General features: G+C 42.2%; 49 protein-coding genes and 3 pseudogenes (1 of these 52 running past the window's edge). 19 read left to right on the top strand and 33 right to left on the bottom strand.

Features of this window, described 5'->3' with window-relative positions:
- The 4 genes from IEW93_RS15390 to IEW93_RS15375 all read right to left on the bottom strand — a co-directional run.
- Positions 1 to 1,451, bottom strand: partial view of a type I restriction-modification system subunit M gene (locus IEW93_RS15390; RefSeq protein WP_188740180.1) — the 5' portion only. Its footprint begins 121 nt before the window's first position; only the first 1,451 of its 1,572 coding nucleotides appear in the window; its start codon is at positions 1,449 to 1,451; the stop codon falls past the left edge of the window.
- A 55-nt stretch (positions 1,452 to 1,506) separates the two neighbouring features.
- A complete protein-coding gene (locus tag IEW93_RS15385) occupies positions 1,507 to 2,001 on the bottom strand; it encodes a PIN domain-containing protein (protein WP_188740179.1) in 495 nt (164 codons plus the stop codon).
- Entirely contained in the window at positions 1,982 to 3,085 is a 1,104-nt protein-coding gene (locus IEW93_RS15380; protein ID WP_011637412.1) for a helix-turn-helix domain-containing protein, read from the bottom strand. The genes IEW93_RS15385 and IEW93_RS15380 overlap by 20 nt, the downstream gene beginning before the upstream one ends.
- 162 nt (positions 3,086 to 3,247) lie before the next feature.
- A complete protein-coding gene (locus IEW93_RS15375) occupies positions 3,248 to 3,841 on the bottom strand; it encodes a tyrosine-type recombinase/integrase (protein WP_011637411.1) in 594 nt (197 codons plus the stop codon).
- Between the two features lie 467 nt (positions 3,842 to 4,308).
- Between IEW93_RS15375 and IEW93_RS15370 the strand changes: the two are divergent.
- Positions 4,309 to 4,440, top strand: a pseudogene (locus IEW93_RS15370) (thioredoxin-dependent thiol peroxidase); the annotation flags it as partial.
- A gap of 105 nt (positions 4,441 to 4,545) precedes the next feature.
- Here IEW93_RS15370 and IEW93_RS15365 read toward each other — a convergent pair.
- The 6 genes from IEW93_RS15365 to IEW93_RS15340 form a co-directional block, all read right to left on the bottom strand.
- The gene (locus tag IEW93_RS15365; RefSeq protein ID WP_188740178.1) at positions 4,546 to 6,735 is read right to left on the bottom strand and encodes a cation:proton antiporter domain-containing protein; all 2,190 of its coding nucleotides are present in this window, start codon (positions 6,733 to 6,735) and stop codon (positions 4,546 to 4,548) included.
- A gap of 405 nt (positions 6,736 to 7,140) precedes the next feature.
- Positions 7,141 to 8,316 (bottom strand): 2-methylaconitate cis-trans isomerase PrpF, encoded by a 1,176-nt coding sequence (gene prpF, locus IEW93_RS15360; protein WP_188740177.1) that lies wholly within the window; start codon positions 8,314 to 8,316, stop codon positions 7,141 to 7,143.
- Positions 8,317 to 8,376: 60 nt separating this feature from the next.
- Positions 8,377 to 10,971, bottom strand: coding sequence for a Fe/S-dependent 2-methylisocitrate dehydratase AcnD (acnD, locus tag IEW93_RS15355; protein ID WP_188740176.1), 2,595 nt, complete (start codon positions 10,969 to 10,971; stop codon positions 8,377 to 8,379).
- Positions 10,972 to 11,051: 80 nt separating this feature from the next.
- A complete protein-coding gene (prpC, locus tag IEW93_RS15350; protein WP_188740175.1) occupies positions 11,052 to 12,176 on the bottom strand; it encodes a bifunctional 2-methylcitrate synthase/citrate synthase in 1,125 nt (374 codons plus the stop codon).
- 89 nt (positions 12,177 to 12,265) lie between these two features.
- Positions 12,266 to 13,144 (bottom strand): methylisocitrate lyase, encoded by an 879-nt coding sequence (gene prpB, locus IEW93_RS15345; protein ID WP_188740174.1) that lies wholly within the window; start codon positions 13,142 to 13,144, stop codon positions 12,266 to 12,268.
- Positions 13,145 to 13,198: 54 nt separating this feature from the next.
- On the bottom strand, positions 13,199 to 13,843 hold the full coding sequence (locus IEW93_RS15340; protein WP_188740173.1) for a GntR family transcriptional regulator: 645 nt from the start codon (positions 13,841 to 13,843) through the stop codon (positions 13,199 to 13,201).
- Between the two features lie 232 nt (positions 13,844 to 14,075).
- On the opposite strand from IEW93_RS15340, the gene IEW93_RS15335 reads away from it, so the two are divergent.
- Positions 14,076 to 14,975, top strand: coding sequence for a LysR family transcriptional regulator (locus IEW93_RS15335; RefSeq protein WP_188740172.1), 900 nt, complete (start codon positions 14,076 to 14,078; stop codon positions 14,973 to 14,975).
- 1,340 nt (positions 14,976 to 16,315) lie between these two features.
- On the opposite strand, the gene IEW93_RS15330 is transcribed toward IEW93_RS15335, so the two are convergent.
- The 6 genes from IEW93_RS15330 to IEW93_RS15305 all read right to left on the bottom strand — a co-directional run bounded on the left by IEW93_RS15330 (position 16,316) and on the right by IEW93_RS15305 (position 23,241).
- On the bottom strand, positions 16,316 to 16,879 hold the full coding sequence (locus IEW93_RS15330) for a LutC/YkgG family protein (protein WP_188740171.1): 564 nt from the start codon (positions 16,877 to 16,879) through the stop codon (positions 16,316 to 16,318).
- Between the two features lies 1 nt (position 16,880).
- A complete protein-coding gene (locus IEW93_RS15325; RefSeq protein ID WP_188740170.1) occupies positions 16,881 to 18,269 on the bottom strand; it encodes a lactate utilization protein B in 1,389 nt (462 codons plus the stop codon).
- 8 nt (positions 18,270 to 18,277) lie between these two features.
- Positions 18,278 to 19,024, bottom strand: a complete 747-nt coding sequence (locus IEW93_RS15320) for a (Fe-S)-binding protein (protein WP_188740169.1) — start codon at positions 19,022 to 19,024, stop codon at positions 18,278 to 18,280.
- Positions 19,025 to 19,673: 649 nt separating this feature from the next.
- Positions 19,674 to 20,582, bottom strand: coding sequence for a DUF3307 domain-containing protein (locus tag IEW93_RS15315; protein ID WP_188740168.1), 909 nt, complete (start codon positions 20,580 to 20,582; stop codon positions 19,674 to 19,676).
- Positions 20,575 to 21,225 carry a hypothetical protein gene (locus IEW93_RS15310; protein WP_188740167.1) on the bottom strand — a complete coding sequence of 217 codons (651 nt, stop codon included), beginning with the start codon at positions 21,223 to 21,225 and terminating at the stop codon, positions 20,575 to 20,577. The genes IEW93_RS15315 and IEW93_RS15310 overlap by 8 nt, the downstream gene beginning before the upstream one ends.
- Positions 21,226 to 21,474: 249 nt before the next feature.
- Positions 21,475 to 23,241: a protein adenylyltransferase SelO gene (locus IEW93_RS15305; protein WP_188740166.1), complete on the bottom strand. Its 1,767-nt coding sequence runs from the start codon at positions 23,239 to 23,241 to the stop codon at positions 21,475 to 21,477.
- A gap of 1,701 nt (positions 23,242 to 24,942) precedes the next feature.
- Between IEW93_RS15305 and IEW93_RS15300 the strand changes: the two genes are divergently transcribed.
- Complete coding sequence (locus tag IEW93_RS15300; RefSeq protein ID WP_188740165.1) at positions 24,943 to 25,365, top strand: GNAT family N-acetyltransferase; 423 nt, start codon at positions 24,943 to 24,945, stop codon at positions 25,363 to 25,365.
- A gap of 79 nt (positions 25,366 to 25,444) precedes the next feature.
- Here the strand turns inward: IEW93_RS15300 and IEW93_RS15295 are convergent, their stop codons facing one another.
- Positions 25,445 to 27,079 (bottom strand): FAD-binding oxidoreductase, encoded by a 1,635-nt coding sequence (locus tag IEW93_RS15295; protein WP_188740164.1) that lies wholly within the window; start codon positions 27,077 to 27,079, stop codon positions 25,445 to 25,447.
- Between the two features lie 70 nt (positions 27,080 to 27,149).
- A complete protein-coding gene (locus tag IEW93_RS15290) occupies positions 27,150 to 27,776 on the bottom strand; it encodes a glutathione S-transferase family protein (protein ID WP_188740163.1) in 627 nt (208 codons plus the stop codon).
- A 133-nt stretch (positions 27,777 to 27,909) separates the two neighbouring features.
- Between IEW93_RS15290 and IEW93_RS15285 the strand changes: the two genes are divergently transcribed.
- A complete protein-coding gene (locus IEW93_RS15285) occupies positions 27,910 to 28,485 on the top strand; it encodes a CGNR zinc finger domain-containing protein (RefSeq protein WP_188740162.1) in 576 nt (191 codons plus the stop codon).
- 220 nt (positions 28,486 to 28,705) lie between these two features.
- Here the strand turns inward: IEW93_RS15285 and IEW93_RS15280 are convergent, their stop codons facing one another.
- Positions 28,706 to 29,284, bottom strand: coding sequence for a tetratricopeptide repeat protein (locus tag IEW93_RS15280; RefSeq protein ID WP_188740161.1), 579 nt, complete (start codon positions 29,282 to 29,284; stop codon positions 28,706 to 28,708).
- A 102-nt stretch (positions 29,285 to 29,386) separates the two neighbouring features.
- Between IEW93_RS15280 and IEW93_RS15275 the strand changes: the two genes are divergently transcribed.
- Positions 29,387 to 30,490 (top strand): ISAs1 family transposase, encoded by a 1,104-nt coding sequence (locus tag IEW93_RS15275; RefSeq protein WP_188740147.1) that lies wholly within the window; start codon positions 29,387 to 29,389, stop codon positions 30,488 to 30,490.
- Here the strand turns inward: IEW93_RS15275 and IEW93_RS15270 are convergent.
- A complete protein-coding gene (locus IEW93_RS15270) occupies positions 30,462 to 31,199 on the bottom strand; it encodes a tetratricopeptide repeat protein (RefSeq protein ID WP_188740160.1) in 738 nt (245 codons plus the stop codon). The genes IEW93_RS15275 and IEW93_RS15270 overlap by 29 nt on opposite strands.
- A 1,227-nt stretch (positions 31,200 to 32,426) precedes the next feature.
- Here IEW93_RS15270 and IEW93_RS15265 point away from each other — a divergent pair.
- Complete coding sequence (locus tag IEW93_RS15265) at positions 32,427 to 33,401, top strand: DUF1852 domain-containing protein (RefSeq protein ID WP_188740159.1); 975 nt, start codon at positions 32,427 to 32,429, stop codon at positions 33,399 to 33,401.
- A gap of 61 nt (positions 33,402 to 33,462) precedes the next feature.
- A complete protein-coding gene (locus tag IEW93_RS15260; protein WP_188740197.1) occupies positions 33,463 to 34,515 on the top strand; it encodes a methionine synthase in 1,053 nt (350 codons plus the stop codon).
- A 77-nt stretch (positions 34,516 to 34,592) separates the two neighbouring features.
- On the opposite strand, the gene IEW93_RS15255 is transcribed toward IEW93_RS15260, so the two are convergent.
- The 3 genes from IEW93_RS15255 to IEW93_RS15245 are packed head-to-tail and all read right to left on the bottom strand — an operon-like array spanning position 34,593 to position 36,949.
- Positions 34,593 to 35,132, bottom strand: coding sequence for a response regulator transcription factor (locus IEW93_RS15255; RefSeq protein ID WP_188740158.1), 540 nt, complete (start codon positions 35,130 to 35,132; stop codon positions 34,593 to 34,595).
- A gap of 19 nt (positions 35,133 to 35,151) precedes the next feature.
- Positions 35,152 to 36,486 (bottom strand): sensor histidine kinase, encoded by a 1,335-nt coding sequence (locus IEW93_RS15250; RefSeq protein WP_188740157.1) that lies wholly within the window; start codon positions 36,484 to 36,486, stop codon positions 35,152 to 35,154.
- 19 nt (positions 36,487 to 36,505) lie between these two features.
- The gene (locus IEW93_RS15245; RefSeq protein WP_188740156.1) at positions 36,506 to 36,949 is read right to left on the bottom strand and encodes an Lrp/AsnC family transcriptional regulator; all 444 of its coding nucleotides are present in this window, start codon (positions 36,947 to 36,949) and stop codon (positions 36,506 to 36,508) included.
- Positions 36,950 to 37,121: 172 nt separating this feature from the next.
- On the opposite strand from IEW93_RS15245, the gene ocd reads away from it, so the two are divergent.
- The 3 genes from ocd (at position 37,122) to IEW93_RS15230 (ending at position 40,604) form a co-directional block, all read left to right on the top strand.
- Positions 37,122 to 38,198 carry an ornithine cyclodeaminase gene (ocd, locus tag IEW93_RS15240; protein WP_188740155.1) on the top strand — a complete coding sequence of 359 codons (1,077 nt, stop codon included), beginning with the start codon at positions 37,122 to 37,124 and terminating at the stop codon, positions 38,196 to 38,198.
- Positions 38,198 to 39,121 carry a citrulline utilization hydrolase CtlX gene (ctlX, locus tag IEW93_RS15235; protein ID WP_188740154.1) on the top strand — a complete coding sequence of 308 codons (924 nt, stop codon included), beginning with the start codon at positions 38,198 to 38,200 and terminating at the stop codon, positions 39,119 to 39,121. The genes ocd and ctlX overlap by 1 nt, the downstream gene beginning before the upstream one ends.
- A gap of 76 nt (positions 39,122 to 39,197) precedes the next feature.
- On the top strand, positions 39,198 to 40,604 hold the full coding sequence (locus IEW93_RS15230) for an alanine/glycine:cation symporter family protein (protein WP_188740153.1): 1,407 nt from the start codon (positions 39,198 to 39,200) through the stop codon (positions 40,602 to 40,604).
- A gap of 129 nt (positions 40,605 to 40,733) precedes the next feature.
- Here IEW93_RS15230 and IEW93_RS15225 read toward each other — a convergent pair whose 3' ends face one another.
- Positions 40,734 to 41,816 carry an L-dopachrome tautomerase-related protein gene (locus IEW93_RS15225; protein ID WP_229706704.1) on the bottom strand — a complete coding sequence of 361 codons (1,083 nt, stop codon included), beginning with the start codon at positions 41,814 to 41,816 and terminating at the stop codon, positions 40,734 to 40,736.
- Between the two features lie 431 nt (positions 41,817 to 42,247).
- Here IEW93_RS15225 and IEW93_RS15220 point away from each other — a divergent pair, with 431 nt between their 5' ends.
- Positions 42,248 to 42,835 carry a TetR/AcrR family transcriptional regulator gene (locus IEW93_RS15220; protein ID WP_188740152.1) on the top strand — a complete coding sequence of 196 codons (588 nt, stop codon included), beginning with the start codon at positions 42,248 to 42,250 and terminating at the stop codon, positions 42,833 to 42,835.
- Between the two features lie 47 nt (positions 42,836 to 42,882).
- On the opposite strand, the gene IEW93_RS15215 is transcribed toward IEW93_RS15220, so the two are convergent.
- From IEW93_RS15215 to IEW93_RS15200, 4 genes are all read right to left on the bottom strand, one after another.
- Complete coding sequence (locus IEW93_RS15215) at positions 42,883 to 43,653, bottom strand: fumarylacetoacetate hydrolase family protein (protein WP_188740151.1); 771 nt, start codon at positions 43,651 to 43,653, stop codon at positions 42,883 to 42,885.
- Positions 43,654 to 43,770: 117 nt separating this feature from the next.
- On the bottom strand, positions 43,771 to 44,241 hold the full coding sequence (locus IEW93_RS15210; protein WP_188740150.1) for a Dps family protein: 471 nt from the start codon (positions 44,239 to 44,241) through the stop codon (positions 43,771 to 43,773).
- 177 nt (positions 44,242 to 44,418) lie between these two features.
- Positions 44,419 to 44,814, bottom strand: coding sequence for a hypothetical protein (locus tag IEW93_RS15205; protein ID WP_188740195.1), 396 nt, complete (start codon positions 44,812 to 44,814; stop codon positions 44,419 to 44,421).
- A 152-nt stretch (positions 44,815 to 44,966) separates the two neighbouring features.
- Positions 44,967 to 45,398 (bottom strand): PACE efflux transporter, encoded by a 432-nt coding sequence (locus tag IEW93_RS15200; RefSeq protein ID WP_188740149.1) that lies wholly within the window; start codon positions 45,396 to 45,398, stop codon positions 44,967 to 44,969.
- An 85-nt stretch (positions 45,399 to 45,483) separates the two neighbouring features.
- Between IEW93_RS15200 and IEW93_RS15195 the strand changes: the two genes are divergently transcribed.
- Positions 45,484 to 46,365: a LysR family transcriptional regulator gene (locus tag IEW93_RS15195; protein ID WP_188740148.1), complete on the top strand. Its 882-nt coding sequence runs from the start codon at positions 45,484 to 45,486 to the stop codon at positions 46,363 to 46,365.
- Positions 46,366 to 46,446: 81 nt separating this feature from the next.
- On the opposite strand, the gene IEW93_RS22310 is transcribed toward IEW93_RS15195, so the two are convergent.
- Both IEW93_RS22310 and IEW93_RS22305 read right to left on the bottom strand, forming a co-directional pair.
- Positions 46,447 to 46,776: a nuclear transport factor 2 family protein gene (locus IEW93_RS22310; protein WP_308419223.1), complete on the bottom strand. Its 330-nt coding sequence runs from the start codon at positions 46,774 to 46,776 to the stop codon at positions 46,447 to 46,449.
- A gap of 168 nt (positions 46,777 to 46,944) precedes the next feature.
- Entirely contained in the window at positions 46,945 to 47,367 is a 423-nt protein-coding gene (locus IEW93_RS22305) for a nuclear transport factor 2 family protein (protein ID WP_308419222.1), read from the bottom strand.
- A 258-nt stretch (positions 47,368 to 47,625) separates the two neighbouring features.
- Here IEW93_RS22305 and IEW93_RS15185 point away from each other — a divergent pair, with 258 nt between their 5' ends.
- The 7 genes from IEW93_RS15185 (at position 47,626) to IEW93_RS15160 (ending at position 55,358) form a co-directional block, all read left to right on the top strand.
- A complete protein-coding gene (locus tag IEW93_RS15185) occupies positions 47,626 to 49,398 on the top strand; it encodes a hypothetical protein (RefSeq protein WP_229706703.1) in 1,773 nt (590 codons plus the stop codon).
- 24 nt (positions 49,399 to 49,422) lie between these two features.
- Positions 49,423 to 49,965, top strand: a complete 543-nt coding sequence (locus tag IEW93_RS22035; RefSeq protein WP_229706702.1) for a hypothetical protein — start codon at positions 49,423 to 49,425, stop codon at positions 49,963 to 49,965.
- A complete protein-coding gene (locus tag IEW93_RS15180) occupies positions 49,949 to 50,260 on the top strand; it encodes a hypothetical protein (protein ID WP_229706701.1) in 312 nt (103 codons plus the stop codon). Before IEW93_RS22035 ends, IEW93_RS15180 begins: the two co-directional genes overlap by 17 nt.
- 82 nt (positions 50,261 to 50,342) lie before the next feature.
- A complete protein-coding gene (locus IEW93_RS15175; RefSeq protein WP_188740147.1) occupies positions 50,343 to 51,446 on the top strand; it encodes an ISAs1 family transposase in 1,104 nt (367 codons plus the stop codon).
- Between the two features lie 51 nt (positions 51,447 to 51,497).
- The gene (locus IEW93_RS15170; RefSeq protein WP_229706700.1) at positions 51,498 to 53,324 is read left to right on the top strand and encodes a hypothetical protein; all 1,827 of its coding nucleotides are present in this window, start codon (positions 51,498 to 51,500) and stop codon (positions 53,322 to 53,324) included.
- Positions 53,324 to 53,947, top strand: coding sequence for a hypothetical protein (locus IEW93_RS15165; RefSeq protein WP_188740146.1), 624 nt, complete (start codon positions 53,324 to 53,326; stop codon positions 53,945 to 53,947). The genes IEW93_RS15170 and IEW93_RS15165 overlap by 1 nt, the downstream gene beginning before the upstream one ends.
- Complete coding sequence (locus IEW93_RS15160) at positions 53,937 to 55,358, top strand: tyrosine-type recombinase/integrase (RefSeq protein WP_188740145.1); 1,422 nt, start codon at positions 53,937 to 53,939, stop codon at positions 55,356 to 55,358. The genes IEW93_RS15165 and IEW93_RS15160 overlap by 11 nt, the downstream gene beginning before the upstream one ends.
- Positions 55,359 to 55,439: 81 nt before the next feature.
- On the opposite strand, the pseudogene IEW93_RS15155 reads toward IEW93_RS15160, so the two are convergent.
- The 3 genes and pseudogenes from IEW93_RS15155 to IEW93_RS15145 all read right to left on the bottom strand — a co-directional run.
- A pseudogene (locus IEW93_RS15155) lies at positions 55,440 to 55,583 on the bottom strand (IS481 family transposase); the annotation flags it as partial.
- Between the two features lie 28 nt (positions 55,584 to 55,611).
- Positions 55,612 to 55,956 (bottom strand): annotated as a pseudogene (locus IEW93_RS15150) (IS66 family transposase); the annotation flags it as partial.
- Positions 55,957 to 56,346: 390 nt separating this feature from the next.
- On the bottom strand, positions 56,347 to 57,324 hold the full coding sequence (locus IEW93_RS15145; RefSeq protein WP_188740194.1) for a transposase: 978 nt from the start codon (positions 57,322 to 57,324) through the stop codon (positions 56,347 to 56,349).
- Positions 57,325 to 57,671: the final 347 nt, after the last annotated feature.

The following is a 57,671-nucleotide window of genomic DNA, read 5'->3' as shown; positions in this document are numbered from 1 at the left end:
TCGCGATTATCTTTCGCTTCCACATAACTGCTCACCGATAGGTTATAGCTATTGGCTGCGATAACATCCAAATCAACGGATTTAGCAAAGTGATCTACGTTTTCTTTGTTGGCAAACACCTTGATGATCTGCTCAATGTGCTCATTGCTTAGGGTGTTGTTATTGGTTTCTTTTTTAAACAGGCCGCTGGCATCAATAAACTGGGTGGTGGTGTCGGTTTTGTGTTTGGACAGTACCAAGATATTCACGGCAATGGTGGTACCAAAAAACAGGTTAGGTGCCAGTGAAATTACCGTTTCCACATAGTTGTTATCAACCAGATATTGACGAATTTTTTGCTCAGCACCACCACGGTAAAAAATACCGGGGAAACAAACAATTGCAGCGCGGCCTTTGCTTGATAGGTAACTTAGCGCATGCAGCACAAAGGCAAAGTCGGCTTTTGATTTGGGTGCAAGCACACCAGCAGGCGCAAAGCGGTCGTCGTTGATTAGAGTTGGGTCATCACTACCAATCCATTTCACCGAATAAGGCGGGTTAGAGACAATCGCATCAAAGGGTTTGTCATCTAAAAAGTGTGGTTCGGTTAAGGTATCACCCAACTGAATATTAAACTTGTCGTAGTTAATGTTGTGCAAAAACATATTCATACGGGCTAAGTTGTAGGTGGTGTGGTTGAGCTCTTGACCAAAAAAGCCATCTTCAATGATATGCGCATCAAAGTGCTTTTTGGCTTGTAACAGCAACGAGCCCGAACCCGCCGCAGGGTCATAGATTTTATTCACACTGGTTTGGCCGTGCATGGCCAGCTGTGCGATCAATTTTGAAACGTGCTGAGGGGTAAAAAATTCGCCACCGGATTTACCCGCATTAGCGGCATAGTTTGAAATCAGGAACTCGTAAGCATCACCGAATAAGTCAATTTGATTATTTTCAAAACCGCCTTCAAAATTACCGAAGGTTAAACCTGCCACGCCTTTTAACACAGCGGCTAGGCGTTTGTTTTTTGCCTCTACCGTATTACCCAGACGATTACTGGTGGTATCAAAATCCGCAAACAAGCCTTTGATGTCTTTTTCTGAATCATAGCCATTGGCTGAGTTTTCAATTGCAGCAAAAATAGTAGCTAAATCGGTATTTAAGTTTTCGTTTTTGTGTGCATTGGCAGCAACATTACTAAACAACTGGCTAGGAAGAATAAAATAGCCTTTTGTACGAATGGCATCATCTTTTGCCGCTATGATATTTTCATCACTGTCGTCCATGGCAGCATAATTAACGCTTTCATCACCGCCAGTAATGTAAAGCTCAAAGTTCTCACTGATAAACCGATAGAACAGCGTACCCAATACATATTGCTTAAAATCCCAGCCATCCACTGAGCCTCGCACATCGTTGGCAATCGCCCATATTTGGCGTTGAAGTTCGGCACGTTGTTGTAAACTTGTCATTATTAGAATTCCTGATCGTTCTAAATTGCACTTTATGAGGGCAACCTATTAATTATTAATTTACTTGCTCTAGTTCTACTAAAGCTTGTTCTGCGATATGCCAAGGTAGACGCCTGCCATTGGCTTGCATCTGCTTATAGGCTGCTCGCGCTTGTTCGGTATTGATTTGCTGATGAACCACCAGTTGGCTTACTAGCCAAACTGTGCCTTTAACAATGGCAGCTTCTTTTTCTGCTGCTTTTCTCAGTGCCATATCACCAGTCAGTAAAGGACACTGTTCTTGCTTTGCTAAAGCAAGGGCAAAACAATCGTTTCGGCTCGCTTGGGTATAGGTCCCCGTTAGCTGCATGGCAAACATCATTGATTCTGCAGAAACCTCTTTTAGCGCTAACCCTAAATCCAGAAGGTGGGGATGATCTTCTTCAAGTTCTTCAACAAAAAGAATATCTGGCGTTGCAAAGTCATAGGGCAACTGAAACATTGCTTCCAGTAAACCACCTTCTTCCATGTCAATGAGGATATTGGCATCACTAATTAGCAGCTGCTGCACGGCTAGCCTCCTGAGCTAACTGTGCTTGAGTCGACACCTCCAACTTTCGTTCTTTACGAAAGCTAGAAACAGACATGCCAAGTAACTCTGCAGCTTTTGACTCCCCTATGTATTCTTCACCTAAAGCACGATATACCAACTGCTTATGTAGATAAGTCGATTCATGAGGGTATGCTTTTCCTGGCTCCTCCGTTCGCCAGCCATTTTTGCTAAACAGCATAAGTAGGTTTTTCTGAGTCGCAGGCGTAATTATTCCACATTGGCCAGCTCGAAACAGTGCCGCTAGCATGCTAATACCGTATTCGTGCTTTAGCATCAGTAATTCACGTGGTTCAATATGACGGCGCTTTTCACCCAAGTATTCAATAAGTGATTGGGTAGGTAAAAGAAATGCACCAGCAAAGGCATTACAAGCCTTCTCCTCATCAATCCCTTCAGCTAAACGACCATGCACGACTAAGTGCCCAAGTTCATGGGCCAAGGTGAAGCGCTGACGGTCACCACTTTGGGCGGTAGAGATCACCACTACAGGAGTGCTACCAATCTTGCCCGCTAAACCGTCAAACTTCTTATCTGTTTCCACATCCGTGGTAATAATCATCACGCCCTTAGCTTCGAGGGTATCGATCATATCGTGAATAGGGTTTAGCCCTAGCTCCCAAGCATGGCGCATCTGAATAGCCAAGTCTTCCGCTTGTTCTAAGCTAAAGATTTGTTCTGGAAGTTCATCAGGTAGAGCAAACTCAGGGATAGGCTTCACTGAGTCGGGATACAACTCTAAAAGCTCTTGCCAACGTTCAGCTTGGTCTAATACGTCACCATTGATTCGGTCTAACACTTTCTTTGGTGTGCTCGCACGCTTGCGGTACTCAACACCCTCTAACTTCACCTTGGTCGGCCGAAAGAAGTACTCGCTGCGCACATCTAGCGCTTTTGCAAGCTTAAGTAGATTTGAAGAAGAGGGCATAGTCGTGCCATGTTCGTACTTTTTAATGGCGTTAGCGGATAGGCCAACTTCGCTGGCTAATGCATTCATTGATAGCCCGGCAGCCTTGCGGGCTCGTTCTAGGCGCTCTGCAAACATGGTATCCTCTCAGCAATGGCTTGGTTTATAAAATTGACAAAACTGTGATTAATATAAACCGAATTGCCTTAATTTGCTATCTAATTTGCAGTCCCGAACTCTCCATTTTGCTCATTATCCAATCTACCACCTGCTCATGCGCATGGCTTTAACACAATAATGTTACAACTCTATATCCTCAGATATATTAAGGGCATCTTCCATCTCTACCCCTAAATAACGAATTGTGTTATCCAACTTGGCGTGACCAAGCAATAGCTGTACGGCTCGGATGTTTTTCGTTCGTGCATAGATCAAGGTTGCCTTTGTTCTTCGCATAGAGTGAGTACCATACAGGTAATAGTCATAACCAAGTTGTGACGCCCAGCGACGAATTATAGTTGCATAGCAGCTATAGCTCATAGGTCTCCCGTTCTTACGAGGGCTAGGGAATATATAACTTGATGACGATAAGCCACTTTGCATTAAATACTGTGTTAATGATTGAGCTGTACGAGAAGTTATTTCAAATTGAACCTCACGTTCCGTTTTACTCTGTTGATAAAGAACTCTATTTTGAATAACACCACCCGATGAAATATCTCGAACTTTCATTCTGAGCAAATCACATGAACGTAATTTACAATCGATGGCGAGGTTGAGCAGAGCCAACTCCATAATATTACCTTCGATTTCGAGCCTGGTACGGATACGCCAGATATCCTCAAGCTTAAAGGGCTTTTTCTGCCCAGTTAAATGACCTTTCTTCGTCCACATACGCTATCTCCTGTATGACAACTGAAATGGCCTTATTAATTTTAGCTGAAGAGCGATAAATTAAAAGTGCATGAATATGCAATTGAAAATTGCAGCAGAAACTGAAGGTAGAGTATTTGGTCTAGCTAATAATGGGGCATAAACGTTTTAGAGTAAACACACTAACTAAGTCCCTTTTGCCCCAAAACCATTTGGAAACCTGTAAGCCTTTCACTTACGTGGGCACAGACCTATATGGCATCTCTTCAAAAGTGCTATAGTTTGATTACCCTTACATAGCTTCGATAAACTTTTTATGACAATTTTTTACTCAAAAACCGCTAAATGTGACCCTGTTTACATAAAACTATGACAACTGATATAATGTAAGTATTAAACGTAAATAAATTAACTTAACTCATTGTTAAAGATATAGTTTATAAGAATTCATCAGTGGTACTGTCTTAAATAATTATCAAGGGTGATTCTTTATGGGAAAAATATATGATGGAATTCATCGTTTAAGTTTTGTTGTAGGTACAGATGGCAAAATTAGCCATGTATTAAACAAATTTAAAACCAAAGATCACCATGAAGTGGTACTGGCTACATTAGCCTAATCTACCATTGAGCGTAATTAACTGACATTAACCACGCAATCACGTAGTTAAATAAAAAGGCCTAGCATTTTGCTAGGCCTTTTTTGTTGTTAACGTCTCACAGTGTTAAACCGTTTTAGGCTCAACCACGGTGTCAGGCTTGGCCTCATCGTCAGACGATACCTTGTCAGTATTATCAGCAACTTCTTCAATAGGGGTTGCGTCAACGGCAAGTGCTGCAGATGCTTTTTTCGCCTGTTCTTTTATCGCTTGCTCTTTAGCTAGTTCAGCGGCTTCTTTTTTCACTAATGCAGCCTCTTCTTCTGCAAGTAAGCGCGCTTTTTCTTGCTCTTCAAACTGTGCAAGTTCTTCTTCTTTGCGACGGGCTTTTTCAATTGCACGTTGCTCAGCTTCTTCAGCTTCGCGAATAGCTCGCGCTTCGGCTGCGGCTTTAGCTTCTTCTTCGGCTAATGCTTTCGCTTTACGCTCGGCTTCTTCATCTAACGCGCGCTGAATAACGGCTTGCTCTTGCGCCTCTTGCGGCAATAAACTAATAAGTTCAATACCAACAGGGTATTCAAATGGCGCTGCACCTGCCAACACTTTTACTTTACCGTCTTTGGTTAAGTACACTAGCGGCATTGCAGTTTCGCCATAACGCTTTTTAAAGTGTTCATAAGTGAAGTTTTCGGTAATATTAGTTACTTTTAACACTGCACCTTTTGCCATTAAGCTGGCAATTTTGGCATAGGAAATATTTTCACCAAACAAACACAAACGCTTTAAATAAGACTCTGACAATTGATGACGAGCACTGCCGCTGTCTGCATTATTCAAGCCGTAAACTTTTTCTACACCCAGTAAATCCTGGAAATAGAAGGTCACTAATGGATTTAATTGACGATAAGGTGACATCACAAGTACGCGCCCTACTCCACTTAAGTCCATATAGGTTTCAGCATGTTCAGACGCTGGGTTACCAAAATAAACTGGAATATTTTCCATTCGCGCCTGGCGAATGCTGTCCCAGTTATTATCAGCTAACACCACTTTAATGTTTCGAGAAATTAAAATTGATGCCAACTCACGTGAAAACTTAGACGCACCAAAAATCAATAACCCTTGGTTTGATCCTTCTTTAACGCCAAGATATTTTGCCCAACGGCCAGCGGTTAAACTCTGAATAACAACCGTACCAATAATCACTAAAAACACTAAAGGCACAATTGAACTCGCGCCTTCAAGACCGACGGCTTCAAGCTTAATCGCAAATAAAGATGAAATGGCAGCGGCAACAATACCCCTTGGAGCAACCCAACTTAAAAACCACTTATCTTTAGAAGATAAATTGGTTCCAAGTCCCGAAATCCAAATACTGAGCGGTCTAGCAACAAACATCACCACCAATAAAACTGCAATGCCACCAAACCCAAGATCGAGCATAGCACCAGAATCTAAACGGGCAGCAAGTAAAATGAACAATGCAGAGATCAGCAATACGGTTAAGGTTTCTTTAAATTCTAAAATGTCGGCAATATCTACACCGCGCATGTTAGCAAGTAAGATCCCCATAACAGTTACAGTCAATAATCCCGATTCATGCTGTAATAAGTTAGAACCAACAAACACCCCTAACATAATGGTTAATACCGCAGTATTACGTAAATAATGCGGGAAAACGTTATTACGGATGGCAATACCAACAAAATAGCCCACTGCTGCGCCTAAACCAAAACCAATTGCTAACGTTAACCCTAATGCATGAAGTACATGAGTGGTTGGATCGTTAGACACGGCAATGTATTCAAACACTAAAACCGCCATTAAGGCGCCAATTGGGTCAATGACAATACCTTCCCAGCGCAGAATACTGGCTAGATTAGATTTTGGTTGCACTGAACGTAACATAGGCACAATTACGGTTGGGCCGGTTACCACGACTAACGCTCCAAACAGTGCTGCGATACTCCACTCAAAGCCCATTAAAAAGTGCGCTGCGGGTACAATGACCAACCAAGTCACTAATGCACCAACACTGACTAAGTTGGTAACCATGCGGCCATGGTCTTTAATTTCTTTAAAGTTAAGGGTTAGCGCACCTTCAAAAAGAATAACCGCAACCCCTAACGAAATAATCGGGAATAATAAATCGCCAAAAATAGCATCAGGATCGAGTATTCCAAGACCTGGGCCTAACAATAAACCACACAATAAAAGCGGTAAAATGGCTGGTAAACGTAATTTCCAGCCCACCCATTGACACAAAAGCGACAGAACACCGATTAACGCCAGCATACCTGTAATGTGTTCAACCATATTTGATTTCCTTCTTTTAATACATTGCACCTAAATTCTATGCAATGTGCTTCACGATAATACGTGAACTGTAATATATGTCTGGCTTATTATTTTGTAACCTAAACCAGCAAAGGTTGTTATAACATTATCGGTTAACTGCAGTGTTATTCCTTTTAGTTACCCTAGAAATTTTGCTGAATAATGTCTGTAAATTCTGCATATAACATACTAATTTTACTATTGAATCAAGCGTTTTTTGATGTTTATCACATTTTTAATCGATTGCAAAATAAAGCTATAAAATATTGATTAATAAGTTTATTTTTTAACTTAATGCCTGAAAATATTTTTTCTGTTTGTATAAATAAAATAAAAAAACCTCGGTATTACCAAGGTTTTGTTTTTGGGGGAAATCAGTAATGTTTAACGTTTGCTTGGAACTCTTACCTTGCCTTCCATTAACACCCTAGCACTGCGGCTCATAATGGCTTTTTTCACCTGCCATTGGCCATCAATTAATTGCGCTTCAGCACCAACACGAAGCGTTCCAGAAGGATGACCAAAGCGCACGGCACTGCGCTCTCCACCGCCAGCGGCTAAATTCACTAAGGTGCCAGGAATGGCGGCGGCGGTACCAATAGCCACTGCTGCGGTACCCATCATGGCATGATGGAGCTTGCCCATAGACAATGCTCGTACCACGAGGTCAATATCAGTCATGGCCACTGCTTTTCCACTTGATGATACATATTCTTTTGCCGGTGCGACAAACGCCACTTTAGGCGTATGTTGACGCGCTCCGGCTTCATCAATGTGTTGTATTAAGCCCATTTTAACCGCGCCATAAGCACGGATGGTTTCAAACATGGCTAACGCTTTGTCATCATTATTAATGTCATCTTGCAGTTCAGTGCCCACATAATTGATATCTGCTGCATTAACAAAAATGGTGGGAATACCTGCATTAATCAAGGTGGCGTTAAAGCTACCCACGCCTGGTACCTCAAGCACATCAACGACATTCCCCGTTGGGAACATCGCGCCTTCGCCGTCAGCGGGATCTAAAAACTCAACTTGCACTTCTGCGGCCGGAAAGGTCACGCCATCGAGTTCAAAATCGCCAGTTTCTTGCACTTCACCGTCGGTGATCGGCACATGGGCGATAATGGTTTTTTGAATATTGGCTTGCCAAATTCGCACCACGGCAGTGCCATTTTGTGGAACACGGTTTGGGTCAATCAGGCCATTACTTATCGCAAATGAGCCAACTGCGGCTGTTAAGTTGCCGCAATTGCCACTCCAATCAATAAAAGGTTTATCGATGGCAACTTGTCCAAACAGATAATCCACATCGTGATCGGCTTGGGTGCTTTTTGATAAAATCACCGTTTTACTGGTGCTTGACGTTGCTCCGCCCATGCCATCGGTGTGTTTGCCATAGGGATCTGGGCTACCAATGACTCGCAACAACAAGACATCACGCTCGGGTCCGGCAATCTGAGCGGCTTGAGGCAGATCAGTTAGGTTAAAAAATACCCCTTTACTGGTGCCGCCACGCATATAAGTGGCGGGAATTCTAATTTGTGGTAAATGAGCCATAACAACATCCTACAAAAAATGAAAAATCGGCAGCCTGGCTGCCGATATAGCGATTAAGAACTAGCTAGCCGCTTCGTTGGCTAAAAAGTCTTGAGCAAAACGTTGTAATACCCCACCGGCCTCATAGATAGAACACTCTTCAGCGGTATCTAAGCGGCACTTAACCGGAATTGTCACTTGCTCTTCATCAAGACGCGTCATTACAACAGACAACATGGCTCCTGGTTTTGGAGTACCAACGACATCAAAGGTTTCTGTGCCGTTAATCTCATAGGTATGACGGTTTTCACCTTTAATAAACTCAAGTGGTAATACGCCCATTCCGACTAAATTGGTACGGTGAATTCGCTCAAAACCTTCTGCGACTATCACTTCAACGCCAGCAAGACGTACGCCTTTTGCAGCCCAATCACGTGATGAACCCTGGCCATAATCAGCCCCTGCAATAATGATCAATGGCTGTTTACGTTCCATGTAGGTTTCAATGGCTTCCCACATGCGGATCACTTGTCCTTCTGGCTCAATACGGGCTAACGAACCCTGGCGCACGTTGCCGTCTTCTTGGACCATTTCGTTATACAATTTAGGGTTAGCAAACGTGGCACGCTGCGCAGTTAAGTGATCGCCACGGTGTGTTGCATATGAGTTAAAATCTTCTTCCGGTAAGCCCATTTTAGCTAAATAAGCACCAGCAGCGCTGTCGAGCATAATCGCGTTCGATGGCGATAAATGGTCTGTAGTAATGTTGTCGCCTAATACCGCTAAAGGGCGCATTCCCTTCATGGTGCGCTCACCGGCTAATGCACCTTCCCAATAAGGTGGACGACGAATATAGGTACTTTGTGGCCGCCAGTCGTACTGCGGATTAACGTGGCTGCCATATTCAACTTTTATGTCAAACATCGGCTCATATACCTTGCGGAACTGCTCTGGCTTAACGCTGGTTTTAATCACTGCATCGATTTCTTCATCGGTCGGCCAAATGTCTTTTAAGGTGACAGGGTTGCCATCTTTATCGATTCCTAGGATATCTTTTTCAATATCAAAACGAATGGTACCGGCAATGGCATAGGCAATGACCAATGGCGGTGAGGCTAAAAACGCTTGCTTGGCATATGGATGAATACGACCATCAAAGTTACGGTTACCCGACAATACTGCGGTGGCGTATAAATCACGGTCTATCACTTCTTGCTGAATAACAGGATCTAACGCGCCGCTCATGCCATTACAGGTAGTACAGGCAAACGCCACAATGCCAAAGCCTAAGTTTTCAAGCTCGGGTAATAAGCCTGCTTCTTCTAAATACAATTGCACCGCTTTTGAGCCAGGGGCCAGTGATGACTTCACCCAGGGTTTACGCAATAAACCACGGGCATTGGCATTACGGGCTAATAAGCCAGCAGCAATCATGTTGCGTGGGTTACTGGTATTAGTACAGCTAGTAATAGCAGCAATAATCACCGCGCCGTCTGGCATTTTACCTGGCTCGTTTTCAACCACGCCACTAATACCACGAGCTGCAAGCTCAGAGGTTGGCACCCGGTTGTGCGGATTTGATGGCCCAGCAATGTTACGCCCAACGGTAGATAGGTCGAAATGCAACACGCGCTCGTATTCCACTTCAGTTAAGGTATCTGCCCATAAACCCGCTTGCTTAGCATAAGTTTCAACGAGCTTAACTTGCTCATCATCACGGCCAGTCAGTGTTAAATAATCAATAGTTTGTTTATCGATATAAAACATGGCGGCAGTTGCGCCGTATTCTGGGGTCATGTTGGTAATGGTTGCTCGGTCGCCCAGGGTTAAATGGGTCGTACCTTCGCCAAAAAATTCTAAATACGACGACACCACTTTTTGAGCGCGCAGGTACTCTGTTAACGCAAGTACAATGTCGGTTGCGGTAATACCTGGTTGTGGTTTGCCGGTAATTTCAACGCCTACGATGTCTGGCAAACGCATATACGATGCGCGGCCTAACATCACGCTTTCTGCTTCTAGTCCGCCCACACCAATGGCGATAACACCTAGTGCATCTACATGGGGTGTGTGGCTGTCGGTGCCGACTAAGGTGTCTGGAAATGCCACGCCATCAAGGGCATGGACCACTGGTGACATTTTCTCTAGGTTGATTTGATGCATAATGCCGTTACCCGGTTGGATAACATCAACGTTTTTGAACGCCGTTTTGGTCCAGTTTATAAAATGAAAACGGTCTTCATTGCGGCGGTCTTCAATGGCGCGATTTTTTTCAAAGGCGTCTTTTTCAAAACCTGCATGCTCAACTGCAAGTGAGTGATCAACAATCAATTGTGTCGGCACGACTGGATTTACTTTGGACGGGTCGCCGCCTTTTTCAGCAATGGCGTCTCGTAGGCCGGCTAAGTCAACCAATGCGGTTTGGCCTAAAATGTCGTGACACACTACACGCGCTGGAAACCACGGAAAATCTAAATCACGTTTGCGTTCAATTAACTGCTTTAGCGAGTCAACGAGCATATCAGGTGAACAACGGCGTACTAAGTTCTCGGCAAACACACGTGAGCAGTACGGCAATTTGGCATAAGCACCTGGCTCAATGGCGTTAACCGCTTCTTGAGTATCAAAATAATCGAGCTTGGTGCCGGGTAAAGATTTACGGTATTGAGTATTCATAACAACATCCACGGTTAATACAAATTGGGTGATCGACTATCAAAATCGAAAAAGCCGAGCCAATATGCTCGGCCAGTGGATTAACGTTGGCTAATTGGCACAACTTTACGAGGCTCGCTACCCACATAATCAGCACTTGGGCGAATAATGCGGTTATTTGAGCGCTGCTCCATTACGTGTGCAGCCCAACCGGTTAAGCGTGAACAAACAAAGATTGGGGTGAACAGTTTGGTTGGAATGCCCATAAAGTGATAAGCCGAGGCATGGAAAAAGTCTGCGTTACAGAACAGCTTTTTGGTGTCCCACATAAACTCTTCACACGCGACAGAGATGTCGTATAACGAAGTATCACCATGTTCATGGGCTAGTTTTTCAGACCAGGCTTTAATGATCACATTACGTGGATCAGACACGCTATAAATCGCATGTCCAAAGCCCATGATTTTTTCTTTACGCTCAAGCATGCCAGCCATTTGCGCTTTGGCATCGGCTGGTGAACTGAACTTTTGGATCATGTCCATCGCAGCCTCGTTAGCACCGCCGTGTAATGGGCCACGCAATGAACCAATCGCGCCAGTCACACACGAATACATATCAGACAAGGTTGATGCACACACGCGCGCAGTAAAGGTTGAGGCATTAAATTCATGCTCTGCATACAAAATCAACGACACGTCCATCACTTTACGATGTTGATCAGACGGCGTTTCGCCGCGCAGTAATTTAAGGAAATGGCCACCTAATGAGTCTTCGTCTGTGGTGCAATCAATTTCTACGCCATCATGGCTGTAGCGATACCAGTAACACATAATGGCTGGGAACGCGGCAAGTAAACGATTAGCGGCTTTGTTTTGCTGAGTAAAATCCACTTCTGGCTCAAGATTACCTAAAAATGAGCAACCCGTGCGCATCACATCCATTGGGTGAGCATCAGCGGGGATCAGTTTAAGTACCGCTTTTAATGCATCGGGTAAATCACGCTGCGCGGTAAGCTCTGCTTTATATGCGCTAAGCTGGGCAGATGTCGGTAATTCGCCATTAAATAATAAGTAAGCGACTTCTTCAAAGGTGGCGTTATCTGCCAAGTCTGACACATCGTAGCCACAATAGGTTAAGCCAGAACCTGATTTACCTACGGTACATAATTTTGTTTCGCCAGCACTTTGACCACGTAATCCAGCGCCCGATAATTTCTTGTCTACCATGATTTATCTTCCTTCTTATTGCTTGCTGTGTGCCCCCATCAAGGACACACATGTGTAGGGTTTGAGTCTTGTTGTTTATATTTATACGCTTATTTGTTTTTGCCTTGAGCAAATAAACTGTCTAACTTTTGCTCATAGTCGTGATAACCCAGGTAATCATAAAGCTCCATGCGCGTTTGCATTTTGTCGACTACCGCTTTTTGGTCACCGTCGGTTAATATGGCGCTGTAAACCATTTCAGCCGCTTTATTCATGGCTCTAAATGCGCTTAATGGGTACAACACCATGGCTGCGCCCCACTCGCCTAACTGCTGTTTATTCCATAATTCGGTTTGGCCAAACTCAGTAATGTTAGCCAAAATAGGCACATCTAACGCTTGTGAAAATGCACGGTAATGTTCTTCGGTTTTAATTGCTTCAGCAAAAATACCGTCGGCACCGGCGGCTACGTACGCTTTAGCACGTTCAATCGCAGCGTCTAAGCCTTCTTGAGCAAATGCATCGGTACGCGCCATAATAAAAAAGTCTGGATCGGTACGTGCATCAACCGCCGCTTTAATGCGGTCGACCATTTCTTCAACGGGCACAATCTCTTTATTTGGGCGATGACCACAACGCTTTTGCGCCACTTGATCTTCCATGTGTACTGCGGCTGCACCGGCTTTTTCCATATCGCGCACGGTTTTAGCAATGTTAAACGCCCCGCCCCAACCGGTATCAATATCGACCAATAAAGGCAAATCACAGGCAGAGGTAATACGTTGTACATCTACTAGCACATCATTAAGTGATGTCATGCCAAGGTCTGGTAAACCGTATGACGCATTAGCCACACCGCCACCTGATAAATAAATAGCTTGATGACCAATTTGTTTAGCCATCATTGCTGAGTAGGCATTAATGGTGCCCACTATTTGCAATGGTTTGTTATTGGCTAAGGCTTGACGAAATTTTTTCCCTGCGCTCATGCTATTCCCCTTTATATAATGTCGTGAGTGACGCTTTACGTCAGCTATATGCGATTATGATAATTTGCGTTCTATACTGTTTTTAGAATATAAAATGTGGCGACGCATTAGCATTTCAGCCAGTTCCGCGTCACGATTTAAAATGGCCTGAACAATGTGCTTGTGTTCATCATAAGCGGTGGTCACACGCGGCCCCGCCATGCCAAGTTGTACGCGATACATGCGCACTAAATGGTAAATACCATCAAATAACATAGAAATTAGGTGCTTGTTTTTACTACCTAGAATAATTCGATAATGAAAGTCCACATCACCGGCTTCTTGATAATATGACTCACCGCCTTTGACCTCATTAAAATGAGATTGCAGTAAAGCACTCAAGTCGGCAATTTCATCATCAGTCATATTGGTTGCCGCTAACCGTGCGGCCATGCCTTCAAGCGATTCGCGCACTTGATACAACTCAATTAACCCTTGCGGCGACAACGCCACTACCCGAGCACCCACATTGGCTTTCCGCTCTACAATGTGACAAGACTCCAAGCGATTAATCGCTTCTCGGATCACCGCACGACTGACCGCATACTTTGTCGACAATTCAGTCTCGCTTAACTTTGAACCGGCTTCAATACGACCTTCGACGATATCGTCACGTAGTGCAATAAAGGTCTTGTCAGCTGCGGTTATTGGTTGGTTCATCGTGATACCTTGAACATAGAAATAGAATAATCAACACCAAGTTGTCGACAATATAGCAAGTTTAGCGCATAAAACAACCTAAAAGTGCCACATATTGTCGACAAAATGTAGTTAGTGACTAAATTGATGCATAAACGACGATAAGCTCGCATCTCAAATCCACTATGCATGCTAAAATGTCGAGCCATAACGTGCCTAACAGATTAACCTAGCGACACGACAAGGAATGCGCATGACCCAGCCATCAGGCCCACAATTAGAGCTGATTCATTTATTCATTCATGTGGTTAATGCCGGAGGGTTTTCTCCTGCCGCAACTGCATTACAATTACCCGTCGCGACGGTGAGCCGAAAGATCAGCAAATTAGAGCATATCCTTAATACCCAGCTGATCATGCGCAGCACACGCAAATTACGCTTAACAGAAGAAGGCGGCGCGCTGTTTGACCGTTACCATCAACTCGTTGCGCAATTTGACCAATTGTCGGCAACCCAAATTAATGAGCAACAGTCGACTTTACGGATCTGTACGCCCATCTCAATTACGTCGATGATCCTGATTGATGCGATAAATGATTTTTCTAAGTTACATCCACACATACAACTGCATGTGACGCAAAATAACAGCACGATTGATTTGATTGATGAAGGTGTTGATATTGCCATTGTCGGTGGCGCTCAACCCGACTCATCGTGGGTATCGACATCATTAGGTGTGCTGGATTATGGGTTATACGCCTCTGCCACATTTGCCGAAACATTAACTGAGTTACGCCATCCACAGCATTTAAGTCAGTTCCCTTTGATTAAAGTATGGCCACTGTTTAATTGGACATTAAAACATCAGCATGGCGAGCAATATTATTATGACGGCCCAGCCAAACTGACCTTAGGTGATATTCATGCCGCCGTTAAAGCCACGGTGGCAGATGGTGGCATTATGTATGGTCCTGCATTGTTTGTTAAACCGCAACTTGAGCAAGGCGAACTGGTTAGAGTATTACCAGACTGGGCTGGAGAGCATCGCAGGATCAGTATTTTATATCATCAGCGCCGACAACAACCGCTAAAAGTAAAACTGTTTATTGAATTTATTCAAAAGCGCTGTGCCAGTATTTTTGATCTATTTTAACGCCCTAGCATAAAAGAGATGTATCAAAAAATGCGTTAGATCTTTGAATAACAAACAAGGCTAACTCTAAGATACCCATACAGCGAATGTCATAGCCCATGATTGGGTTTACCGCGTGTCATAGAAGTGATTTCATTGAGTATCGTTACCTCACACCTTAGTTTTATTTAGTTAGCTAGCTAGCCTCAACCACTCTTGATCTGGTGTGGCAGCAGACCATTAAAAGCTCAAACACCTGGGTCCCGGCTCAAAAGCATTACCGGGACGACGTGTGAGTTGGGTTGATGTGTGAGTTAGGTCGACGTGAGAGTTGAGGCGACGAAAAACTAGCTAACAAGCTTTGTCTAAAAATACCTTAGATCTTTCAATTTCAAATAAGGTTGAATCGAAGATACTCATACGGCGGATGTAATCGCGGCTATGACCTTCGAAAACATGGATGTTTTCGCAGAGCGCCCAGGGATGGGTTTACCGCGTGTCATAGAAGTGATTTCATTGAGTATCGCCACCTCACTCCCTAGTTTTATTTTAGTTAGATAGCCTCAACCACTCTTGATCTGGTGTGGCAGCAGACCATAAAAAGCTCAAACACCTGGATCCCGGCTCAAAAGCATTGCCGGGACGACTAGAAAGTAGCTAATAGGCTTCCATCCAGAAATGCGTTAAATCTTTGAATAACAAATAAGGTTGAATCGAAGATACCCATACGGCGGATGTAATCGCGGCTATGACCTTCGAAAACATGGATGTTTTCGCAGAGCGCCCAGGAATGGGTTTACCGCGTGTCATAGAAGTGATTTCATTGAGTATCGTTACCTCACTCCCTAGTTTTGTTTAGCTAGATAGTCTCAACCACTTTTGATCTAGTGTGGCAGCAGACCATAAAAAGCTCAAACACCTGGATCCCGGCTCAAAGGCATTGCCGGGACGACGTGTGAGTTAGGTCGACGTGAATGTAGCTACCAAGCTTTGTCTAAAAATGCGTTAAATCTCTCAATGACAAACAAGGTTAAATCGAAGATACCCATACGGCGGATGTAACCGCGGCTATGACCTTCGAAAACATGGATGTTTTCGCAGAGCGCCCAGGGATGGGTTTACCGCGTGTCATAGAAGTGATTTCATTGAGTATCGCCACCTCACTCCCTAGTTTTATTTAGTGAGTTGGGTTGATGTGTGAGTTAGGTCGACGTGAGAGCTGGGGCGATATTTGAGTTGAGGCGACGAGAAACTAGCTAACACGCTTTTGCTCGAAAACAGATGCAAAGCACTTATCTAAGCTGGCTCATGTTAGCAACTTAACATGAGCCAGCCTTGCACCTATTTACCTTCGGATAACACTAATACAAATACACCTGTAGGCTGCATGCACCGTGCGCCCCCACAACCAGTGCTTGTTCAATATCTGCCGTTTTAGATGGGCCTGCTACAAACACACCTAATTCTCCTTGTGCTAAAGACACTTGATTCACAGCTTGGTGCATATTAGCCACCAGCGCCTTTTCAGGTAAGGCTAAAATCAAGTTCTCACAAATAAAAGGCGTCACCCGGTGCTGCGTTTGGCTCACCCAAATAGCGCCGTTTTCAGCAACACCTAACTCCCCCGCTAAAATGGCATAATCAATATCTGCCAATTCATGAGCCGTATTCGGTACTTGACGATTACCGTTAACCCCCTCAACCAATGACAAGACTTGTAAACCTTGCGCCATTAATTCATCGACTTTGGCTTGTAATGCCGCCAAACCGCCTTGTTGATGTAATTCTCCCGCAACAGTAGCGAGGCTTGCAGCAAAGGTGTCAACTAAAGGCTGTGGTGTCACCTCTATATCGATTACGGGCATCGGATGAGCGGTTAATGCTGACTGTTTTAACGCTGATAAAATACTGTTTTTGCTCGACATATTAACGACTCCGATTTTTAGCATACCAAGTAGCAAAGCTTGACTCTGGCGCAACAGGCAACTCGCGATATTTACCCCAAGCACCACTAAATGGCTTAAGTAAACTGCCAGGTAACACACGCAAAGCCAGCCTTGCCGCAGACATTGACGTATTCATCATGGCTTCATTTGCCATAAATCGACCAACCAAAGGCATATAACCGCTTTTGCCATAAGGTAAAGTCTTAGCTTCTGCTTTTAAACGACGGTGATGAGCAATTATTTTGTCTAATGGCACCTTAGTTGGGCAAACATAAGTACAACTGCCACATAGGGTGCAGGCCCACGGAATTGAGTTTGTGTCGTCATGCTGCGCCCCAACTGCAATACCAATTGGCCCTGGGATGGTGTAGTTATAGCTGTAACCACCAGAGCGACGATAAACCGGACAGGTGTTTAAACAACCACCGCAGCGGATACACTTCAATGATTCGGCTAAAATTTTATCCTTCATCATTTCAGTACGGCCATTATCAACAATGATCACGTGCATCTCACCGCCCTGTTGCGGACCACGGTAAAATGATGAATAGGTGGTAACCGGTTGCCCTGTCGCATTACGAGCTAAAGTACGCAGCAATACACCTGCGGCATCCATATTCGGCACCACTTTGTCGATACCCATAGAATGCAGTTGCAGTTTAGGCAAGTTAGCACCCATATCGGCATTGCCTTCGTTGGTACACACCACAACAGCGCCTTTATCTGCAATGGCCATGTTAACGCCAGTCATTGCTGCTTCAGCCGTTAAAAACTTCTCTCTTAAATGGGCGCGGGCAGCACGGGTTAAATACAATGGGTCTGATTCACCCTTTTTAGTGCCCAATTGTTGATGAAACAACTCACCCACTTCTTGTTTTTTCATGTGGATGGCGGGCACCACAATGTGCGATGGCGGCATCTTAGCTAACTGAATGATCCGTTCACCCAAATCAGTATCCACAACTTCAATACCGTGCTGTTCTAAAAATGGGTTCATGTGGCATTCTTCGGTAAGCATCGATTTAGATTTAACTAAACGTTTAACCTGATGCTTTGCCAATATATTTAATACAATTTGGTTATGCTCTTGGCCATCTTTGGCCCAATGCACCACAATACCATTGGCTTGGCATTGTTGTTCAAATTGCTGCAGGTAATCTGTTAGGTGAGTTAAGGTATGCAGCTTAAGCTCTGAGCCAAGTTGTCTTAATTGCTCCCACTCTGGAATACTCGTCGCAGCACGGTCACGCTTTTCACGCAGTAACCATAAGGCTTTTGAGTGCCAATCGACACGGGTTTCGTCACGGCAAAATATATCCGCTTTATGTGAATGCACCTTTGAGCCAGATGCAGAATATAATTCAGTCATGGTGTCTCCTAGAGGGCATCGTTAATGATTTGAGCAATATGGCGGGTTTCAATGGCCAATAATTGACGGCGGATCATGCCGTCTAAATGCAATAAGCAAGATGGGTCAAAACCTACAGCATATTGGGCCCCCGTTGCGGCGTGAGCCTGAGCTTTATCTTTACCCATTTTGGCCGACACAGCGCCCTCATCAACCGCAAAGGTTCCGCCAAAGCCACAGCATTCATCAATACGCTCCGGATAAACAATCTCAAGCCCTGCAATCTTGCCTAATACGGCCTCGACTTTATTAAAACGCTGTTTACCCATTTCCTCTGTTGGTGTGGCCAAGTTGAGCATACGGATACCGTGACAGCTCATTTGCAGGCTGATTTTTTTGTTTATTGGTCGTGCAAAATGTTCAATTGGCGCAATATCATGTAAAAACTCGGTCAACTCATAGAGTTTATTAATCACATCTTGAGCCTCTTGGCTGCTGTCAAACTCATGAAAGTTTTCTTTGGCTGCAACCAGGCAACTCGCAGCAGGGCAAACAATGGCGTCACATTCAACACCTTTAAAGGCGTTAAGCAACTTAAGCGTGGTTTTTTTGGCTTCAGTAAAACAACCCGAATTGGTCATGGGTTGGCCACAACAGGTTTGCCCTTGCGGAAAAACCACTTCATGCCCCAGCTTCTCCAACACTTGCAGAGTCGCGATGGCCACTTCTGGCATCATTTGATTAACTAAACACGGAATAAATAGCGCTATTTTCATAAGATAGTATGTTCCCCAAACGCGTTAATACTCATTAACTTAGCAAACTGTTTTCGCCCAAGTTAATGGTTAACGACTTATTATCGAGTCAACAATGTATGCTTATACCCTTATAAAATGTAGTGCTTATTTAGCAAATATCGCGACAGACTTTTTCATTTTTATGGTGAATAGATCAACAACAATGACATAAATAGTGCGATTTTTAACCTCACGTCAACGATGCCTGCGACACAATGTCGCAGATAGTGCTTTTATGATTGTGACTTTTTCATCAATTTTGCAAAATCAACTTAAGGGTAACGTCAGTGACTTCCCCCTTTTTAACAATCTTGCTAAATGGACTTATTCACACTGATGTTAATCTAGCGGGTACAACGCTTTGGCATTGTTTGATTTTATTAGGGCTGAATTTAATCTTGATTGAGAAAAACTTAATTGAAATTACAGTAACGCTTAATTGAATATAATCAACTGTCTACACAATGCTTGGTGACTATACTCAGCGTTTATCTGTTATGGGAATGGAGATAAACGCTGATTATAGGTATCGCTTTTAATCTGCATAAGATTATCGAGCCTCTATCGTTTTAGAGGCTTTTTTTTATGATTTTTTCTTGCCATCACAATAGCGTCAGGCTGAGGTTATTTATTTCAGTTTTACACCTAAACCCAATGACACTATCGCCCCTATTAGGGTTGTGATCACCACCGACAGTAATGAGCCAATCAATACATACTCTGTCATGCTACGGTTAGCTGATTGATTTAACTCACCAAATCTGAATATCGACTTAGCGGCTAATACAACCCCCACAGCGGCATAGCTGCCCACCAGCGTAAACGTCAGTATTAATAATCGCTCTAGGTAACCAATCAACTCGCCACCGGCAACTAAACCACTGACATTCGTCGACTCATCTTTAGCAGGACTAACAGAGGTAACAGGCGCAGCAGCACTGTTCATGACGGTTTGAGTGACGGTTTGAGTATCCGTTAGAGCTTGAGTATCCGTTACCGCTTGAGTATCAGCTTCTGTTTTTGCTTCTGTTTTTACTTCATTAACGTCCACAGGGTTAACGATGGGATATTTGTTTAACACAGCACTTATTACAATGGATGTAGGCTTAAGGATCAGCAAATAAGCACACACCACTAACACGCCATTAGAGAAATGTTCATGCTGCAACACGGCATCAATCGATACCCCATCGGTGACATGAAACGCAATCGCTGCCAGTACCAACACATGCAAAGCCTGATCAATCACAAAGTAGGCTACATTATTGCCCTTGGGAGTGGTCACCTTCCATAAATCGATCACAAAATGCGTCACGGCAACAATCACAACGAGGCAAAGCGTTGAACGCCAATCAATGTTTAGCACCAACGCTGGCAGTATTAACCCTACGCCATGTAACACCGAGTGTAAGTACAACTTCGACGAACGATAAGTGTGCGCTTTTTTAGCTTCAATCCAGCTGTCAGGCTGAAGATAAAAATCACAGATAATGTGGATCAATAAAAATGGAATAAGCACGCCGAAAAAATCAGTCATAGTTGAGCCCCGCAACTTTGTCGACAAACCGACAATTAAGCTCATTAATCAATGGCCAACCTGATGCTTTAAGTGATTTACTGGTAGTAGCCGTCGCGATATCAAGCTTTTCTGCAAGCTCGCTAATTGATAAGTCTTCACGTGCTTGCAGCATGGGCAGCATGACTTCACATTGACGCGCGGTTAGTTCGGTCAGTTGTTTATCAAGGTACTTAACCAACAAGTCAAAATACTCTGCCAATGCTACGTTATCTGAGCTGAACAATAATCTGTCATGCTTAAGGCCATTAAGCCCTCGCCCAGAAAGCACAAAGGCAGGCCCCATTGACTCAGACACCGACTCACGTAACTCAGCATGTGCAGCAATAGCAAAACTAATGCGGCTATCAAAGGCTTTACCCAGCGCTTTTATGCCAATGCGGTAGATAATGGTGTATCTCAACGCATTTTCAATATCATGCACCACAGACTGAAATTCATCTCCGCGCTCAATACTGTGTGCATTGGCGCTATGCCCTTTACTTATCCATGTCTGGATAGATTTAATCCGTTCAAGCAGATGCTCAAATTGAGTTGATGTAAGCTTGGTTGAATCAACAACATCGCCGACAATTACCGCGATAGGCTTATAGGTAGGCTCCACATAACGCTCCTTTGTTTGCAGACTGACACTAATTTAGCCACTTTCGGCTAATAATGCAAATTTAGCCTTTTTTGGCTAATAGCGGTTAAGAACACGAGTCTCATCGATAGATTTAGCCGTTAATGGCTAAACGTTAACATTTAGCCATTTTTAGCTAATCTCAATGACACTGTAGCGTCTCAGTTAACTTGAGCGAGACCAAACAAGTGCATTGAGCGTCACGCCTGTTATACCACTATCACCTCAGCGTTATGACGAGCAGCTTAAATGCGAGCAGCCACCAACGCCAAAAAACTCAGATGCCTTGAGTCGATAGTATTTGTCTTCCATTTCTTGAGACTGCTCAGCGTATGGCTGGGTCATCACCTTCTGCAATTCACGCATCAAGGTATAATCACCCTGGCTCGCTTGTTGGTATGCCGGCACCAGTAACCATTCGCGCAAGCTATACTTAGGGTTAACCTGTTTCATCTGCTTAACGATTTCGTAACGGCTGCGAGTCAATACGCTAGTGGCATCGCTAGCTTCATTGCTAGAGGCATCGCTATTGGCTTCTTTACCAAGCAGCGATTGCCACTGTGCTAGCCACGCCACCCAACGTTGTTCCAACCCTTTTGGTGCTTGCGATAAATCTCGATAAAAGCTTTTTGCCAGTGGGCCAATATCATCAGGTAAGGATGAAAGCTCACGGAAAAACAGGGTGTAATCCACTGGTGTTTGCTGCATCAATGTTTCAAGCTCATTAAATAGCGCGGCATCAAACGAGTTAAGCCCAAGCTTGCTCGCCCACATCTGCTCCATTTGGGTTTGCATCTGGGTAGCAAAATCATTAACCAATTGTTGAAGTTCATCTAAACCATCAGCTTCATTTGCTAGCAATGGACTTAATGCGGTACAAAACATCAAGTAGTTTCGCTCAGCCGCAGCGTCTTGATTTAAAAAGGCAAAGTGCTGCCCGCCGCCGGTCCACGGTTGATATTGTGGGTTAAACACATCACAAAAACCAAACGGGCCGTAATCCAGGGTAAAGCCACCGGCGGCGCAATTATCACTATTAAAGTTACCCTGGCAATAACCCACGCGAACCCAGTTAGCCACCAGAGACGTTAAACGGTTACGAAACTCACTTGCAAGCTTGAGTACTTTATCGCGCAGGCAAAGTTGCGGGTCGATAACATCTGCGTATTCACGATCAATTAAATGCAGCACCAACTGCTCAAGCTCTGCCATCGCTTGGGGATGTTCATGTTTGCGAGCACGGCGACCAAAGAGCTCAAGCTGCCCTACCCGAATAAATGACGGCGCTACACGAGTCGAAATTGCCACGGCTTCGGTGATCATTCGGTCAGGATCTTGCTCACGCGAGCCCTCAGAGTACCAAGGCCGCTGCACCGTTTCGGTTTTAGACACATATAAACTGAGCGAGCGCGACGTGGGCACACCCAGCGCGTGCATGTGTTCTTGTGCTAAAAACTCACGCACACTCGAGCGCAATACCGCACGGCCATCGGCTCCACGGCAATATGGCGTACGGCCACCGCCTTTAAGTTGCATCTCCCAACGCTTGCCATTGATAAGCGCTTCAACCACCGACACCGCTCGGCCGTCGCCGTAGCCATTACCGGTTCTAAATGGGCATTGTTGAATGTATTCTGTGCCATAAATAGACAAGGCATAACCGCACGCCCACCCCACTTTACTCATTGGCTCAGGGACGTTTGACAGATCACCAGAGAATAAGCGCATAAAATCGGCAGACTGCGCCATGCTATCGGCAAAACCCAGCTCACTAAAAAAGCGGCTGCTGTGGGCAATGTATTCAGGATGTTCAATCGGTGTGGGGTTAACGGGAACATAGTGGCCCGAAAAGACTTGCCTAGGCCTATGATCAACACCATCAGATGTTGCGTCAGGATCGCGGTTAAGCGTATTCATCAATGAATAGTCAACCAACTGAGCGAGAGCGCCGACTGTCTCGACAGTAACGGGTGTTTGCAGGGACTGTTGATGAGTCATAGAGATACCTTGTTGTTTGAGTCGAAGGGATGTTTGTTATGGTCAAGCTCCCCCACGGTATGGTTTATCGTGTCGACGATGATTTGTTCGAGTTCTAGAAGCGGATCTTTTCAGCAAATATGTAGAAAGCCTGCACTGTAATAGTTGAAAGAGCCTTAAAGAAACAAATCTATGGTAACGACAGCTTGTACTAATGAAAAGCAGACTTTGCGATATCGACAAAAGTGATAATTTGTCATAGGGATAAGGTGTGTTTTTATACGTTGTACTTATGTACTTATGGCCACTAACGACGTGGCGCTTCGCTGACTCCAAAGTTGGATTAAATGTTACTCTGATTCAATTAAGATTCATTAACCGTCGTCCCGGCAACGCTTTTGAGCCGGGATCCAGGTGTTTGTTTTGTTGCTTTATGGCCTGCGGCCACTAACGTAGTGACGCTTCGCCCACTCGGGGTTAGATTAAATGTTACTCTGATTCAATTAAGATTCATTAACAGTCGTCCCGGCAACGGTTTTAAGCCGGGATCCAGGTGTTTGCTTCTACTTTTGTACTTATGGCCTACGGCCACTAACGTCGTGGCGCTTCGCCCACTCGGGGTTAGATTAAATGTTACTCTGATTCAATTAAGATTCATTAACCGTCGTCCCGGCAATGCTTTTAAGCCGGGATCCAGGTGTTTGTTTTGTGCTTTTGTACTTATGGCCTACAAACACTAACGTCGTGGCGCTTCGCTGACTCCAGAGTTGGATTAAATGTTACTCTGATTCAATTAAGTTTCATTAGTCGTCGTCCCGGCAACGCTTTTGAGCCGGGATCCAGGTGTTTGCTTCTACTTTAGTACTTATGGCCTGCGGCCACTAGCGTCGTGGCGCTTCGCCAATTGTAAAGCATGTAACTGTAAGGTTTTATTTGGCTTCAACATGGCATTCACTTACCGACACGCGCGAGTACATCCATGTAGCTCGACCGACCCGTCCATGGGTCGGACGGTCGGCTCGCAAACCACCATGATGAAGCTGTCAATGTTTGTCTTATCAGCAAGTTTTAAAGAATAGTTTAGTGAGGTGCATGCGTTGGTCAGGTCATGTATTCTATTGTAGAAAGTCTTCAACGGCCTCAAGTTCAGAGTTGAATTTGGGCTGTTTGCAAGCAATATACGTAACTTATCCATGTACACAGATTGTGTTTAAAATATGGCCACTTAACGTCGTCCCGGCAATGCTTTTGAGCCGGGATCCAGGTGTTTGTTCTGCTTTGTTCTTTTTACATTTAAGGCCTGCGACCACTCACGACGTGTCGCAACGTCTAGCGTTAATCTGCATCTTAACTGACTTTAAAATGCCAGATAAATATCCTGTGTAAGCCATATTCCTCACCTTTATGTTGTGTGTACTGTAAACAAAAACAGTTGTAATGGTTTTTAGTGTTTTTTTTAGTTAAATCGGCTAGTAAGTAAACTAAAGCAGTACGGTAAACAATTTGTTTATCTTTTAACACACTGAAATAAATTGACTTTTATTTGTTGCAGCATCTTGGGACTACTTTTAATGCGCAGCCTACTTTTATTTGTCAGTAGAGTTAAATAAAACTGCTTTACATCAAGAAGATAGTAAATGTAGGATGTTAATAATCAATAAGTTAAAGGGCCGACTTTAATTTTTCATTTGCCCTTCAATAAGCTGTTAGGAGACTAGATCGGTGGTTACATTCAGACCAGCTAAGGATTTGGCAAAAGCAGCAAATCTTACTCTGACGAATATGCGCCCATATTACGAACAATACTCTGTAGATTGGGATGAAGCTCAGATTGAGCAAATGACACAAGAGCTTGTGAACTTTGATATTTTGTTTGAAGAAAAGCTTGTTGGTGTCATTAGATTATCTTTCGACACTGAAGAGTGCTGGGTACGTGATTTGCAAGTGGATCAGAGTTATCAGAACCGAGGGATTGGCTCAATCGCTCTTGCTGAGGCGGAACGTCTGGCTAAAGATCACTGTTCTCAAATTTTGAAACTTAGGGTGTTTAAAAATAGCCCTGCCATTCATTTGTATAAGCGGCAAGGGGTTGTTTTAACTTGTGAAGATGAACGAATTTGCTACATGAGTCGTGCCGTCTCCTAATAAGCAAATTTTATCGCCAGCAAAAAACGCTGGCTGCGACGTCAACCCGCTTCGCGGCTTTTCGCGCTAAATTTGGGCGTTAGTTGGCACTACCAAAAGTTTCAAAATGAATTCGATCAGTAGACACTCCTGCCGCCTCAAGCCCACGCTGAAGCTCAGCGATAAAGGTCAGAGGGCCGCAAAGTAAATAATGTGCAGAAGGTTCTGCACAAATACCAATTAGATCTTCTGCGGTGATTCTACCTTTAATGTCATAGTCCTGTCCTATGACATCATTTTTATCCGGTTCGCTGTAGTAGATGATTTGTTGTAGCTTGTCGTTGTGCTCAATCAGTTGATAGATCTCTTCACGGATTGCATGACTGGTGCTGTTTTGTGTGCCATGGATAAACCATCCTTGCCTTTTTTCGTTTGATATTTGGTGTAGCATCGGCACCATCGGGGTCAGTCCTACTCCCGCACTAATTAAAACCAACGGGGATTCTTTATCGGGAATGTTAAAATCACCGGAGGGAGGTTGAGTTATGATTTGCATGCCAACCTTCAGCTCATCATGAAGATATCGGGATGCTTTTCCGTGTTCCTCCCGTTTTACGCTAATTCTGTAATGTGATAAATCGAAAGGGGAACTGGACAAAGAATAAGATCGATTGACGATATTTGAATCTCCGGGAATCCTAATTTCGATAGGTAAATGCTGACCTGCTTTAAAAGGTTTAAGGCGGCGACCATCAGTTGAGACAAAGTAGAACGAGGTTATGGTGCTGGACTCTACAGTGCGTTTAACTAACTTTAGGTTCATAGTGCTGTCTTGCTGAGCTGTCCAGCGCAGCGCTATGGCTTGAGGACGTTCGATGACGGTATCAATCTCTACATTGATTAGACGCAATACGCCCGTTTTTTCAGGATGAGGAGGCGCCCATTCTACGCTGGCTTTTCCCGTGATATGCAGCAGACTGCCGGAGTTGAAGTCGATAAATAACAGGCCAATTTTCGGGTTGAGAATTAGGTTACCAATAGTATTAAAAAAGTTGTTTCCTGCGTAGTCAGGGATCTGCAACGTATTTTTATCTAACACGCGAACAAAACCAGGCTCGCCGCCTCGATGCGAGGCATCGTAGCCGCTTGAGGGCGTATCTTCTTCGCGCATTTGCCCCGAACCAATGAACATCGTGTCCGCCATTTCTATCTGAACGACTTGGGCTTCTGTCAGTGCGGCTGACTGTATAACGGTAGGCGAATCATCGCGTACATCACGAGACCAATGGCGGGGGTGGATATATTGTGGGCAATTGCCAAAAGTTTGACTGATATCGATACTAAAACCATTTCCGTCGGGTCGCACATAGCCACTAAAACGATTGCGGCGGCGGGTGGCAAGTTCAATACCAAGCACACCAATGTGACTTCCGACTTGGAAGCTTTGTGCAAGTGGGTCGTTGGCATCTATCACGGGGTTCAGCTTTAGATGATGCGGATCGGGGGACTGTACAAAGCCCTCTTCACCTTCGATCAGTGTCACCCAGATTTTCCCGGCTTCATCTGCCCCGGCGACAATCAAGAAGGGGAGTTGTGTATGGAATGTTCGATGCTGATCTGGCAAGTACTTGCGGATAAAACCTTTCACCCTTTGTGCAAGATCGTGTACACCCACTCTGGCCTGCGCTTCCAGTTCTCCGGCATGAAATGGGGTGTCAGTATTAAGACGTGGCATGGTGTGCTCCCTATAGAGTGCTTGGATAAACACAGAAATAAACCAGACCTCAACGATCTGGTTGTAACGACTAAGACAAGGCGGGAATCGGTGATTTCGCCATCGCAATGAAATGAGGCTGAGCTTCTATCCGGGCAAGCCATGCAAGAATATTGGGGTATGACTTCAGATCAACACCACCCTCTGGCGCATGAGCTATGTAGCTATAACCCGCAACATCCGCAATAGTAATGTGTTCAGCTGCTAACCACTCGCGTTCGCTTAGGTGCGTGTCCATGATTTTGAATAATGCATGAGCTTTGCTGATGGCAGCCTCATGATCTAATGGTGCGCCAAAGACTGTCACCAAACGCGCGGCACAGGGGCCGGAGTATATATTGTCTGCAGCGACCGATAGCCAGCGTTGTACTTCGGCAGCTGTTTTTGGTGCTTTTGGCATCCAGTCAGACTCACTGGCGTATTGCTGAACCAAATATACAAGGATTGCATTGCTGTCAGAGAGTATGAATCCAGCATCATCAATAGCCGGCACTAACCCAAAAGGGCTGATTTTCAGGTAGTCCGGTTTTTTGTGCTCACCGTTTTGCATATCTAAATCAATCGTTTCATAGGGTAGCTTCAGAAATGCAAGCATCAATTCGACACGGTGACAGTGACCGGATTTTGGATTGCGATAGAGTTTGATAGGGGTAAACATGTGTTTCTCCAGTTTAGATATAAAGGATGAAAATTCGATCTTGGCCAAATAGAGATCTAACCGTTTAAATACTTCTATATAGGTTAGCTTATGATTGATTGACTAACCTGTCAACAGGTGCAATAATGGTTACATGAATATTCATGACAAAAAATTTGCCCTCTTGGGCAACAATCTGGCCATTGACTTTATCAACACTCAAGTGATCCAAAATGGGGAGCTAGTCGATATGCTGGGCGTACCTGCGGACATCAATCATTGGGCGCAGCAAGTGGGGTATACTTTAACTAGCGACGTAACTATTAATGATTTGGCGACAGTGAAAATCTTGAGGGAAGGATTAAAAACGTTGGTTTTGGCCGCAATCGAAGGGACAAATCCTTCTAAAGACGAGCTGGTTATTCTCAATTACTATTTAGAAGAGCATAGAACTCATCAGCAACTGGAAATCAATCCGGAAACTGGCGAGCTAAGGTTGGCAGTGAATAACAATAAAGCGCATCTTTCCTCGCTACTGGCAAATGTGGCCTATGAGGGTGCGCAGTTACTCGCGTCTTCTCAGGTTTCGTATGTAAAGTCCTGCAGTAACCCCGAATGCGTGCTGTTATTTTTGGATACATCTAGAACAAAAAGGCGACGTTGGTGCAGTATGGATACCTGTGGAAACCGTGCAAAAGTAGCCAGGCATTATAGAAAAGAAACACAGTAAGCTATCTTTACATTGTGATTATATCGCTTTCATAGACCCGTATGTGCTTGGCTCATGCAACTAATCGGGTAGCCAGAGGTATCTAGCCTCCAGCCCCCACACCACCCTGTATAAATTATGGCTAACTTTTTCTCTGCTAACTGTTTCTCTACGTAAACTACACAAAAAGAGATTATAACAACATTTACTTTCGATATCGCTGCTATTCAATCCCTGAACTCTATTCAAGTAACCCTTCTTTATTTATTCTACTATAGAAATCAACAATTCGTTGTCGTCCTTCATTATTGTCATTATAAGTTTCATTCTGAAACTTAACATCCTCAACAACTGATTTAACCTTTTTCTTTAAGCTAGCTAATTCATCTTTAGGTAAATTCATGACAAAATTAACTAATGGTTTATTATTTTCAGTAACTCCACCTTCTATACCAGCCAATATATACGTGAAAGAATAAATCTGGTTATATTGTCTATAATGGTTAGGATGTGGGCTTATAGATAATGCATTGTAATAGCTAGCTAATGCCATATCGTAGTCATCTATAGCCATATATGAAGCGGCTAGATTTTCGTAAGTAAAATCATCAGGCTTCTGATTTACCGCCATTGTCCCCCAATAAATTACGTCCTTGTTACATTTTTCATCACACTCAGAATCACCTTTGTTCGCTAACATTTTCTGACTTTCATAATCTCCTTTTAATGCCAAATTTGTTAATAAACTTTGTACTAAACTTTCATTTTTTTCATCATTTTTTAAGTATTTAAATAACAGGGGCTGATCATACTCGATCATTTTTCACACGTTATCTTTAAAAACAAAGAGATAAAAAAAGACTTGATTGATCTCGCCAGTGTGATCAAATAACCCTCTTTTTTCTTTGGCTCCCGACTTACTATGCTTAAACATCTTGATAAAATTACTGATTGCCGTTCCCATATAAATCAAGAACATGATGTCATTGATATCTGCTTTCTTGTACTTAGTGCTGTTATCTCAGGAGCCCAAAGTTGGGCTGATTGCCATGAGTTCGGCACATTGAAATTGGAATGGTTACGCCAACATCGCCCATTCGCTAATGGTATTCCCAGCCAGCAAAGCATTGGTCGCATTTTCAGAGGCGTATCTAAACAATCTCTACTTGATGCACTGATGAGTTGGGTGAATGAGCACCGCATCAATACAAGGCAATCATCGATAGCTATCGACGGTAAAGTACTTAAAGGCGCCAAAGCATCCGCTTCAAGCTCAGCGTTACACATGGTAACGGCTTATGATACAGAGTCAGGGTTGGTGTTTAATGCAAAATCAGGCGCGAGCAAAAAGAGTGAACTCAAACTCGTTCAAGAGTTACTCACATGCCTTGATTTGAAATCGGAATTACTGACATTTGATGCCCTTCACTGCCAAACGCAAACACTTGATTATATAGTGAAAGAAGGTGGTGATTGCATTCTTCAAGTGAAAGGTAATCAGCCCAAACTCTACGAGTCTGTACAGGCACAATTTGCTGATTATATTGAAAAGTATCCTGATGCTGAATGTTATACGCAAGATGATAATGGCCATGGTCGAGTTGAAAAACGGATAACGTTTCAGTGTCCGTTAAATTTACCCGACGAAATGAAGATGAAATGGCCTCAACTAAAAACATTAATAGCAGTAGAACGTCATCGAAAAGTGGGTAACAAAACCAGTATAGACACGCACTTTTATGTGAGTAGTGCCGTGATGACTTCAAAGGCATTTGGATGCGCAATTCGGGCGCATTGGCAAACAGAAAACAATCAGCATTGGCTTTTAGACACGCTATTTCAAGAAGATAAGCAAAAAATGTATGATGAGGATGGTGCCAGTATTCTGGCTATTTTAAGGCGATGGGCACTCAACTTAGTGAAGCTTCATCCAGCTAAAACAAGCCAGAATCAGAAATTTAATCGAGCTTGCTGGAGTGACGATTTCAGAGAAGAGATTATTTTCGGTACTGGTCAAAAAGTGTAATCAGCCCCTGTTTAAATAAAGGTCTACAACAAAAGCCCATATTTACTTTGATCAACAATTTTGTTGCTTCAACATTATTTAACTTAACCAATTCATTTAGAATAGCATATGCTTTTTCGACGTTTTGCGTAGTTGCAGCAGTACCATACTCATATAATTTCATAAGTTCTAGCATACTTTTTTCGTCTTTTTGGGTGGCACCACTCTCTGCTAACTGGAATGCTTTTTCAAAATAAGAATATGCTTTAAGTGGATCAGGTGTTACTACTCCGTCAACTCCAGTTGTAAATGCATTCCCTAACAATATATTAGCCAGTACACTAGAGCTGGCCTGTTCTAAAGACTTATCAAAAATATTTTTATATAGTTTTTTTACAGTTTCTTTATTAGGTTCTAATAACAATCGATTTTTAGAATAGATGCTACTAATATCATTAACCCCAGTCTCATACAACCTAGCTAACATTTGAATTGCTTCTAGATTTCCCATAGCAGCAGATTTTTGTATGTATTGAATAGTTTTACGATAATTTTTTTTAGTACCTAACCCATTTCTGTAAGCATATGCAACTTCAACCATGGCTGACGTATCCCCAGACTCTGATAGTAAAACATTTTTATTGAACTCAGAGGTAAGGGACAAGTCTTGTGAAGCATTTACTGTTCCAGTAACTAAAAACATGATTAAAAATATATAGTTTCTAAACATGAAATAACATCCTTTTTGTAATGTTCAGATTAATTATTCACCCATTTACTATTTAAACGAGTATCTGTTCTCTAACTAGCGGCTAGTGCAAATGAAAACTATCGTTTTTTAGAGCAGTTCTAACACTTCCACGAACCACACTATGAATCAGTAAAATGACTTATCGAGATGAATATGGCAACTAAAAAATCCACAAAATTGCTGTAGAGAACAATAAGTTTAGTAATTTAGTGGAGTCAGGGTAAACTTTTATAAAAACACTTCAATACTTGTCCCTAAAGCTAATTTATATCCAGAAATGCGTTAAATCTCTCAACAACAAACAAGGTTAAATCGAAGATAGCTATACGGCGGATGTAATCGCGGCTATGACCTTCGAAAACATGGATGTTTTCGTAGAGCGCCCAGGGATGGGTTTACCGCGTGTCATAGAAGTGATTTCATTGAGCATCGTTGCCTACTGGTAAAATAAAACCACACACTGTAAATCCAACAAAAAAGTTCAAAGCAAAAATAACACCTGGGTCCCGGCTCAAAAGCATTACCGGGACGACGTGAATGTAGTTATCAAGGTTTGCGTTAGAACGTTCAATTACAAACAAGGTTGAATCGAAGATACCCATACGGCGGATGTCATCGCGGCTATGACCTTCGAAAACATGGATGTTTTCGTAGAGCGCCCATGGATGGGTTTACCGCGTGTCATAGAAGTGATTTCATTGAGTACCAATCTCACACCCTAGTTTTGTTTGAGTTAGATAGTATCTAAAATAGTGCCCTACTTTCGTTGACTACTCTTGCTCTGGTGTGGGCGAAGCGCCACGACGTTAGTGGCCGTAGGCCATAAGTACAAAAAGCAAAGCAAAACACCTGGGTCCCGTCTCAAAAGCCTTACCCGGACGACGTGTGAGAACGGGACGATATTAGAGTTGAGGCGACGAGAAACTAGCTAACAACCAATGCAAACTCAGGCGACTGCCTATACTAATCATGCTATTTACTAATGATGAATTTCACTCACGTTGCAGGTGAAATAAACCCGTTTTTGTTCATGTTCCAAACCACGTATAAATATCCCAAGGCTTACCAAAAATGCTTATTTAAACACGATATTAAGCTGCTGGTGATGACTAAAATACGACAATCCAGGCGCTGATATCGACTGATTTAGCCATCAGAGTTATACCGCTACAGGGTTTGGACTAAGACAAATGGGAACACAACATCATGAATACACATTTTACTTTTACCCTTGAAAGCATTTGTCTTGATGAACATTATCATCCATCAGACAAGAGCCGCGTCACCACCAATTTTGCCAACTTAGCCAGAGGCAGTTATCGTCAGGAAAATTTACGCAATGCGTTAAAAATGATTAACAATAGTTTTAATGCCTTAGCGCATTGGGATAACCCCAAAGGCGATCGCTATACTGTCGAACTTAAGATTATTTCGGTTAACATCAATATAGAAGGCGGCGGCCAAACCTTCCCATCGATTGAGATCTTGAAAACCAATATCCTTGATAGCAAAACCAATAAACGCATTGACGGCATTGTCGGCAATAATTTTTCATCTTATTTACGCGATTACGACTTTAGCGTATTACTGCCAGAATATAACAAAGGCAAGCTGACATTTACGGTACCAGCTGACTTTGGCGAGCTACACGGCAAACTGTTTAAATGCTTTATTAACTCAGACAGCTACAAACAGCACTTTACAAAGCCGCCGGTTATTTGTCTCAGTGTGTCCGACAACAAAACCTATTACCGCACAGAGAATCAACACCCTGTACTAGGGGTTGAATACCAGCCAAATGAATCGTCATTAACAGAGCAATATTTCCAAAAAATGGGCTTACAGGTACGTTACTTTATGCCGCCCAACAGCGTGGCGCCACTGGCTTTTTATTTTGTTGGAGATTTACTCAATGATTACACCCACCTTGAGCTGATCAGCACAATTAGCACAATGGGTACTTTTCAAAAAATCTACCGCCCTGAAATTTATAATGCCAATGCCGTAGCCGGTAAATGCTATCAACCCAATTTGAATAACCTGGACCACTCGCTCACAAAAATTGTCTATGACCGTGCAGAGCGCAGCCAACTGGCAACTCAGCAAGGCAAATTTGCTGCTGAGCACTTTATCAAACCATACCAAGCAGTGCTTGAGCAATGGTCTGCTAATTACGCATAAAAGCAACTGACTCAATAAATCACAATATTGAATATGACTCTCTAATTTATGGTTGTAAATGATGAAAACACTACTAAATAACACTCTACTCCCCACATCTACTGCGGGCAGTTTACCTAAACCCTTATGGCTAGCCGAGCCTGAAACGCTCTGGTCACCCTGGAAATTACAGGGGGATGAATTAATTGTAGGCAAGCAAGATGCGCTGCGCATATCACTGCATAATCAACTGCAAGCAGGGATTGATATCGTTAGCGATGGCGAGCAAACGCGGCAGCATTTTGTCACCACCTTTATTGAGCACCTCAACGGCGTTGATTTTAATAAACGTAAAACCGTTAAAATTCGTGACCGTTATGATGCCAGTGTTCCCACCGTTGTTGGCCCGGTCAGTCGGCAAAAGTCAGTCTTTGTTGAAGACGCCAAGTTTTTACGCCAACAAACTACGCAGCCAATAAAATGGGCACTGCCAGGCCCCATGACCATGATAGATACACTGTTTGATGATCATTACAAAAGCCGCGAAAAGCTCGCCTGGGAATTTGCCAAAATACTCAATCAAGAAGCCAAAGAACTAGAAGCGGCGGGAGTCGATATTATTCAATTTGACGAGCCAGCATTTAATGTGTTTTTTGATGAGGTTAATGATTGGGGTATTGCCTGCCTAGAAAGAGCCATTGAAGGGCTTACCTGCGAAACCGCAGTGCATATCTGTTATGGATATGGCATTAAAGCCAATACCGATTGGAAAAAAACCTTAGGCTCAGAGTGGCGTCAATACGAACAAGCCTTTCCTAAACTGCAACAGTCGAACATTGATATCATCTCACTCGAATGCCACAACTCTCATGTGCCATTGGAACTGCTTGAACTCATTCGCGGTAAAAAAGTCATGGTTGGCGCCATTGATGTAGCAAGCAACACCATAGAAACACCGCAGGAAGTGGCCGATACCCTACTAAAAGCCCTGCAATTTGTTGATGCCGACAAGCTCTACCCTTGCACCAACTGCGGCATGGCGCCGTTATCGCATCAGGTAGCAAATGCAAAACTCAACGCCTTAGATGCCGGTGCACAAATCGTGAGAAATAAGCTGTTAGCCAAATCGACTTAAGCACATTAATCACTCTTGCAATACCACTCTTTCAATACCACTCTTGCAATACGGTAAGGCAGACAGGTCTTTGAGCACTAGCGATTGTCTGCCGTTGGCTTTTTCAATAGCTTGCGCTGCAAAGTACGGCGGTGCATGCCCAGCTGGCGAGCGGTTTCTGATACATTGCCATTGTTATGAGCAAGCACTTGTTGAATGTGTTCCCACTCAACTCGCTTAGGGTTAAGTGGTAACTCTTCAATGTCACCATAGGTTGTTGTGGCAGCGGGCGTGATTAACAGTGCATTTAATAACGTTTGGGTGTCTACAGGTTTGGCAAGGTAGTTATCTGCGCCTAAACGTATCGCCTCTACAGCAGTGGCAATACTGGCAAAACCGGTGAGCAATACCATACGTACAGAGGGTAATAATTGCCTTAACGGTTTAATGAGTGATAAACCATTTTGCTCAGCCAGCTTCATGTCTAGCACAATATGGGTTGGCAAACATTGCCTTGCCATCAATAAACCATCACTGGCATTGTGGCCAATGTGACACTCAAAGCCATGTTTACTTAATCGACGAGCTAAAATGGTGGCTAATGCTACATCATCTTCAATAATCAATAATTTATTCATTATTTTTATCGCTTTATTTTTACTGCCCGCTAAGGGGTAAGGTCACAATGGCTTCTGTGCCACCTTGTGCAAGTTGTTTAAGGTGTAAAGTTCCGCCTAACCGCTCAAAGCTGGTATGGCTTAGTAACACCGCAATTCCCATGCCTTTAGGGCTATTAACCATGTGACTGCCAAGCGTGTGTAATAAATGCGCCGCAATGCCTGCGCCATAATCACGAATGGTAATAGTTAAGGCATGTGGCTGAGATAATTGCACACTGATATCGACGATTGCCCCTTGATGGTTGTCTTCACTTGCCTGTGCGCCATTTTGAATAAGCGCCAATAATGCCGGTAATAAACTCATGTCTGTTCTCAATATCGCCGTGTTGACCTGTGGTGAGATATCAATATTTAACCGGGTTTCAGGCATTAACAGCCCCACTTGTTCTGATAACTGCGCGATAAGATCGTTAACCGACTGTTGTTGCCATTTTTGCTCACGGATAGACTCTGTCGCTAAACGTAAATCGCTTAAGGTTACTTCGCAGCGGTTAAGTGCTTGTTGCATCTCGGTGAGTAATTCAGCTTGTTCTGCATCGTGTGTTATATCTGATATTTCATCAACCAATAACCGTAACGTAGCCAAAGGCGTGGCTAATTGATGCGCCATTTGTGCCGATACAGTGCCTAATGCGAGTAGTTTCTCTTGCCTTAATTGCGCTTCACGTAAATAGCCTAACTCAACATTTTTTTGCCTAATACGCTTGGCAATAAAACCAACCGTAATGGTTAACACCAAGGCTGAAATAACAAAGTTGAACCACATGCCTAAATAATGCGAGCCCATGTTCATGCTGTGATCCATACTGGCGACAGGCGTGTCCATTGCCATTTGGCTCATATTGTGGCCCGCGTGTAAATCAGCATTAGCAGGTGTTGCGGCGTCAGGCATATGATCGGCAATTGTGATAATCATCAGGCTGTAAAACACAGTCGATAACGCCGTTAACGACCAGGGTGCCCACCGAGGTAAAGTAATGGCTGAAATGGCTATCGGCAGCAGTAATAATGACACAAACGCATTGGTGGCACCGCCGGTGAAATACAACCAGTTAGCCCAAAATACTGTGTCGAGTAATAAGGTTAAAAACAATAAACCATGATTGTCGATACTCAGGCGATGAAACCGATAACTAAAGCCCACATAACAGGCTTCAATAATCAATACATAGCTTAAGGTGGTCGGCGGTGTAGTTAACCCAAATAAGTCAGCTGCAAACACAATCAAGCCTATTTTTAAGCCCCAATTAATTAGGCGTAGTAAGGCTAGTTGCTGCTGATTTGCGCTAAAGGGCAGATTAAGTTTGGCCATAGAACCATGTGCCTCAGTGTTATACCGTACTTAATAAAATACTGGTTTCGCTATTAAGCACGCCTTCAATTGAGCGCACTTCACGTAATACTTTATCAAATTCTTCAAGGCTAGTGGCACGAATGTCGGCCACTAAATCCCAGGCACCGTTTGTTGTGTGTAATTTTTCTAACTGCGGGATCCCCCTTAATTTATTAATGACTTGGGTTGTTGAGCGCCCCACCACTTCAATCAGCATGATGGCCCGCACCACATTTGACTCAATTTGCTCATGAGCCCGAATGGTAAAACCTAAAATAGCCCCGCTACTGACAAGACGATCTAGGCGATTTTGTATGGTCCCGCGGGACACATCCAGCAGCTGCGCCAATTTAGAAATGGATGCCCTGCCGTCTTTTCGCAAAATTGAAATCAATTGCTTATCGAGATCGTCGTACAAATAGGGATGAGCAGAAGAATACATGTGAACCACCTTAAACCGTCAATCAAACTTAGCAAAATGCTTAATACAACCTAGCATAATGATAAATAATAGTACATTTTTTACAAATAATTGCCATTTTGTTTAACTCTGCCAATGACTATCATCTTATTAAATGAATTACCCTGAGTTACAGTCAATAGGAATGAGCAATATGCACACAGTCAATAACACCAATTTAAACAATGTCGGCTTTGTTAGCGTTAGCGATATGCTTTCGCTATTACAACACATTGGCACAGAGGCCTTTTTACTGGGCCTAGTAGAATATCTGGAGCAAGATTATTTGCGCTGGGAACTGTTTGATAAATCACCCCGTTTTGCCAGCCATTCAACCGATGGTGTGATTGAATTAATGCCGACCAGTGACCAACAACAATTTAGCTTTAAATATGTTAATGGCCACCCTAAAAACACCCGCATTGGTTTACAAACGGTCACCGCCTTTGGTGTGCTAGCTGATGTACAGAGTGGTTATCCATTAATGCTGTCTGAAATGACCATACTCACCGCGCTTCGCACCGCTGCGACCTCAGCCATGATGGCCAAATACCTGGCGCCAAAAGAGGCGAAAACCATGGCGATGATTGGCTGTGGTGCCCAGTCTGAATTTCAAATTTTGGCCTTTAAAGTAATACTCGGCATTAACCAGGTGCGCATTTACGATATCGACCGCACTGCCATGCTAAAGTGCCAGCAAAATTTAGCCAACCAAGGGCTCGACATTATCTTATGTGACAGTGCACATGAGGTTGTAAAAGGCGCTGAAATCATTACTACCTGCACTGCAGATAAGCGTAATGCCACTATTTTAACCAGTGACATGGTGCAAGATGGCGTGCATATTAATGCGATTGGCGGCGACTGCCCGGGTAAAACAGAACTTGAAGCAGCACTGCTTTTACGCGCTGACGTATTTGTTGAATATGAGCCACAAACCCGTATCGAGGGTGACATTCAGCAACTTGACTCATCATTTGTGGTGACCGAAATGTATAAGGTTATCCGTGGCGATCGTAAAGGCCGTAGCTTTGCTGCGCAATTAACCATTTTTGATGGGGTGGGTTTTGCGATTGAAGATTTTTCTGCTCTACGTTATGTACATGATTTAATTAAACAACAATCGAGCCACCAGCAACTTGAACTACTCACAAACCAAGCAAATCCTCGTGATTTATTTGGTTTATTAACGCCAGCAACACAAGCGACTCGCTTAGTAGTAGGTGCATAATGGCCATTAATCCACAAGCTCCATCAGCCGTTGTGATGATCCGCCCTCACAACTTCAGTCCAAACCCTGAAACCCTGCCAGACAATAGCTACCAAAGCAGAGATGTCAGCCAAGACCAGGCTTTGCTTGCTACACAGGCTTATGAACAAGTTAGCCAGGCGCAACAACAGTTACAAGCTGCGGGCATTAACGTGCATGTGTTTGAAGACACAGGCACCGACACCCCTGATTCAGTGTTTCCTAACAATTGGTTTTCGACCCACTTAGGGGGCCATGTGGCTATTTACCCTATGTATGCCAAAAACCGTCGTAAAGAGCGTCGCACTGATATTATTGATATGCTAAAAGCCCAATACCGTGTGCAAGATGTTATTGACTATTCAGGCCTAGAATACGACAACATTTACCTTGAAGGCACGGGTGCCATGGTACTCGACCATATTGAACGTGTGGCCTATGCGGTGAGATCAAAACGCACAGACTCATTAGCGCTAGAGCGTTTTTGCACACAGTTTAATTTTGAACCTATGGTATTTGACGCTGAAGATGAAGCCGGTGTGCCGATTTATCACACCAATGTCTTAATGTGTATTGGCAGTGATTTTGTCATGGCAGGCTTTAACATGATTAAAGATGTGGCTCGACGCCAACAAATAATAAGCCGATTTGAAGACAGTGGCAGAACCATTATCGACCTAACCGACAAGCAAATTCGCCATTTTTGTGGCAATGCCCTTGAGTTGCAATCGAAAACTGGCCGCTATTTAGCATTATCACAATGTGCCTATCAAGCATTGACACATGAGCAGATTGCGTTATTAAATCAAAGTGTGACTCTGTTACCATTAAATGTATCAGCTATCGAAATGGCTGGTGGTTCTGTTCGGTGTATGCTAGCAGGGATCCATTTATCGAAAAGATAACCCGCATTTACCCATAACAAAGCCTGACAAAGATCTCCTAAAACAATAAAAAAAGACTTATAAAGGAAGTTACTCAATGATTAAAGATTTTGTCTCGTTCGCCAACAATGTGTTATGGGGCGAATACCAGGTATTGATTTATATTTTGGTATTCGCCGGTGTGTGGTTTTCACTGAGATTACGATTTATTCAGCTGCGTCACTTTGCCTACATGTTCAAAGTCATGAAAGGCAGTACCCAGGGCGATAAATCAGGGATTAGCTCTTACCAGGCCTTGTGTACCGGGTTGTCAGCCCGTGTAGGTACGGGTAACTTAGCAGGCGTCGCCATGGCCATATCCCTTGGCGGCAGCGGCGCCGTGTTTTGGATGTGGGTAATAGCCCTGCTCGGTATGGCAACCGGGTTTGCCGAGAGTATTTTAGGTCAGCTGTATAAAGTACGCGATGATCATAAAGAATACCGCGGCGGCCCCGCTTACTATATTCGCGCGGGGTTAAATAAACCCTGGCTGGCTGTGCTGTTCGCCTTGTGTTTATTTTTAGGTTACGGCATTAGCTTTAGTGCCATGCAAGCTAACACCATCACCGACGCCCTCAATCACACCTTTGATATCTCTAGCGTTTACTCCGGAGCCGTTATTACAGCCATAGCAGGTATTATTGTGATGGGTGGCCTGCGCAGTATCGCCCGCTTTGCCGAATTAATTGTGCCCTTTATGGGCCTCGCCTTTATTTTGGCTGCGGTAGCAGTGACTTTAATCAATATTCAACACGTTCCTGCCGTATTAATGGACATATTTAACTCAGCCTTTGGGTTAACCGAAGCGGGCGCTGGTGCATTAGGCGCAGCAATCAAAAATGGTATTCAACGCGGTCTTTATTCTAACGAAGCCGGTGCAGGTAGTGTGCCTCACGCCGCGGCGGGCGCAACACCAGTACCTAACCATCCGGTAGCTCAAGGTTATGTGCAAATGCTTGGGGTGTTTATCGACACTATGGTGTTGTGTAGCTGTACTGCCATTGTGATTTTACTGGCGCAAGGTAATATCGGCAGCGAAATGGAAGGCATTCGTATCACACAAAATGCCATGACTCACCATATGGGTATGAGCGGTGATATGTTTGTCGCTATTATTATCACCCTATTTTCGTTTACCTCTGTGGTGGCCAATTATGCCTATGCCGAGAGTAACTTACACCTGTTTAAACTCGATAACATTTATGGCCGTACTGTGTATACCTTGCTGTATTTAAGCATGGTGTATTGGGGCGCCAATGCCACCTTAAAAGAAGTGTGGAACATGGCCGACATGGCTCTGGGCTTGATGACTGTGGTGAATATCAGTGCATTGATGCTGTTAACCCCCACCATTGTTAATTTAACCCGCGACTATCAAGTTAAGCTTAAAGCCACTAACAAACCTGAATTCAAACTGGCCGATGTGAAAATTCAAGGTAAAACCGAAGACGGTGTGTGGTCGTAAGCTAATAAGGCTGAGTTATCACCGCGTTCTTTTAACGTGAGTGAATAAAAAACAACCCGTAATGGCCATAACATTACGGGTTGTTTGTAGTTAAACACAACAAGCTCAATTAAGCTCGGATGACCACTCTTAATCTAGCTTGATGCGTAACAAGTGAAATGGTTTAGCGGCCCCTTCTTCACCTGCGTTAAGCGCTGGGTTTAAATGCAGTGAGTTTTGAGTCACGTACAAATATCCACCTTGAATAGAGAAACCATCAGCCCAAGACAATAATGTGTCATCTTGTGCAAATACCTTGTAACCATCTTGACCAATAATACCAATGGCATTACGTTCAACATCGCCCACATAAATGTTGTTGTTTTTATCAATGATCATGCCATCACTCGGGCGTTTTTCACTATAAAACTCAATCTTGTTGGCAAGTTCTTTATCGGTTAATTTGTCATTGGCTAACGCCGCTGCGGCAATACGATAAACAGCACTTCCATTCACGGTACCAAAATAGACCCACTGCTGTTGAGCATCGATTGTGATTGGGTTTAAATTAAGATAAAGCGCATCAACACTGCCATCTTCACGTTTTGCTGCTAACAGTGAATCGTCAATAATGACATCATGCTTTGGTGATATTAATGCCTTATTTGACTGTAAAACGCGGCGTGCTTTGCCGCTTGCTAAATCAACTACAACAAAGGCTGGGGCTGGCTCTCCGTATAAATTACCTAAACTAGTATCGGCAATATAAATTTGCTGGCGTTGAGTGTCGATAACGAAATCTTGTAAAAATGAGTTCGCGACCATGGCATTTTTACTGATTTCGATACGCTTAAAGAGTTTGTTGTTAACCGTGTCCCAGGCAACAATTTGCGCCGCAGCATCCGCACTGCCCATATCAAGGATCCACACAACACCGTCTGCAGTGCTATCAATACCAATCACAGATGATAAACCCACCTCACCTTTTGCTGGGCCATCGGCCCAATCCACAGTAGGAAACGGCACTGTTGAGCCATCTTTTAATAATTCAACAACACGAAACTCAGGGCCATCAAGCGGTTGCATTGAAAGAAATGTACGTCCCTGTTCAGTTACGGTTACATTACCAGGACGTGTTCCATCAAACTTTGCTACCACCTCGAACTCAGCGGCTTGTGTTGTACTACATATAAAGGCTGTTGCCACAGCAAATAATGTTGTCATCTTTTTCATAATAAACCTCGTGATAAACCTGAATGTAAGTAAAAAAATGTTTACGACTGTCAGAACAACTTAGTGCTGATGGAGGTATATTAACGACTAATTACTTAGAGAAAAACGCGCTAATGAGTGAATTATTATCAAATAAAAATTGATAATAATGGGTTAATCAACAATGGAACATGTCATTATTAGATTGGTTTAGCAGGCCAGACATCGCTCTGCACAAGCTTAAATGCGGCTTCATTGAGGTAATCGGTTTAAATTTTCTTCATCGCAGTACGTTATCAAAAGTGATGCAAAGGTGTGCTAAATACTAAAAACAGCAGAGTGCATGGCGGGACATTATTGAATATAACCATTCGTGATTAAAAATTAATGCAATAAACTGGCCTTACCTCAATGCAATATCGTAAAATGGTAAACTAACTAAAGAGGGGCTCATGGCTAATATTTCTAAATTTGATCGCGAAGACGTACTTGAAAAAGCAAGAAACCTATTTTGGCAAAAAGGGTTTTTGGCCACCTCTACGCGAGAAATTCAAACTACCATGGACATGCGACCAGGCAGTATATATGCCGCTTTTGGTAGCAAAGCCGATTTATTTAATCAAACATTGCTCCATTATGCTCAAACATCAACAAATGCGCTTAATGAGCAATTAGCTCAGCACGACAGCCCTTGGTCAGGATTAAAGCAATATTTGCGCGGTTTAATTGTGCCATGCAGTGCAGGTGTACCCAGTGAGTTATGCATGGTAATGCGCACACTTGCAGAGCTTGATGAGTCACATCAAGAAACGCTTGATATTGCTAAAGATTTACTCACTCAAGTTGAAAATCGTTTTGCTAGCATTATTGCACAAGCACAACAGCAAGGTGATTTATCTAAAGCGTTTGATAAACAGCAGTTAGCTAAAAAACTTCAGGTACACATTATTGGCTTACGTTCATACTTAAAAGCCACAGGCGATACCGACACGGTTAGCCAACAACTAGAAGAGTTTTTTACTCAATTAGAAACACAATAAAAAAAGCGCCTGGGGCGCTTTTTTTATCTTGACCGAAGCGGTTATGATTAAGCTAATGCATCTACAAAACTCACGGTAAATTGGCCAATGTCTTTATACTCAATCGTAACCTCTGCAGTCATCGGCACTTTTACCACCCCGCAATAAGAACCAGTAATAATCGCCTGCCCAGCACAGAGTGTAATCCCCTGCTCAGCCAAATAGTTAATCATCCAGTAAATGGGTAATTGCGGTAATTCACACGGATGTTTACCGTTAAATACCTGCTGTTGGTTATTTGCAGTTACCACAAGATCAACATGGCTTGCTTGATAAGCGACCGATTTAGGTATTTGCGGGCCAATATACACACCCTGGTTACTTAATCCGTCTGCCAATTTTTGTAAATAGCTTGGTTGGCTGTCACGGCTAAATCGGTTTTGAATTAACTCTAATGCCATATGAGTCGCGCTGATTGCTGCATCAATCTCATCATGGCTATAGTGGCGATACGGCTCTATATCTTGGCCTAGTATAAAGGCAATTTCTGGCTCTATTAATGCTAAAGACTGTTCATCTTTTATCGCCGGGATAATGCCACACAATTGCCCCCGCTCAGCGGCTTGCAGAATTGGCGCCACAATAAGTTGATCGTTTGCTTGCGGCACGAGGCATTTCCAACCAGTAACATGGCCATTTAACTCAGCCATTTTTTGTTGAACACGTATCGCTTGCTCAATGCTTTGTAAACTAACAGCAAAATCTGAGTTTGGATTGGGGTAATTTCGTTGCGCAAATAAATGTTGTGCCAGTTCAGTTAGGTGTGTGTTATAGGTCACGGCTGCATCATCATAAAAATAAAAATCATACATTAACGGGTTTGGTTGGCTTTTTCTAGCGGCAAATAAAAACCGCTGAAAGCCAGCGGTTTATAAAATTAGGTTGTTTAAGTGCGCTTACTTGCGGGTTGCGCGTAACATCCAGGCGGTTTTTTCGTGTATTCCCATACGGTCAGACACTAATGATGCTGTTGACTCATCATCAGCCTCTTGGGCTAACTTGAGCACTTCTCGCGAGGTTCTGACCACTTGCTCATGGCCTTTTATCAGTAACTCAACCATATCGATTGAAGACGGTACGCCTTCAACCTCTTTAATCGAACTCAAACGAGCAAATTCTTTATATGTTCCAGGCGCGGCAACATCAAGGGTACGAATACGCTCTGCGATATCATCAACTGCAGTGGCAAGCTCAGTGTAATGCTCTTCAAACATCAGGTGTAATTCGCGAAACTGAGGCCCGGTAACGTTCCAGTGAAAGTTATGGGTTTGCAAATAAAGGGTATACGAGTCGGCCAATAAACTTTTTAGACCTTCAGCGATTTTAAGACGGTCATCTTTTTTGATACCAATATCGATCTCTGTCATGTTAACTCCTTATTTTAATGAATTAATCTACCAGACAATATATCGCATCACATTTATCAAATTGTGATCTTTGTCGCCATTGCTAAATATTGTCTTTATCTACTTGTTGAGACTTGATGAGTTCAATAATAGATCACTTTTTAAATCATAAAAACTATTAGAGTTAATATTTTTAATCTATTTGTCAGTATTATTTATCATGAAAACTTGTGTCGATAATAACTCGACTTGTTTGAGTTCATCGGCAGTTAATGCACTATAATCTCTGGGATAGGGCCAGCCATAGCCCCATCTAAATTGCGTCGGTAAATACGGTGTCCCGCCAACCCTCACCCCGGCTAACATCAACAAGGCAATTTGTGGTTGGCCAACTTTAGCAACACAGACTCGCAAGGCTTTATCTGAGGCTAATCGCTCATCAAAAGTGCCGCCTTTCCAGTAATCAAAGTCGTGTTTTTGGCAGCACGTAAGCCACAGTTCACGTTGCTCAAAGGTACCATTAGGAAATGCACTACAACCGTCACTAGTAAATGGCGCTAACGTATCTGCTTGGACACAGCTAAGCAGCAACATGGCACACACAGCAACTAACAATTGATTAAAACGATAAAGCATTATGCTTGCCACCCTGCAACAATGAATACCGATTGATGATGCCATAGTAACCATGACAGTAATATAAAACGGCTAATTTTTTGGCAGTAATGACTTAACCAATAATCGGTTTATCTTACGCCAATGGTTTTGCCAAACCAGCGCTGATAGGGTTGATAAATATCGTAGGCCCAATTGAATACGGCAGTGTAAACAAAGAAAAACAATAACACGCCACCTTCAAGCATCATGGTATCGATGAGGTTTAAACTTAAATACCAGGATACCATTGGAAGAGTTACAACTAACAAGCCGCCTTCAAAACCCGTAGCATGAACGATACGCATTGCTAATGTACGATTAATTCGGTCGCTACCCAATAACTTGTCGAACCAAATGTTGTAGACGTAGTTCCACATCACAGCAAGAAGTGACAAACCAATACTGACCACCAACATATCTGTCGTGCTTTTCTCCATTAATATTGCGCTCACAGGGACAATAATAGCCGCAGCCAACACTTCAAAAGACACTGCGTGAAATATCCGTTCTTTTCTTTGCATGATGAACTCATTTATTGGTGACGTTTAGCTCATTATCATCCAATATAAGGATACATAATAGTTAGATAGTATCTGGAAAAGCGATATGTATAGCATTGATCAACTCGAAGCATTTGTAGAAACAGCCAAGACGGGTTCATTTTCATCTGCGGCGCGGTCGCTCAATAAAGCGCAATCAGTAGTAAGCCAACATGTCATCAACCTTGAAATAGATTGTAATGCTGCGTTATTTGACCGCAGCGGCCGTTATCCACAACTTACCCAGGCAGGACATACGTTGTTATCACACGCGCAAGTGTTGTTAGCGCAACATCAACGCTTACGTTCATGCGCCCAACATCTTGATAAACCGTTTATTTCAGAGCTCACCATCGGCTTAGATGAAGGTATACCCTTTCAAAAACTCTCCAGTATGGTTAATCAACTCGAAATCGATTTCCCCAATACCACGCTGGAATTTTTTACCGCATCGAGTATCGATATTGTCGACATGATTGACTCTAACAAAGCGGTGACAGGGATAATTTTTAGTGACTTGTCACTGCCTCCTTACATTGATTATGAATCCATTGGTTCGATTAAGTTTGATATTTATGTTGCGAGCGCTCACCCGCTAGCTCAACAACCAGTTAATAATCTGGCCAACCTTAAATTGCATAGGCAACTGCTCATGCGCTCGCGTAATAACAAATCGAGTGACTTTCAGCTCGCCTTGAGCCCAGAGGTTTGGTACGCAGACAACTATTATGTGTTACTTGAACTGACATTACAGGGCAATGGCTGGTGTTTACTGCCCAATCATATTGCCAATGAATATGTCAACAATGGTCAACTGGTAATATTGCCCAGCGAGTTTATCGATATGGGCTGGCATGCCAATGTTGATGTTATTCAGCATCATCGCTACAGCCTTGAGCCAATGTTTAAGCAATTTAGGCATTCGTTAAGGCAATTGCTGACGCCATAAAAAGTGTGCATATACGTAAAAAACACAGGCAGCTAAAAGCGGCCTGTGTTTTATAAAATGCAGTACACAACTCATTGGCGATTAAAAACCAAATTTACCGTTGCTGTTTTTCCAATCGGCTTTGGCTGGAATGGTTTCAATGGTGTCCCAATGTTCCACAATCATATTATTTTCAACACGGAACAAGTCATAAAACGCCACATGTTGTTGCATAAATGTGCCTTCGCTAATCGACAACACAAAGTTACCTTCGCCAAGCACTTTATGATTGGTTTTTACAACCATTAGCATGCCCATTTTAGCGAGCTCACCTAAGGCGTTGCCAAGGTTATTTAAGCCGTCGCCAATATTAGGGTTATGCTGAATATAATCAGTATCTTCACTACCAATAAATTGACCTATTTTGGCCATATCACCTTTGATCAAGATGGTGTTTACAAAATCGGCCACTAAGGTTTTATTTTGCTCTGTTTTGTCTAAGTCAGTGATCTTTGTTGCGCCATCAAACTGTGTATGACCACTTGGGTTTACCGCAGCGATGGTTTGTAGGTTATCCCAATGCTCAACTATTTTACCGTCTTAAAAGCGGAAAATATCAAAGCCAACTTTTGGGCCGAAAAAGTTATATTCGGTGTGCGTAACCACATAATTACCGTCTTGAAATGCACGTTTAACCTGCGCTTTTGCGCTGCCTTTAGGTAACTGCTGCATTACCGCACCAAAACCAGCTAATCCATCGGCAACCGCTAAGTTATGTTGAATGTATTTGTTAGGGTTGATATAGCCTATGGGTGCGGGGTCACCAGTTTCAATGCTGCTGACTAACTCAACCGCTTGTTGCTTATAGCTGACTTGACCTTGTGTTTTTTCGGTTGCCGCAGCGCTGTTGCCAGACACTAAGGCTCCACCCAATAACGCACTCGTAATAAGTGCACTGATAATAGATTTACGCGCTGCTGATGTGCTGTTAACTGCAATAATGTTGTGAGTAATGGTATTCATGATTAAGTCCTCTGGTTTCAATGAGGACAGTTTATAAGGTGCACCTATTTGTTAATAGAGTGTAAATAGGCATAAAAATGGTAAAAGTCGAACCCGTTAAGACAAATGGTGTTTCAAAAATTGGCTTGGGGTCAATTCGGTTTGCTTTTTAAAGTATTTAACAAAGTTACTGCCTTTGCTAAACATCCAATATTGTCATTCGCTTAATAAAACCTATAATATCATAAACTTAACACCAAAAAAGACAGTGGGAAAACTATGACAATTATCAAATACTCAAAATCATTAAAATATTACCCTTTTAAAGCAATTCAAACTGCAGCCGTAAATTGCTTATTAAACGCGGTAAATGTAAAAAACAGATATGTACAACCAATTATATTAATCAAGATATTTGAAGCATTTTGTGACGTTACAGATAATAAAGTTTCGTATCTCAGCTTACAACAACCAGATTTTGCAAAACTTACACATGGCTTTATCGGCTCTCTATTATCAGGTGAAATGATAGAGTTTAATGCTGATACCATCTTAAATTTTGTAGATGCTTTTTATCTGGGAGTAGGAACAATGAACCCATATATTGAACGAGATGAAAGATTCGCACTTGGAGGAAAGAAACGCAGGGGCTTCCTTAGAGAAAATAAAGATAAGTTTATCGTAAAGTGGGTGGCCATGAAAAGTCCAACGAACTTAAAGCGAGAAAATTATTGGTCAGGCTTCCCCGTTATAGGAAGAAAAGGAACTGTAACATACCTTGAGGCTCAAGGTATTTATAGAGAGTTCTCATCAGAATTTGCTAATACTATTCATAAGCGAATTGTAGAAAACACGTTAAAGCATGCTCTACCAAGAGTAACCGAATTTAACAAATTCTTTAAGTTCTTAGTTAATAATAAGAGTATTTATAGCGAATCAACATTCCAAGATCCTCGACAAATTGATGATCTTTTTAAACAATATTGTAAATATTATTTCCTTAAAGAGTTAATTGAAAAAAAACGAAACAAAATCAATGTGATCTCTGAGTGGAATTTATTTTCGAATTTTGTAACTGAAACCTTTATTGCCTCTGGTGTTTGGAAAAATCCTATATCAGGAAAGCTACCACATATTATAAACGAAGGAATTAATGCACGAGAAACAAATATTAAAAAAGATAAAAATGGGATAGAAATAAAACGAAAGCTTCTGACTGATGTGCCAATGCAAGTAACAGACGAAGAAGCATTAGAACTATTGTTTGGAAATATTTCTACTGATTTAAACTCAATAAAATCTTGGGCTATATCACAAGCCAATGACCTTTATAAGCGTCATTTACGCTGTAAAAAACTAGCACAAAAAGGGAGAGCGTTTACTAGTATCAATAAGGAGTTTGGTCATGTTGCACCGATAGATGATGAATTAATTTGCTACCTTGCAGCAATATTTGAAGAAAGAGGAGACACCAAAGGTTTTAATTTTAAATTTCAGCAACGGATTAACTCTACTGATGTAATGTATCAGCTTGGTCTTCCCCGAAATAGTTATGACCTAGATCCATATAAAGTATTACTAACAAGTGAACACCCTGAAATAACGCCTCAGTACCTTCGTGATTTAGAGCTTTATGACAAAAAAAATGATCTTGTGGGATTTGTTGAAATTGATGGTGTTTATTGGCTTACTGGTTATAAAGATAGAAAAACGCCGAAACACTCAGAACAACAAATTCAGCTGACAGAGCAAACAGCTCAACTAGTAAAAGAAGTTATTGCAATCACCGAACCTGTCCGACAATCATTAAAATCTGACAACAATGATCTTTGTCGTTATCTTTTTGTAAATTATAGCGGTGGAATGAAGAACAAGATTAAAGCTGTGAATATAACCTATAACAAAAGTCAAAGAGACCGAAACGTTGCAGCCTACAACAGGTTTCGTGACGAAATTAAAAAATTTACCAATAAACGTGAAGAGGATTTAGACCATTTTATTTGGCGCATTTCTTTAACATCTATCAGGGCTTCTGCAGCAGTACTTGTCTAGCTTGAGACAAATAGTATTCAAGAAATGTCGAAAGCACTTGGGCATACAAATGTAACTCGGGACCAATTGCGAGAGTATTTACCTGAACCAATTTTAGCATTTTTTCAATCACGTTGGGTTCGTCTTTTTCAAAAAGCGATTATTTGTGAGGCAATGAAAGATAGTGAATACCTTCTAGAAGCAACAAAATTTAAAAAAATGGAAGATTTACACCAATTCTTAACTAACCATGCACTCAAGAATATATCGAAATCAGTTATAGATGCTCACATCGATAGTGATCAAAAAAGAGAGAAAAAAGCTAAATCAGATGATAATTCACAAGTGTATTTCTCTGTAGATAAAGGCATTTTAGTTGCTCTTATGTCACTAGAAAGTGCGGTTAAATCTTCTCCAGACAATATAGCCATCAATGGTTATGCCAAATATTGGAGTAAAGTCTCTGAGTTCATAACTTCAGAAATTAACCGCGGTAATGACCGTAACTTAAAGTCTAAACTTTCAAAAGCCAAGGCCCACATCAATCCTAAATCAATGGAGAATTTAATTTATGCCACTACTAACTGAACTTGATTTTCTTGAAGAATTTATTAGCACCGATTATGAGAATCAATTTACGAAAGCTGATTGGTTAAAGTCTCCATTCGAGTCAAATTTATGGGTATACAACTTCGACTTTAAAAAGAATAAAGAACTGGATTGGAATATACATTTATACGATGGATCACAACTTACAGATGAAAATAATCACCAATTATTAATAAGCCTGAAGCATTGGTTAATCGCTTCTACAGATCGGAATGTTGGTTCCGCAGTAGCAGGGGCTGATCATACTCGATCATTTTTCACACGTTATCTTTAAAAACAAAGAGATAAAAAAAGACTTGATTGATCTCGCCAGTGTGATCAAATAACCCTCTTTTTTCTTTGGCTCCCGACTTACTATGCTTAAACATCTTGATAAAATTACTGATTGCCGTTCCCATATAAATCAAGAACATGATGTCATTGATATCTGCTTTCTTGTACTTAGTGCTGTTATCTCAGGAGCCCAAAGTTGGGCTGATTGCCATGAGTTCGGCACATTGAAATTGGAATGGTTACGCCAACATCGCCCATTCGCTAATGGTATTCCCAGCCAGCAAAGCATTGGTCGCATTTTCAGAGGCGTATCTAAACAATCTCTACTTGATGCACTGATGAGTTGGGTGAATGAGCACCGCATCAATACAAGGCAATCATCGATAGCTATCGACGGTAAAGTACTTAAAGGCGCCAAAGCATCCGCTTCAAGCTCAGCGTTACACATGGTAACGGCTTATGATACAGAGTCAGGGTTGGTGTTTAATGCAAAATCAGGCGCGAGCAAAAAGAGTGAACTCAAACTCGTTCAAGAGTTACTCACATGCCTTGATTTGAAATCGGAATTACTGACATTTGATGCCCTTCACTGCCAAACGCAAACACTTGATTATATAGTGAAAGAAGGTGGTGATTGCATTCTTCAAGTGAAAGGTAATCAGCCCAAACTCTACGAGTCTGTACAGGCACAATTTGCTGATTATATTGAAAAGTATCCTGATGCTGAATGTTATACGCAAGATGATAATGGCCATGGTCGAGTTGAAAAACGGATAACGTTTCAGTGTCCGTTAAATTTACCCGACGAAATGAAGATGAAATGGCCTCAACTAAAAACATTAATAGCAGTAGAACGTCATCGAAAAGTGGGTAACAAAACCAGTATAGACACGCACTTTTATGTGAGTAGTGCCGTGATGACTTCAAAGGCATTTGGATGCGCAATTCGGGCGCATTGGCAAACAGAAAACAATCAGCATTGGCTTTTAGACACGCTATTTCAAGAAGATAAGCAAAAAATGTATGATGAGGATGGTGCCAGTATTCTGGCTATTTTAAGGCGATGGGCACTCAACTTAGTGAAGCTTCATCCAGCTAAAACAAGCCAGAATCAGAAATTTAATCGAGCTTGCTGGAGTGACGATTTCAGAGAAGAGATTATTTTCGGTACTGGTCAAAAAGTGTAATCAGCCCCTGCCGCAGTAGCGGGTAATAAGTTAAGTGCAGCAAAGACCACCATGAATCGAGATTTCAGGTCTGTTCTACGTATTATTGATCACCTTTTATTGAACGGAAGTCAGTATAAGTTAAAGGAGTTTGGTCTTGGTGCAATCACTCTGGATGATCTAACAGCTTTATTGGATAAAGTTTATTCAAATAAAGACACTAATGAAAGCCTTTATGATTGGTCGTCTAGGATATCAAAATACTTACTTGAGTTGTTATCTAAGACTGATAATGAAGACATTATTCGATTCCTTGTACGCTATCCATCTACATTAGATGTTGATCCAGATCTATTAAGTGAATGTCCCCTTGGGCTATCCGAAGATAAGATTATCTCTATTCGAGCTGCCATATTTCTAAATCAGTTAGGATACCGTAAACATGGTTCCTCCAGAAAGAATAACTTTGGCGGAGTCTGGGGGATGAATACATCAAAAGTTGCTAAAGATATATACAAAAACACTCTTTATGTAAAAACAGTGGCAAAGATAGCCTTTCCATCGCTAGAAGTTAACTTTGAAAATGAAAGCATCATGGATAGGGAATGCGAGGGAGTTAAAGTCACGACAAAAGAAAGCGATCTCCTTTCTTGGGGTAATTTACAAGAATATTGTCGAGCTTTAAATAAAATACAAGCCTTAAATACCCTCGAGTTGCCCGCGCCCCCACAAGATGAACTAGATAAATTAAATTTATATGAACCAAAAGTTCGTACTCCAAAAGGTAGATTTAAAACCGTACCTTACGATCTGGTTTTTAGAGTAATTAGGGAAGCCATTGAGTTTCACCTGAAATATGGTGATTTATTAATTGATACTTGGAATGATGTAATCAAATATGCCACACAGAAAAAAATACCTTTAACTAGCATTACTAATGATGATTTTTTGGAAATACTACCAACTAAATTAAATGAGATTGGAGTATCCCGCTTAGGTTTAACCTGTATAAGCACCGGTGAAGGCCTAAATCCCAATAGAGGTGCAAACACAGCAAGTTACTTTAATAAATTACGAAGTAATCAGGGGTTATTAGATCTAGTTCATGTTTATTATGGTGCTGTAAAAATCATCGTTGGCGTATTAGTAGCAAGACGCGATGGAGAATTGCTAGATCTAAAAGCTGGGGAGTGCTTGGATAATACTGAACAATGGCTTATTTTTGAAAAGCGTAAAACGTCTAAAATGCTTTTCGGTGCACGTAATACAGAGGCTAGACCAATTGATCCTATCGCTGTTGATATGATGCAAAACCTCATAAAATTACAAGATAAACATATCGAACTTGGTCTGCTTGATGGCTATACAAAGCTATTTTCTCCGCCACAAATAAATGCTTCAGGTAAATTCAGTACAAACCGAAGATGCTCAGATTCTTATGTTGATTTATTTTGTGATTATATTCAGACAGATACTAACGAAAATGGTGAACGATACTATCTAAGACAACACCAACTTAGACGATTTTTTGCGTTACTATTTTTTCATTCTAGCCAAATTGGGGGCATTGAGACACTTCAATGGATGCTAGGACATACAGATCCTGAACATGTATGGAATTACATCACAGAGAGCGTACAAGGCTCAGTTCTCCGAGGTGCTAAAGCACAGTATGTTGCAGAGTCTCTCGTAAAAGGCGGGAAGGAATATAGTAATTTAGCTGATTTTGTTTATAAAAAATTTAATACCACGGAATTTTCCGTTATCGACGCAGAAGAGTTAGAGGAATACATAGATGAGCTACTTAAAGAAGGCAAAGCAAGTGTAGAACCAGAATTCTTTGAAGATGAAAATGAAAGAAGAATGCGTATTATAACAAAAATAACGGGAGCTAATTAATGAATAATAAGCCAACTAATATTTCAATAAGTTATGAAGCATCAACAGAAGCTATTTATGAATTATTAAACGAAGCAATTAAAAAACCGAGCCGATTCATTAATGATCTTAATTTCAAAAGAGCACTGGCAAGCCAAAATGGAATTGCTAAATTAGAAGGCGTATGGGAATGTCAAACATACTCCATCAATAAAGGGAAGATGACACTCAATACACTAAAAAAACATACCAAAAATCTATTTGGTGAGAGATTAGAGGATGGATGGGATATTATTAATGAGCTTAGAATAGATGCAAAAGTTGCAATTGAAAGCGAGCTAAATAAAAAAAATAAACCACTAAAAAGTACCAAAACTGGTCTACAAGCGATTATCAAAGTAAACGAAGACACATTAACAAAGCAAAAAGCCGTTAATTTCATATTACTACAAGCCCTATCAGGGGCCATGCACACAATAAAAACAGTTTCAGAAACAACGAACAAAGAACTAAGAGAAGAACGCGCTATAATAGGCTTAGAAAAGCTTAGGGCAATAGTTGCACTCAACCAACCTCCATATAATAAAATAAAAACTAGCGGAACCGTTGTTAGTATAGTAAGGGGTGAAGCAGATGAATTGTAAGAAAAAAAAACTTCACACTCCATTGAAGGATTTAGTTGTATTAAAATCCAGATCTCTGGGACGAACTACAACTAAAGATGCCTCAAACCTCCCCCATATAGTTTTTCCTGATAATACTCCATGCATGATTGCAAACCTTTACATGCTTGAAATGTTAGAACGCAAAGGTAAGGGAAATCGCCTTTTGTCTCGTCGAGGTAGAAATGGAGGAACAATAGGTGATTATGCGGGTAAAGTTGCTCAGTTGATACGTTTTTGTTATTTTAGAAATATTCCATTTCAACATTTAAGTGATGGCTTATTTAGTGAATTTATTTCCGATTTAAGGAAAGAAAGAGATCCTCGTAACCCCAAACATAAAAAGAAAAACGAAGAAAGTATAAGTAGTACAGGTCGAGTTTGCTTAGATTTTTTGGACTATATCGGTAAATTTTATGGAGAAGATAACTTTGTCGGTAAAGAAGGCGTAATTCGCGCTGAACAAAAAATTAATACTCATCCAAGCAAGAAAGTTCCAACAACCTACTGGGATCATCACTCTTTTATCTATGCAGGAAAAAAGGTGACGAGGAAGCCCGTATCACAAAAAAACATTGACAAAATCTATGATGCTATTTACGAAATGGACAGTTCTAATTTTGTTGCACAAAGAAGAGATATTCAAATAAATACTCTTATAAATACAGGTGCTCGTCGAGGTGAAATAGCTGACATCACAGTTCAAGATATACAAACTGCAGCTGCGATGGATGAACCAATGCTACGTTTACTTACGTTAAAAAATGATACAGGTGAAAGAGTTATTCCTGTCAGTCGAATGTTTATAAATGACTTGCTTAAATTTATCAGAATAAGTCGAGAAAAAATAATTAAAAAAACAATAGGAAAGAACAAAGATCACGGCTGGCTCTTTATCTCTGAAAAAGACGGTCAAAAGCTTAGTCCAGAAACATTAAGTACAGAAATGTATAACATTAGAACCTTTGCAAAAATCGCAGAGCAAGTATGTAACCACATGTTCAGACATGCTTTCTGCACTAACTTATTTGTATTACTAATTGAAAGACACAAATTTGAAAACGAAGATAAATTCAGGCAACAATTAATGGGGCAGGAAACCTTTAAAGCAGAAGTTATACAGTACACCGGACACAAACTTACAGAATCATTAGACACATATATAAAACAAGCATTTGCGAGAATGTCAGGGTATCAAAAAACGATTTCATCTGCCGAAATTATACGTGCTATTCAGAGGTTTGATGACAGAAATAATATATTAATCAAAAGACTTGAAAAAGAATTAATCTGCGTGACCGAATATAGAAAAGAATTGAACATTCTCAGAAAAGGTCGGGACGAAGACATAACTCTAGCGAAAAACAAAATGGAGGAAGATCAATTTACATGAAAATAGAGCGGCATTATCTATTAAGTTGTACTAGCTCAGACTTGATCTGACAGTTACCCATTTTAAATGGTGTCTGTCAGCTTAGATTTGAGCTAAGTTTTTTTCGGCCCAAATCTGTTTTCCATCGAGTAATGTTTCAAGCGGTGTTCTTCCGCAGCACATTTTACCTTGATGAGTTCGGTTATTGTTGTAGTAATTTATCCATTCGTCTAGATCTTTTTGCAACGTAAGCGGTAAATGAAGCAGTGAAGCGTTAATCGATATTGCTTAGATCAACATTCCACGGCATTAAATCGGTCAAATCGTCGGTAGGTAGACGCTTGGGCAACTCGGTAAACAAGTGCCTGAAGTAATAATATGGACTGATATCGTTCGCGCGACAGGTCATCACTAAACTGTATAAGTTCGCACTGGCATGCGCGCCGTTGACTGACGTTGAGAACATCCAGTTTTTGCGCCCCGTTGTAAACGGGCGAATATCTCGTTCGGTGACATTATTGTCGATGCTAATATCGCCATCATCAAGATAAGTTAATAATTTCGGCCATTGGTTTAGGGCGTAAGTAATGGCTTTACCTAGATATCCTTTGGGAAGTACCGAAGTCAAGAAGTTGATGTAATATACTCAATTTACAGCAAAATGATAATAATCAGAAAGTGCTCGGGTATCAATATATGCACCAATCTTATCTGCACCTAGTGGACTGGAAAGGGCAATCAACTTTATCCTCAAGCTCTCTTTTGGACAAAAGTTTGTTAGAACTGAGGCTCTAAAAGTAACTACTGGGATTAGAAAATGTATGGTAATCAAATAAAGTTTATACTGACCCAAAATGCAATAAAGCGGTTCAAATGGACGGTTCATGAGTAACGAAATAAGCAAATATCAGTGAAAAATAGAGATTTCAGGCAACAGTATCCCACCCCATGCAGTTTCAGCGGCCTAAGCAGTCATTGATGCACTTAGATGTTGAATTCGAGATTTAAGTCAGCCCGCTTTTAAGTGCTGGCAACAACTGGCGAAGTGTCGTCGGCGTTTTTCTAGATGCTCACAATAGTGGGTAAGTTCTTGAAGTGTGCCGACTGGGCCGTGAAATAGCTTACCGAACTCGGTGGTGAGTTTGAGCCAGTTATCTTGAGGGATATTCAATCTTGTGAGTAACTTAGCGCTATATGTGCTAATAGCGCCACGCTTATCGTTGCGAATAATGCGTCCCGTATCATCAACCAATCCAAGATAATCTTGCAGCGAAAATGCGATGCCCTTGGGTTGGTCTTTACGATCATTACCAATGAAAGGCAGTAGGCTCTGTGGTTGCTCACCTTTCAGCGCAGCCCTAATTCGTAGTTGAATACTGGTATGGTCTGATTGCTCTGGCGTGTCTGCCATATTTGCCCGAATGGGATTGAGGTCGACATAAGCCATGCAGGCTAATACTGCCGCCTCATCGAGCAGTGCTTGCGATTTAAAACGTCCCTCCCAGAAGCGGCCAGTGCAGTTATCTTCTTGATTTGCTTGCCTTGCTATCGGTTCGTTCAATGCCCGCATGAACCAAGAAATATCGCTTAATCGGCTGCGATATAAAGCAACTGTGTGACTAAGCTGCAACTGTTCATAATCTTCAAGCGTTTCACCATGAGCAAACTTTTGGCTTGTATCAGTACCCTTAAATAACTGATGCCAATGACTTATTACCTCGGCATCAGACCAACTGTTGGCTTGATATATGTCGATACTGAGCACAACATGCAGATGATTACTCATCACTGCATAGGCCGCAACATCAATAGCGAAAACCTCCGCAAATTTAAGCAGCTGAGCATCTACCCAAGCACGTCTGTGGTCGTAGTTTTTACCAGAAAACTTGTCATCGCCGCAGAGAAAAGCACGGCGAATAACGCGACTACAACAATGGTAACAGGGGGTGTCTTCTAGGCTAATTTGGCTTCTACGAGGGCGCGGCATCATAACCTCCTTGTTAATGTCTGTTCAGATTTTAAGCTTAGTTTAAAATCTGGAGACTCTCCAGTAACATGGATGGCACCTTATTCTTTTGCTCAGTCCAACCAGTGCTAGCCCGAATAGGCCAAGGATAAGGTAAACCTAATCCGCATAGGTGTTTTACAATTAAAGGCGCAATGGTACGGATTTCATTAGGGGCGCAGTGCTTACTGTTAAGCCCGTATATACCGGTGATCATTGAAGGTGCTTGATTTTATTTCAAATCAGGATCATGCTACACCTCATGAAAATATACCTCACCGATGACCAGAAGAAACAGCTCGAAACCCAGCATGCTCAAGCGCGCGATG

This window comes from Shewanella inventionis (genome assembly GCF_014641855.1).
Lineage (GTDB): Bacteria > Pseudomonadota > Gammaproteobacteria > Enterobacterales > Shewanellaceae > Shewanella > Shewanella inventionis.
Note: the sequence above shows the minus strand (reverse complement) of the source record. Positions and strands in the feature narration are given on the sequence as shown.

What these genes read in the sequence shown, in the direction of transcription:
- IEW93_RS15380 (WP_011637412.1), bottom strand. Translation starts at nt 3,085, where the DNA reads ATGTTTGCAGAGCGCCTAGAACGAGCCCGCAAGGCTGCCGGGCTATCA.
- IEW93_RS15375 (WP_011637411.1), bottom strand. Translation starts at nt 3,841, where the DNA reads ATGTGGACGAAGAAAGGTCATTTAACTGGGCAGAAAAAGCCCTTTAAG.
- IEW93_RS15365 (WP_188740178.1), bottom strand. Translation starts at nt 6,735, where the DNA reads ATGGTTGAACACATTACAGGTATGCTGGCGTTAATCGGTGTTCTGTCG.
- prpF (WP_188740177.1), bottom strand. Translation starts at nt 8,316, where the DNA reads ATGGCTCATTTACCACAAATTAGAATTCCCGCCACTTATATGCGTGGC.
- acnD (WP_188740176.1), bottom strand. Translation starts at nt 10,971, where the DNA reads ATGAATACTCAATACCGTAAATCTTTACCCGGCACCAAGCTCGATTAT.
- prpC (WP_188740175.1), bottom strand. Translation starts at nt 12,176, where the DNA reads ATGGTAGACAAGAAATTATCGGGCGCTGGATTACGTGGTCAAAGTGCT.
- prpB (WP_188740174.1), bottom strand. Translation starts at nt 13,144, where the DNA reads ATGAGCGCAGGGAAAAAATTTCGTCAAGCCTTAGCCAATAACAAACCA.
- IEW93_RS15340 (WP_188740173.1), bottom strand. Translation starts at nt 13,843, where the DNA reads ATGAACCAACCAATAACCGCAGCTGACAAGACCTTTATTGCACTACGT.
- IEW93_RS15335 (WP_188740172.1), top strand. Translation starts at nt 14,076, where the DNA reads ATGACCCAGCCATCAGGCCCACAATTAGAGCTGATTCATTTATTCATT.
- IEW93_RS15330 (WP_188740171.1), bottom strand. Translation starts at nt 16,879, where the DNA reads ATGTCGAGCAAAAACAGTATTTTATCAGCGTTAAAACAGTCAGCATTA.
- IEW93_RS15325 (WP_188740170.1), bottom strand. Translation starts at nt 18,269, where the DNA reads ATGACTGAATTATATTCTGCATCTGGCTCAAAGGTGCATTCACATAAA.
- IEW93_RS15320 (WP_188740169.1), bottom strand. Translation starts at nt 19,024, where the DNA reads ATGAAAATAGCGCTATTTATTCCGTGTTTAGTTAATCAAATGATGCCA.
- IEW93_RS15315 (WP_188740168.1), bottom strand. Translation starts at nt 20,582, where the DNA reads ATGACTGATTTTTTCGGCGTGCTTATTCCATTTTTATTGATCCACATT.
- IEW93_RS15305 (WP_188740166.1), bottom strand. Translation starts at nt 23,241, where the DNA reads ATGACTCATCAACAGTCCCTGCAAACACCCGTTACTGTCGAGACAGTC.
- IEW93_RS15295 (WP_188740164.1), bottom strand. Translation starts at nt 27,079, where the DNA reads ATGCCACGTCTTAATACTGACACCCCATTTCATGCCGGAGAACTGGAA.
- IEW93_RS15290 (WP_188740163.1), bottom strand. Translation starts at nt 27,776, where the DNA reads ATGTTTACCCCTATCAAACTCTATCGCAATCCAAAATCCGGTCACTGT.
- IEW93_RS15285 (WP_188740162.1), top strand. Translation starts at nt 27,910, where the DNA reads ATGAATATTCATGACAAAAAATTTGCCCTCTTGGGCAACAATCTGGCC.
- IEW93_RS15280 (WP_188740161.1), bottom strand. Translation starts at nt 29,284, where the DNA reads ATGATCGAGTATGATCAGCCCCTGTTATTTAAATACTTAAAAAATGAT.
- IEW93_RS15275 (WP_188740147.1), top strand. Translation starts at nt 29,387, where the DNA reads ATGCTTAAACATCTTGATAAAATTACTGATTGCCGTTCCCATATAAAT.
- IEW93_RS15270 (WP_188740160.1), bottom strand. Translation starts at nt 31,199, where the DNA reads ATGTTTAGAAACTATATATTTTTAATCATGTTTTTAGTTACTGGAACA.
- IEW93_RS15265 (WP_188740159.1), top strand. Translation starts at nt 32,427, where the DNA reads ATGAATACACATTTTACTTTTACCCTTGAAAGCATTTGTCTTGATGAA.
- IEW93_RS15260 (WP_188740197.1), top strand. Translation starts at nt 33,463, where the DNA reads ATGAAAACACTACTAAATAACACTCTACTCCCCACATCTACTGCGGGC.
- IEW93_RS15255 (WP_188740158.1), bottom strand. Translation starts at nt 35,132, where the DNA reads ATGAATAAATTATTGATTATTGAAGATGATGTAGCATTAGCCACCATT.
- IEW93_RS15250 (WP_188740157.1), bottom strand. Translation starts at nt 36,486, where the DNA reads ATGGCCAAACTTAATCTGCCCTTTAGCGCAAATCAGCAGCAACTAGCC.
- IEW93_RS15245 (WP_188740156.1), bottom strand. Translation starts at nt 36,949, where the DNA reads ATGTATTCTTCTGCTCATCCCTATTTGTACGACGATCTCGATAAGCAA.
- ocd (WP_188740155.1), top strand. Translation starts at nt 37,122, where the DNA reads ATGCACACAGTCAATAACACCAATTTAAACAATGTCGGCTTTGTTAGC.
- ctlX (WP_188740154.1), top strand. Translation starts at nt 38,198, where the DNA reads ATGGCCATTAATCCACAAGCTCCATCAGCCGTTGTGATGATCCGCCCT.
- IEW93_RS15230 (WP_188740153.1), top strand. Translation starts at nt 39,198, where the DNA reads ATGATTAAAGATTTTGTCTCGTTCGCCAACAATGTGTTATGGGGCGAA.
- IEW93_RS15225 (WP_229706704.1), bottom strand. Translation starts at nt 41,816, where the DNA reads ATGAAAAAGATGACAACATTATTTGCTGTGGCAACAGCCTTTATATGT.
- IEW93_RS15220 (WP_188740152.1), top strand. Translation starts at nt 42,248, where the DNA reads ATGGCTAATATTTCTAAATTTGATCGCGAAGACGTACTTGAAAAAGCA.
- IEW93_RS15210 (WP_188740150.1), bottom strand. Translation starts at nt 44,241, where the DNA reads ATGACAGAGATCGATATTGGTATCAAAAAAGATGACCGTCTTAAAATC.
- IEW93_RS15205 (WP_188740195.1), bottom strand. Translation starts at nt 44,814, where the DNA reads ATGTTGCTGCTTAGCTGTGTCCAAGCAGATACGTTAGCGCCATTTACT.
- IEW93_RS15200 (WP_188740149.1), bottom strand. Translation starts at nt 45,398, where the DNA reads ATGCAAAGAAAAGAACGGATATTTCACGCAGTGTCTTTTGAAGTGTTG.
- IEW93_RS15195 (WP_188740148.1), top strand. Translation starts at nt 45,484, where the DNA reads ATGTATAGCATTGATCAACTCGAAGCATTTGTAGAAACAGCCAAGACG.
- IEW93_RS22310 (WP_308419223.1), bottom strand. Translation starts at nt 46,776, where the DNA reads ATGGCCAAAATAGGTCAATTTATTGGTAGTGAAGATACTGATTATATT.
- IEW93_RS22305 (WP_308419222.1), bottom strand. Translation starts at nt 47,367, where the DNA reads ATGAATACCATTACTCACAACATTATTGCAGTTAACAGCACATCAGCA.
- IEW93_RS15185 (WP_229706703.1), top strand. Translation starts at nt 47,626, where the DNA reads ATGACAATTATCAAATACTCAAAATCATTAAAATATTACCCTTTTAAA.
- IEW93_RS22035 (WP_229706702.1), top strand. Translation starts at nt 49,423, where the DNA reads ATGTCGAAAGCACTTGGGCATACAAATGTAACTCGGGACCAATTGCGA.
- IEW93_RS15180 (WP_229706701.1), top strand. Translation starts at nt 49,949, where the DNA reads ATGCCACTACTAACTGAACTTGATTTTCTTGAAGAATTTATTAGCACC.
- IEW93_RS15175 (WP_188740147.1), top strand. Translation starts at nt 50,343, where the DNA reads ATGCTTAAACATCTTGATAAAATTACTGATTGCCGTTCCCATATAAAT.
- IEW93_RS15170 (WP_229706700.1), top strand. Translation starts at nt 51,498, where the DNA reads ATGAATCGAGATTTCAGGTCTGTTCTACGTATTATTGATCACCTTTTA.
- IEW93_RS15165 (WP_188740146.1), top strand. Translation starts at nt 53,324, where the DNA reads ATGAATAATAAGCCAACTAATATTTCAATAAGTTATGAAGCATCAACA.
- IEW93_RS15160 (WP_188740145.1), top strand. Translation starts at nt 53,937, where the DNA reads ATGAATTGTAAGAAAAAAAAACTTCACACTCCATTGAAGGATTTAGTT.
- IEW93_RS15145 (WP_188740194.1), bottom strand. Translation starts at nt 57,324, where the DNA reads ATGCCGCGCCCTCGTAGAAGCCAAATTAGCCTAGAAGACACCCCCTGT.